We start from the raw sequence: 54014 nt of genomic DNA, 5'->3' as shown, positions 1-54014 counted from the left end.
TTCGCCCCGCAGGGCATCGGCGCCGACCTCATCGCCACCATCGAGGGCTTCTCCCGCACCGACGTGGACGCCTTCGCCGCCGAGTCCCAGGCCCGCGCCGCCAAGGCCCAGGCGGACGGCCTGTTCGACCGCTCGGTCGTCCCGGTGCGCGACCGCAACGGCCTGGTCGTGCTGGAGCGCGACGAGTTCATCCGCCCCGGCACCACCGTCGAGACCCTGGCAGGCCTCAAGCCCTCCTTCGCCGGCATCGGCGAGGCCGGCGGCTTCGACGCCGTCGCCCTCCAGAAGTACCACTGGGTCGAGGCCATCGACCACGTCCACCACGCGGGCAACTCCTCCGGCATCGTGGATGGCGCCGCGCTGGTGGCCATCGGCAACCGCGAGGTCGGCGAGCGGTACGGGCTGCGCCCGCGCGCCCGGATCGTCTCCGCCGCCGTCTCCGGCTCCGAGCCGACCATCATGCTCACCGGCCCCGCCCCGGCCACCCGCAAGGCGCTCGCCAAGGCCGGGCTCACCGCCGCCGACATCGACCTGGTCGAGATCAACGAGGCCTTCGCCGCGGTCGCCCTCCGCTTCATCCGCGAACTCGGCTTCCGCCACGACCAGGTGAACGTCAACGGCGGCGCGATCGCGCTCGGCCACCCGCTCGGCGCCACCGGCGCGATGCTGCTCGGCACCGTGGTCGACGAACTGGAGCGGCGCGACCTGCGGTACGGCCTGATCACCCTCTGCGTGGGCGGCGGCATGGGCATCGCCACCATCGTCGAGCGCATCTGAGCCCACGCGTCGCCCGCCGCCTCCCTTCGTGGGACGCGCCGCGCGTGGTACCTCCCTCTGCAGACCGGTAGACCTGGAGAACTTGATGAGCGACACCACCACCATCCGCTGGGAGCAGGACCAGGACGGCGTGGTCACCCTCGTCCTCGACGACCCCACCCAGTCCGTCAACACCATGAACGAGGCCTTCACCGCCGACTTCGAGACCGTCGTCGGGCGGCTCGCCGCCCTGGCCGCCGCGGACGCGCTGCGCGGCGTGGTGATCGCCTCCGGCAAGAAGACCTTCTTCGCCGGGGGAGACCTGCGGATGCTCTCCGCCGCCCGACCCGAGGACGCCGAGGCCGTCTTCGAGAAGTCGATGCGGATCAAGCGCGCGCTGCGCACCCTGGAGACCCTCGGCAAGCCGGTCGTCGCCGCCGTCAACGGCAGTGCGCTCGGCGGCGGCCTGGAGCTCGCCCTCGCCTGCCACCACCGGATCGCGCTCGACACCCCGGCCAGCCGGATCGGCCTGCCCGAGGTCACCCTCGGCCTGCTGCCGGGCGGCGGCGGAGTGGTCCGTACGGTCCGGCTGTTCGGCATCACCGACGCCCTGCTGAAGTTCCTCCTCCAGGGCCGCCAGTACCGCCCGGCGCAGGCGCTGGAGCACGGACTGGTGCACGAACTGGTCGACACCCCGGAGGAGTTGACCGCCCGCGCGAAGGCCTGGATCGAGGCCAACCCGACCGCCGTCCAGCCCTGGGACGTCAAGGGCTACAAGATCCCCGGCGGCACCCCGGCCACCCCGGCCTTCGCCGCCAACCTGCCCGCCTTCCCGGCCAACCTGCGCAAGCAGCTCAACGGCGCGCCCTACCCGGCCCCGCGCAACGTCCTGGCCGCCGCGGTGGAGAGCGCCCAGGTGGACGTCGACACCGCGATGACGATCGAGGCCCGCTACTTCACCGAGCTGGCCTGCGGGCAGACCAGCAAGAACATGATCCAGGCGCTCTTCTTCGACATGCAGGCGGTCAACTCCGGCGCCGGGCGCCCGAAGGGCGTCGAGAAGCGGCCGGTCCGCAAGGTCGCGGTGCTCGGCGCCGGGATGATGGGCGCGGGCATCGCCTACGCCTGCGCCAAGGCCGGCATCGAGGTCGTGCTCAAGGACGTCGGTATCGAGGCCGCCGAGCGCGGAAAGGCCTACTCCGAGGGGCTGTTGAACAAGGCCGTCGCGCGCGGGCGCTCCACCGAGGCCGACCGCGACGAGCTGCTGGCCCGGATCACCCCCACCGCCGAGGCCGCCGACCTGGCCGGCTGCGACGTGGTGATCGAGGCGGTCTTCGAGAACACCGAGCTCAAGCACAAGGTGTTCCAGGAGATCGAGGGCGTGGTCGGCCCCGACACGCTGCTCTGCTCCAACACGTCCACCCTGCCGATCGGCCTGCTCGCCGAAGGCGTCGAGCGCCAGGGCGACTTCATCGGGCTGCACTTCTTCTCGCCGGTCGACAAGATGCGCCTGGTCGAGATCATCCGCGGCCCGCGCACCGGCGACGAGGCGCTGGCCCGCGCCTTCGACCTGGTCCGGCAGATCGACCGCACCCCGATCGTGGTGAACGACTCCCGCGGCTTCTTCACCTCGCGGGTGATCGGCCAGTTCCTCAACGAGGGCGTCGCCATGGTCGGCGAGGGCATCCACCCGTCCAGCATCGAGCAGGCCGCCGCCCAGGCCGGCTACCCCGCCAAGGTGCTCTCCCTGATGGACGAGCTGACCCTCACCCTGCCGCGCAAGATCCGCGACGAGTACCGGCGCTCGGTGGAGGCCGTCGGCGGCAGCTGGACGCCGCACCCGGCCGACGCGGTGGTCGACCGGATGGTCGACGAGTTCGGCCGCCCGGGGCGCAGCGGCGGCGCGGGCTTCTACGAGTACGGCGAGGACGGCAGGCGCGGGCGGCTCTGGCCGGGGCTGCTGGAGCACTTCTCCGGTGCTCCGGCCGGTGCTCCGGGGGACGCCCCGGGGGACGTCCCGTTCGAGGACCTCAAGGAGCGGATGCTGTTCAGCGAGGCGCTCGACTCGGTGCGCTGCCTGGAGGAGGGCGTGCTGACCTCGGTCGCCGACGCCAACATCGGCTCGATCCTCGGCATCGGCTTCCCGGCCTGGACGGGCGGCGTGTTCCAGTACATCAACGGGTACGAGGGCGGCCCGGCCGGCTTCGCGGCCCGCGCCCGCGAACTCGCCGCCGCGTACGGCGAGCGGTTCGCGCCGCCGGCGCTGCTGGAGCGGGTCGCGGCCGAGGGGCGGACCTTCACGGACTGATCGGGCGGCCTACCAGCCTACCTATCTGCTGACCTGCTCGGACCTGGGTGAGGCTGTGGCCCGTACGGCCTCACCCGGGTTCCAGGCCCGACTCCAGGCCCGATTCCTGGTCCGACTCCCGGCTCAGCTCCTCGCCCAGTTCCTCCCGCAGCGAGCGCTGGAATGCCGTGACCAGCGCCTGCGCCACCATCGGCTGGATGTGGTCCGTCAGCGCCCGCATCCGGGCCAGCTCGGCGGGCGCGGGCTCGCTCTCCCGGTACGGCTTCCACACCGTCTCGCGGAACAGCCGCTGCAACTCCCGTGCCGTCGCCCGGCTGTGCTCCAGCACCACCGCCCGGGCGGCCAGCAGCGTCTCCAGCGGGATCGGCACGTCCAGGATCCGCACGCCCAGCGGCAGCAGCCCGGGATCCACCCGGAACACCTCCGGATCCCGCGTCCGCTCCAGCGCCCCCATCGCGGCGAGCCGCTCGACCTGCCCCTCCGTCAGACCCCGCCCGGCTCGCCGCTCCAGCTGCGCCCGGGTGACCTCCTCCGGGGTCTCCGGCGTCCACGACGCCACCAGCGCACGGTGGATCGCCAGGTCCAGCGGCGTACTGTCCTCCGGCAACCGCGCCAGGTACCGCTCGATCGCGGCCAGCGTCAGGCCCTGCCGCTGCAACTCCTCGATCAGCTCCAGCCGGTCCAGGTGCGCCGCCCCGTACAGACCCACCCGCCGCGGCCCCAGCTCCGGCGGCGGCAGCAGCCCCTTCGTCCCGTAGAACCGCACCGTCCGCACCGTCACCCCGGCCCGCGCCGCCAGCTCGTCCACCGTCAGCCGCACTCCGCCGCCCACCCCGCCGTGCTCCCCCATCCGCCGCCTCCCGCGCTGGCACACTTCTGCTGTGACAGCAGCAGTGTGACAGTGGTGGGCGGGCCGGTCCACCGATGCGGGCGGCGGGCGGCGGGCGGCAGGCGAGCGGCGGGGGTGTGCGGGAGTGCGGCCGCGTGCGGGCGCGTGCGGACGCGTGGGGGCGCTGACGCCGACGCCCCTGCCGTCCGCCGGGGGACCGGCTTCGGGCAGGGGCGTCGGGCAGGGGCGTCGGGGTTGCGGCGGTACCGGGGGTCAGGCGAGGGCGGCGTGGTGGCGGCGGGTGACCTCGGGGTGGGCCCTGGTGTAGCCCTTCCACTCGTTGAGGCCGAAGTCGGCGAAGAGCGGGTTGGCCGGGTCGGCGGTGGCGCCGGGGGCGTGGTGGGCGAGCGGGAAGTCCAGCGGCTCGATGTGGGCGTCGAGGCGGGGGTTGTAGAAGAACGGCACCGAGAAGCGCTCGCGGGCGCCGACCGGGCTCACCACGCGGTGGTTGGTGGCCTTGAGGTAACCGTCCGTGGCCACCTCCAGCAGCTCGCCGAGGTTGACGACGAAGGCGCCGTCGAGCGGCGGGACCTCGAGGAAGGTGCCGTCCGCGCGCTCGACCTGGAGGCCGCCGACGGTGTCCTGCAGCAGCAGGGTGATGAAGCCGTAGTCCTTGTGGGCGCCGACGCCCTGGCCGGCGCCGTCCGGGGCGGTGCCGGGGTAGCGGACCAGCTTGAGGCGCAGGTGGGGGTGGCCCGCGAAGGCCTCGTCGTAGAAGTCGGGGCGGGCGCCGATCGCGGCGAGGAGTTCGTGCAGCAGGCGGCGGGCGACCGCGCCGAGGTGGTCGATCCAGCCGAGCGCGGCGGTGCGCAGTTCGGGGAGGGCCTCGGGCCACTGGTTGGGCCCCTCCAGCCACCAGTACGGGGGCTCGCCGCTGCCGGGGACGTGCGGGGGCAGCTCGGCGCCGATGTCCAGCTGGTCGCGCCAGTCCTGGCTGCCGCCGGTGCGCTCGTCGCCGGTGCGGGTGTAGCCCCGGTAGTGGGGGGAGTTGAGGTTGCTCACGGCGAGCCGGTCGGCCTCGGGGAGCGCGAAGAAGGCGCGCATGGCCTGCGCGAGTGCGGCCGTCTCCTCCGGGGTGACGCCGTGGCCGACCAGCTGGAAGAACCCGACGCCGGTGGCCGCGGCGCGGAGCTCGTCGTGCAGGCGGCGGCGGTCGTCCGGGCTGCCGTCGGCGAGCGAGAGGTCGATCACCGGGAGGGCGTCCGCCGAGGGGGCTTCCGCCGAGGGGGAGCCGGTGCCGGTGCCGGTCTCGGATATGGGCGTGTACTGCTGCGTCATGTGTGACATCCGCTGGGTCTCGTCCCGGCTGGTCCCGGTGGTCGACCGGGGGCGGCCGGAGCTGTGCCTGGTGCGGCGGGTGCTCCGGGGCCGGGAGGTGGTGGCGGCCGGGCAGGGGTCGCCGTTGAGGGTGGGTGGCGCGAGGTTCAGCCGGAGCGTCGACAGGACATGGTCGTCACGCGGAGCAGGTCCACGTGGCGGCGGCGAACAAGGATGAGCACCCCACCAGCCTAATTGACCCGTTCTGCGGCAGGCGAGCCCCCTGCAGCGGAGGGCCACTCGCCATTTGTCGGTGATCTATCAAGTTGTGGGACGGTGGCGCCGGAGTGTGGGCGGTGGCGGCTCCTTTCGGGAGTCGTTCGGGAGTCGTTCAGGAGTTGTTGAGGTAGGCCAGGACGGCCAGGACCCGGCGGTTGTCGTCATCGGAGGGCTGGAGGTCGAGCCGGACGAAGATCGACGCGGTGTGCTTGGCGACGGCCCGCTCGGTGATCACCAGCTGCTGGGCGATCGCCGCATTGGACCGGCCCTCCGCCATCAGTCCGAGCACCTGCCGCTCGCGCGGGGAGAGCGTGGAGACCGGGCCGGCCGAGGAGTTGTGGGTGAGCAGCCGGGTGATCACCTCCGGATCCATCGCGGTGCCGCCCTGGGCGACCCGCCGTACGGCGTCGATGAACTGGGTGCCGTCCATCACCCGGTCCTTGAGCAGGTAGCCGATCCCGCCGGTGCTGCCGGCCAGCAGCTCGCGGGCGTACAGCTGCTCCACGAACTGCGACAGCACCAGGACGGGCAGGCCCGGGTGGGCCTGACGGGCCGCCAGCGCCGCCCGCAGCCCTTCGTCGGTGAAGCTCGGCGGCAGCCGGACGTCCACCACGGCGATGTCGGGCCGGTCCGCGGCCACCGCGGCGAGCAGCTGCTCGCCGTCCTCCACCGCCGCGGTGACCTTCATGCCGTTGGCCTCCAGCAGCCGGGTCAGTCCGTCCCGGAGGAGGAAGAGGTCTTCGGCGATGACAACGCGCACGGGATCTCCAGGTTCACGATGGTCGGCCCACCGGGCGGGCTGCTGATCGCGAGCACCCCGTCGAAGGCGGCCAGTCGGCGTTCGGTTCCGCTGAGGCCGGTCCCCCGGGACGGCTCGGCGCCGCCGCGCCCGTCGTCGGTGACCGATATCCGCAGCAGCCCGTCACTGTGCCCTATCTCGATCCACACCCGCGAGGCCCCGGCGTGCTTCACCACGTTGGCCAGCAGCTCCGTCACCGCGAAGTAGGCGGCCGACTCCACCGGGGCGGGCGCCCGGCCGGGCAGGCCGCCAGTGAAGCCGACCGGCAGCGGCAGGTCCAGTGCCGTCGCCCGCACCGCGTCGGCCAGGCCGCGGTCGGCGAGCACCGGGGGGTGGATCCCGCGGACCAGGTCCCGCAGCTCGCCCAGCGCCTTCACCGAGGACAGCCGGGCCTCGGCCAGCAGCGGCCCGAGGGCGTCCGGGTCGTCCTTCAGCTGCTCGGCCACGGTCAGCAGCATGCCCAGTGCGACCAGTCGGGCCTGCGCCCCGTCGTGCAGGTCCCGCTCGATCCGGCGCAGCTCGGCCGCGCCGGCGTCGATGGTGTCCGCCCTGGTCCGTGCGAGATGGCTGACCTGGCGGGCCAGCTCGGCTCGGCGGGAGGGCCCGAGCAGGGCCCGGGCGGCCTTCTCGTGGATCCGCAGGGCCGGCGGGGCGGCCCACAGGACGGCCAACGGGGCGATGGTCAGGCCCATCGAGTAGACGACGCCCAGGGCGAAGAACGGTCCGTTCCGGCCGAAGACCTCCAGGGCGACCGGGGTCAGCACGACGATCGCGGCGGTGAGCAGCACGGTGGCGCCGGTGAGCAGCGTCCAGGCGAAGTCCCGCCAGGTCGCCGGGTCGGTGAGCCAGCCGCCGGCCCGCAGCCGCGGCCAGGCCCCGGCGCGGACCGGCCGGCGGTACGGCACCGGTATCGGCCGCCCGCTCCACTTCCCGACGGTGCGCCTGCTCTCCGTCGCGATCCAGCGGGCGCCGAACAGCCCGAGCACCAGCAGTGCGGGCGCCAGCCAGACCGAACCGGACCGGCCGCCCGGCGCCGCACCGCCGTAGAGGTGGGCCGCCATCAGCGCTATCGTCCCCGGAGCGAACAGCGCGGCGCCGACCGCCCGGCCGCCGCCCCCGGTGGCCCAGCAGAGCGCCCACAGGGCGACCGGTGCCATCGGCACCGCCAGGATCAGCGGCCCGCCCGGGGTGAAGTCCCCGGGCTCGTCCGGACCGAACAGCGCGGTGGCCAGCAGGACCGGCCCCGCCAGCAGCGCGAGGAACCCCGTCACGGCCAGCGTCACCGCGTACCAGGCGCGCACCCCGTCCGCACACGCCCGGCCGACCCGCAGGGCCAGTCCGTTCAGCACTCCCGCGTCCATGACGCGCCCCCTCTCCCTTGCGCGGCCCCGCCCGGAGGCCGCGGCGCCGCGGCCCGAAGCCGCGGTTCCGAAGCTGTCGTTCCGGGGCCCCGCGGACCCCGGTTCCGATCTTTCGCTGGGTCAGTCTGCCCGGCCGGGGCCCCTGGTGCTCTAGGCCTGAACACCCAGTTCGGGGTGTATCTGGATACACCCCGCAGAGGCCGTCCAGACGGCTGTCGGCACCCCGCCGCCGATTCGTAGCGTGATGTTCCGTCAGCCGGCCCGGGCTTCCCGGGGCCGGACGCCGAACAGTGGAGGGCCCGTGAACGCGCCGATCATCCGGATCCGCGGCGTCAGCAAGACGTACGACCGATCCGACGCCGCCCGTCCCGCCCTGGCCGGGCTCGACCTGGAGGTCCGGGCCGGAGAGGCACTGGCCGTGCTCGGCCGTTCGGGCAGCGGCAAGTCCACCCTGCTGAACCTGATCGCCGGCCTCGACCGCCCGAGCGAGGGCGAGGTGGAGGTGGACGGCGTCGCCGTGCACCGGCTCGGCGAGGCCGCGCTGGCCGAGTACCGGCGGGCGCGGATCGGCATGGTGTTCCAGTTCTTCAACCTGCTGGACGACCTGACCGCGGAGGACAACGTGCTGCTCCCGGCCCAGCTGGCCGGGATGCGGCGGGAGCAGGCGCGGGCCCGGGCCGGGGAGCTGCTGGAGCGGCTGGGGGTGGCCCGGCACGCCAAGGCCTTCCCCGGCCGGCTCTCCGGCGGGGAGCGCCAGCGGGTCGCGGTCGCCCGGGCGCTGATGAACCGTCCGCCGCTGCTGCTGGCCGACGAGCCCACCGGGGCGCTGGACACCGCCTCCGCCGCCGACGTCCGCGACCTGCTGCGCGGGCTCAACGCGGAGGGCCAGACGATCCTGCTGGTCACCCATGACACCGCGCTCGCCGAGGCCTGCGCCGACCGGACGATCGAACTGCTCGACGGCCGGCTGGTCCGGGACACGGCGGCCGTGCCGGCACCGGGCGGTGGCCGATGAGCGCGCTCGGCAAGGTGGTACGCGCCGGGGTCGGCCGTCGGCGGGTGCAGACCCTGGTGATGGTGCTCACCACGATGGTGTCCGTGACGGCGTGCATCCTCGCGCTCGGGCTGCTGGTCGCCGCCCAGGGCCCGTACCAGCGCTCCTTCGCCGACCAGCGCGGCGCCCACCTCAACGTGCTGTACGACCGGGCCAGGGCGAGCCCCGCCCAGCTCGCCGCGACGGCCCACGCGCCCGGCGTGACGGCCTCGGCCGGCCCCTACCAGGCGGTCGCCGTCCAGCCGCGCTCCGGCCCCGATACCCGGATCCCGCCGGCCGGGAGCCCGCTGCCGCCGATGACGCTGGTCGGCCGCGCCCAGGACGGCCCGCTGGACGGCCTGCGGATCACCAAAGGCCGCTGGGTCGCCGGCCCCGGCGAGGTGGTGTTCCTGGACGGGCACTCGCCGCTGGCGGTCGGCGACAGCATGGAGTTCCCGGAGCTGCCGGGGCATCCGACGCTCAAGGTCGTCGGCCTGGCGGCCTCGGTCTCCTGGAGCGCGGACGGCTGGGTTGTCCCGGAGCAGGTGGCCGGGCTGACGGCGCCCGGAACGGAGCCCTCCGTCCAGTACCTCTACCGCTTCGCCCACGCCGGCGGCGACGCCGAGGTGGAGGCCGACCGCGCCGCACTGGCCGCCGCGGTCCCGGGCGGGGCGCTCGCCAGGGCCACCTCCTACCGGCCCGCCCAGGAGGAGGCGAACCGGACGGCCTCGACCTTCGTCCCGTTCGTCACGGCCTTCGGGGTGCTCGGCCTGGCCATGTCGGTGCTGATCATCGGAGTCGTGGTCAGCGGCGCCGTCAGCGCCGCCACCCGGCGGATCGGCATCCTCAAGTCCCTGGGCTTCACCCCGGCCCAGGTGGCGCGCGCCTACGTCGGCCAGGCGCTGATACCCGCCGGGGTCGGCACGGCGCTCGGTGTGCTCCTCGGCAACCTGCTGTCCGTACCGGTCCTCGGGCTGGCTCACAAGGCCCTGCGCGGCGGGCTGCTCGGCATCCCGGTCTGGGTGGACGTCGTGGTCGCGGTGGCGGCCCTGGGGGCGGTGGCGGGCACCGCGCTGGTGCCGGCGCTGCGGGCCGGGCGGCTGCGGACGGTGGAGGCGCTCGCGGTCGGCCGGACGGCGCCGGGCGCCAAGCGGGCAGCCGCCCGCGGCACGGTCGGTGGGGCGGGGGCGGTGGGCCCGGTGTCCCGGGCGCAGGAGCTGATCGGCCGGCTGCCGGTGCCACGGGCGCTCAGCCTCGGGCTGGCCTCCCCGCTCAACCGGCCGGGCCGCTCGGCGACCACCGGGGCCGCCGTGGTGCTCGGTACGGTCGGGGTCACCCTCTGCGTCGGCCTGACGCTCTCGCTGGGCTCGATCCAGGACGGTCTGGCGGCCGACCGCGCGGGCAAGGTGGTGGTCCAGACCCCGTTCGACGGCGCCGCGCCGTCCGCCGACCACGTGGACGAGGCGGCCGTGGCCAGGGCCGTCGACTCCCGCCCGGGCACCCGGGCCTGGTACAGCACCGTCCCGACCCCGGTCGCCCTGGCCGGCAGCACCGGGCGCTCCGAAGTGGTCGCGTTCAGCGGCGACACCTCCTGGAGCGGCTTCCAACTGGTCTCCGGCCGCTGGTTCCACGGCCCCGGCGAGGTCGTGGTGGCCGCCGCCACCCTGCGGGCCACCCAGGCGAAGGTCGGTGACACCGTCACCCTCACCGACCACGGACGCAGCACCCCGGCGAAGATCACCGGCGAGGTCCTGACCACCAACGACCTGGTGTTCACGGACCGGTCCACGCTGGCGCCGCTCGGCGGCGCGATCCACGCCGAGGCGCTCACCTTCCACATCGACCTCACCCCGGGCACCGATGCGCAGTCCTACGCCGACGGGCTGGACCAGGCCGTGAAGCCGCTGGGCCTGAGCGCCGACCCCGGAGAGGAGCACCTCAGCATCGTGGTGCTGGCGATGAACACCCTGGCGGGCACGCTCACGCTGCTGCTCTCCGTGGTGGCGGGACTCGGGGTGCTCAACACCGTGCTGCTGGACACCCGGGAGCGGGTGCACGACCTCGGGGTGCTCAAGGCGCTCGGGATGTCACCCCGGCAGACCGTCGGCATGGTGCTCACCTCGGTCTGCGGCAGCGGGCTGGCGGCCGGGGTGATCGGGGTCCCGATCGGCATCCTGGTGCACCACCGGGTGATGCCCGCGATGGCACGGGCCGCCGGAATCGGGGTGCCGGACGCCGACCTCGCCGTGTTCGCCCCGTCGGTGGTGGGGCCGCTGATACTCGGCGGCCTGGTGCTGGCCCTGCTCGGAGCCGCCCTCCCGGCCACCTGGGCGGCCCGCACCAGGACGGTCACGGCGCTGCGGACGGAGTGACGACGCGGGGGAGGGCCAGGAGAGGAAACAAAACCCGGTACCCGGCCCCGTCTGGGAACCCCCCGTAAGGCTCCCAGACAGGGCCGGGCCGGGCAGGGCCGACCCAGGCCGTCCGATCAGGCCCGGACCAGGCCCGGATCAGGACAGCCGTGCCGCCGCGTACGCCTCCATGGCAGCACGCTGGTAAGCGGCCAGGCCCGGGGCGATGGCCTCGTACGCGGCGCTCCACTGCTCGTTCTCGGTGCAGGAGCGGGCGATCGCCAGGTACTCCTCGGTCGAGACGGACCGGAAGTCGTGGAGCAGCCGGTACTCCTCCTCGACCGTGCTCTGCACGGCCTCGGCGTCGGCCGGGTGGCCGGCCGCCTTCAGCTCCGCCAGGCGGATCATGCGGGCGGTCCGCTCGCGCTGCCCGGCCTCGATCTCGGCCGGGGTCGTCGCGGCGGTCGCGCGCCGGGCCGCCTCGGCGTGCTCGGGGAAGTCGCGCAGGCTCGCGTCGACGTCGTCGGGCTGGATGCCCTCGAACAGGTTCTCGGGGCGGTTGATGGTCATGGGTGTGCCGTCCTTCTGGGAGCGTTCCAGGTCGGCGATCGTGCGGGAAACGGTGGCGGCCAGGGCGTCGAGCCGGTCGCGCTCGGCGACCAGCCGCCGGCGGTGGCCCCGCAAGGCCTCCAGCTCGTCCACCTGATCGCTCAGGATCCGGGCGATCTCGGTCAGCCCCACGCCCAGTGCCCGCAGTACCAGGATCTGTTGCAGCTGGAGCAGCTGCCGCTCCTCGTAGTAGCGGTGGCCGTTGGAGCCGATCCAGGCCGGGGGCAGCAGCCCGATCTCGTCGTAGTGCCGCAGGGTCCTGGCCGTCACACCGGACATCCGGGCCACCTCGGCGATGGGCCAGGCCATGGTTGCCTCCCTCGTTTCCACGTTCCACGTTCGCGTGGACCAGGGCCGGTTCTCCGGCCCTGGTCACGACGGTAGAAGCTGCCGCTGCGGCAGCTTCAAGCCCGGGACTTCCACGCTGCCCGCACGTTGTCGTACGGCCGCTCAGGCCTCGCCGAACCAGTCCAGGGACTGCCCGTGCGGTCCGGTGAAGGCCACCGGCCGCTCGTCCAGGGCCAGCGCGAACAGCCCGGCGACGGCCGCCGGGCGGGGGAGGCGTCGGGCGACGGCCGGCAGCACCGAGACCGCCTCGTTGGAGATCCAGTGCCCGGGCAGTTCACGCATCGTCGCCGCGAACTCCTCCCGCTCCTCCGGCGGCAGGTACGCGAGCACCGCGCTGTGGAACACCACCGGCGTCGCCCCCGCCGGGGCCCGCGCGACCAACTCCCGTACCGTCGCGTTGAGATCGCCGCGCACCAGCAGCGGCGGTTCGGCCCGGGCGACCCGGACGGCGCCGCGCAGCCGTTCCAGCCGGTGGGTCTGCTCGGGCCAGACCAGCGACTCCAGCCAGCGCATGTCCTCCTCGGCCCGCACGTCCAACGGATTGAGGTCGATCCCGGCCCGCCACACCACCTCGGGCAGCCGTTCCCGCAGGGAGTTTGGGAGCGGCACCGGCCCGCTCACCACGCAGTCCAGCGTCACCGGGCTCGCGGCGGCGCCGAACTCGGCGACCGGGGCACCGGCCCCACGCTCATGTCCGTCCCCGTCCCGCTGCCCGTCCCCGTCCTGGTCCCCGGCCAGGTACCGGTACCGATAGCGGTCCGGGTACAGGCAGAGCCCGGCCGAGGCGCCCACCTCGATCAGGGCGAGCGGCTGCGGCAGCGCGGCCAGCAGCGGCAGCAGGGTGGCGCAGCGGCCCGCCTCGTTGGTCTGCGTCCGCCGCTCCAGCATCGTCGCCGAGACCTCGGCCCACCGCTCCGCCGTCCAGTCACGGAAAGCCGGCCAGCCCTCCGTCACCGGCCCACCCAGGTGCCGGACCGCGCCGAACAGCAGGTTCGGCTGCCGCTTCGCGGCCGGAAGCCCGTCCAGCAGTGCGCGCAACTGCCCGTCCCCGGCGACGCCTTCGGCCAGTTCCTGGTAGATCGGCGAGTTCCCGCGCGCCTCCCGCTCCGCGAACGCCCGGTAGAGCTCCTCCGTGTCGCCGCGCATCCCCCACCGGTCCTTTCGACGCCTTCGCGAGTGATCGAATCGGCCCAGCCTACGCCCGGACCGACGTGCCACCCGCTGACCCCAAGCGCTCTCCCGGACGGTGAAGCAGGAGTGGCGCGGTCCGCCGTGACCGCCGGGTGGTGGGGCTCACGGCCTTGGGAGCGACTGGGTTCGGGGCGTACCGGCCCGGTGGATCGGCCACCGGGTGACCGGCAGGTGGCCCGTCGGGCGAGCATGAGTTCGGTGTTGGGCCTGCGGTGAACAGCATCACCGTCTCCGATGATCTCCTGGAACGCCACTTCGCCGCCTTCGAGGAACCCAACGGCGAGGGCGAGCGCGTCATCGTCCAGGAGCAGCTCCCCAGGCCGCTTCCCAGGGCTCGTCCGCGAGTTCGGCAGGCTCCAGCACGCGTCGGGCGCAAGGAGAAGGAGGGTGAACTACCGCTGCTGTCGGACGACTGCGGTGCCGGCGCCCAAGTCGACACCCAGGCGAGGCGGGGCGCCGGCGTGGTCGTCGTCCCGTAGGACCAGTTGAGTCCGCCGCTGCTCGATCTGCACGCGCTTGTTGGCATTGAAGAAGGCGTGCAACTCCTCGGTCGCGGTGGCGCCAAGGCCGAGCCCGCTCCTTCGCGTCCGGGTGGTCAGACGGCGGCACAACCATCGCGGGCTGCCCGATCGCACCACGAGATGCCGGATCGAGGCCAGTGTGAAGGGCACGATCACCAGTACTGCCATGAGGAGCAGACCCGCCATCATCACCATGTCGGTCCAACGCGTGGAGGTGACACATCCGTTCCTGGCCGTTGCCGCCGTCCACGGCGGCGGCTGACCGGGCTTGTCACCCACCGGCGGCAACGGCTCCTGGGCGTTCAGCCCAGCAGGCCGCCCATGTGGCCGTCCTCGGCGAGCAGCCGCCAGGAGCAGCCGGGCGAGGCGAACGCCTCCGGGTCGACGGCCTCCACCAGCCGGTCCACCACTGCGCTCAGCAGTGCCTGCGGATCGAACACCGACCACGTTTCCCGGGCCCGGCCGTAGTCCCAGCGATCCCATTCGGCGCGCAGCCGCTCGTACGTCCAGAGGGCGTAGAGCAGGGCGGACAGGTCGCGGTTGAGGTAGGCCTCGGGGTGGCCGTCGTCGTACCAGTCCGGCAGCTCCAGCCGGCCGGTGGCGCCGTCCAGGGCGATCGTGAGGTCGGTCGGCCAGTCCCCGAGGGCGAGGAAGTCCCGCTGGTACGGGCGTTCCTCCTCGCCGTCGAAGTACTCGGGGTAGGCCTCGCCCATGGTGACCAGCGGTTCCTCGCACACCCCGAACATCGCCCCGCCCAGCGGCAGGCCGACCTCGGTCAGCAGCCGCCGGGTCGGCTCGTGGACCAGGGCGGCGGGCAGCTCGGCGGGCCGGAAGCGGTGCACCCGTCCGGGGCCGCCGTCCTCGTCCGTCAGCGCGGCCAGCTCCGCCACCAGCTCCGGGGCTATCGCGTACGCGGGCCCGCCCGGACCGCCCGGCAGGGCGCCCCAGCCCAGCGCCCGCACCAGCAGCGCGGTGCCCCAGTGCGGGGGCGGTGCGGAGCCGTCGCCGAACAGGCCGGGATCGATCTCCCGCATCCGCCGTTCGGCTCCTGCCAGCACCTCGGCCAGGACGGCCGGCCCGCGCCGCCCGTCCAGCGCCTCAGGGCGCAGCGCCGCCTCGGCCACCGTGTCGACCTCGCGCACCAGGCCCGCCAGGGCGGTCAGGCCGGAGGCCAGCAGGTCGCGGCGCGGGCCGCCGTTGTCCAGGAACACCTCACCGGTCACCCCGTCCAGCAGCACCAGGCTGCCGCCGGCGGCGAACGGCGTGCAGTACTCCGTCTCCCCGAGGACGAACAGCCGCTCCGCCTCCGCCGGGAGCGCCGTCAGCTCCCCGCCCCGGAGCGCCTCGAAGTCCAGGAACGCCCCGGCCGCAGGCAGCCCCTCCCGCACCAGGAACTCCCGGCTCCCCGCGTGCACCACCCCACCCGGCAGCTCCGCCACCCGCTCACACCTCACGTGCCCCCACCCTTTCCCGGCCTGCCCCGTGACCCACAGACCCTAGCGGTCCGGCCTGACAGTGCTGAGGTGCGCTGTGGGTGGGGGCGGTGTGCGGTGGCCCGCCCGGGTCACGGCAGCGCGACCTCGTCGACGTTCCAGTGTTCGGGCAGGTCCGCGTCGCAGAAGGCGCAGAAGGCGCAGGCGTAGTGCTCCTTGCGGACGAGGTTGCAGTTGCCGCACCGCGGGCAGCGGCGGAAGACCGCGGCGTGGGTGAAGGCGCCGGGGTGCGGGAGTCCGACGAGGGTGAGGGCGGCGGCGACGGCGGGCCAGGAGGTGGTGTCGGGGCAGTAGCCGGTGGAGTGGTTGCCGACCGTCTCGACCTCCCAGCCGTCCCGCGAACGCCGGAACCCGATCTCCCCGGCGCTCAGCACCAACTCCCCACCCGCGCAGGCCATATGCTCGCTACGGCGCGGAGCGAGCCGCAGTGTGCCGCCGAGGCCGACCACGAAGGTGAACGGCTCCGCGAGCTCCGCCGCCGTCCGCTCCGCCACCCAGGCGGCGAACTCGCCTGCTGTCCGTACCGGTTGGCCGCGTCCGGTGCCCGTCCCGCCGTCGTCCCCCGGCCACAGTTCCGGCGGTCCCACGTACCGGTACGCCCGTCCGAAGCCGTCCGCCGTCTCGGCCGCGACTCCCCGTTCGGCCAGCCGCACCCGCCAGTACGCCATCTCGACGGTCGTCCCGCTCAGGTCGAAGTCCCGTAGCTCGTCGAGGAGTTCCCGGGTCTGCCGGAGCGGGAGCCCCGCGCGGCCTCCTGGCCCCAGTCGCAGCAGACGGCTACGCACTGGGGGCAGAACCGCTCGGCGTCCCACCGCAACTCCCGCCCGCGTAGCAGGAACTGGCCGACGCTGCGGACGGCGGTGCCCCCGCAGTCCGGGCACCGGACGGCCGTCCTCACACCCTGCCCCTCGTCCGTCACGCCGGATGCCCCCATGCCCCCATGCCCCCATGTGCCCTGCCCCTGCCCCCGATGCCCGACACCCTACGGCGCCCCGCACCCGCCACCCCGGCCCCGTAGAGTGCGGGGATGAAGCGCTATCTGCTGACCGGTACCCCGGGGGCCGGGAAGACGGCGGTCCTGCGGTGGTTGGAGTGCGCGGGCTACCCGGTGGTCGAGGAGGCCGCCACGGACGTCATCGCGCTGCGGCAGGCCCAGGGCGTGCCGGAGCCGTGGGCGGACCCGTCGTTCGTGGACGCGGTGGTCGCCCTGCAGAGGCAGCGGCAGGAGGGGGCCGTCGGCGGGCCGGGGGAGGTGCGGTTCTTCGACCGCTCGCCGGTGTGCACGTACGCCCTGGCGGTGTACCTCGGTCATCCCGTGACCCCTTTCCTCGCCCGGGAGTTGAAGCGCATCCGGGCGGAGGAGGTGTACGAACGCGAGGTGTTCTTCGTGGAGAGCCCGGGCTTCGTCACCCCGACCGAGGCGCGGCGCATCTCGTACGAGGAGTCGCTGCGGTTCGAGCGGATCCACCGGGAGGCCTATGCCGGGTTCGGGTACGTGTGCGTCCCGATCGCTCCGGGGCCGCTCGCCGACCGGGCGGCGGCCGTCGTGCGGCACGTCGGCGCGCCCGCCCGGCACGGAGGCTGAGATCCCCGGCCGCTCCTCCGCCCTCCCGGCGTTCTCCGGCTCAGGCGAGGCCGCCGGCCTCCCGGGCCGCCCGCTCCACGCGGTCGTGGTGGGCCCGCCACCAGTCGGTGTCGCCGGGGGCGGTGTTGGCGCCGTCGGAGCGCTGGCCGGTGGCGCCGTCGACGAGTTCGCGGACCAGGTCGGCGTGGCCGACGTGGCGGTGGGTCTCGGCGATCATGTGGACGAGTACCCGGTGCAGGGTCTGCTCGTGGCGGGCGCCGAACGGCACCTTGCCGACGGCGTCCAGCGGCAGGGCCTCGATGGTGGCGTCGGAGTGCGCCCAGACCCGCCGGTAGCGCCCGACGACCTCGTCGGTGCTCTCGTCCGCCCGCGCCCACAGGTCGCCGTTCGGCTCGGTCTGGCCGGTGATCCACACCGGGGCCGGCTCGGGGAAGGGGCGGCCGAAGGTGTCGCCGAAGTACAGCGCCTCGGCGCCGGTGACGTGCTTGACCAGGCCCAGCAGGTTGGTTCCGGTGGGGGTGAGCGGGCGGCGCAGGTCGTACTCGGAGAGGCCTTCGAGCTTCCAGAGCAGGGCGTCGCGGGCGTCCTGGATGTAGATCCGGAGGTCGTTCTTGTCATCTGCAGTGGTCATGGGATCAGTCTGTTGATCGCATGATGCCTGTCCATCGATTTCCGATCCCACCCGCCCCGACCAGGCGTCAACCTGTGCCACGATCAAGCCTGTTCACCCGAAACAGACCTGTGAGGAGCAGCCATGACCGGCGACGCCTGGTCCTGGGACGAGACGCTGTTCGCCGGAACGGCCGCCCACTACACCCGGGGCAGGCTCCCGTACGCCCCCGGACTGGCGGAGGCGCTGGCCGGGGCGCTGGGGCTCGACGGGCGGGGGCGGCTGCTCGACGTGGGGTGCGGGCCGGGCACGCTGGCGCTGGGGCTGGCCCACCTGTTCGACGAGGTCGTCGGGGTGGACCCGGACGCCGGGATGATCGCCGAGGCGCGCCGCGTGGGCGCCGAGGAGCCCAAGGCCACCTGGGTGCGGGCCAGGGCCGAGGAACTGCCGCCGGGCCTCGGCACCTTCACACTGGCGGTCTTCGGCCAGTCCTTCCACTGGATGGACCGCGACCTGGTGGCGGCGACCGTACGGCGCATGCTGCGGCCCGGCGGTGCCCTGGCGCACGTCTCGGACCTGAAGGGCGAACCGCGTCCCACCGAGGGGCTGCCGCACCCGCCGGTCCCGTACGCCGCGATCGACGGGCTGGTCCGGCGCTACCTCGGCCCGGTCCGCCGCGCCGGGCAGGGGCTGCTGCCGCACGGCACGCCGGGCGACGAGGCCGCCGTCCTCGCCCGGGCGGGCTTCGCCGGCCCGCAGCGGATCGTCGTCCCGGGCGGACGGCCGCTGGAGCGCACGGCCGACGACGCGGTCGCGGGCGTCTTCGCGCTCTCCTTCTCGGCCCCGCACCTCTTCGCCGAGCGCCGTCCGGCCTTCGAGGCGGACCTCCGCCGCCTCCTCGCCCGGACCTCGCCGTCGGGGCTCTTCTCGGAGCGGCAGCCGAGCAGTGAGGTGTTCATCTGGGGCACCACGGAAGAGCGTTGACGGTCCGGGGCCGTCAACGCTCCCACGGGGGAGGATGGAGAGGAGGAGTGGAGAGCGGTCAGCGGACCACGTCGAGGACCTGCTTCTGGATGCCGTTCCCGTAGGCCCCGTACTCGACCAGCTTCAGCTTCTGGGCGTCCTTGTCCGTCGTGCTGAACAGGCGCTTGCCGGCGCCGAGCAGCAGCGGGAAGACGAGCAGGTGGTAGCGGTCGATCAGGCCGGCGTCCGAGAGGGCGTGGTTCAGGGTGGCGCTGCCGTGGACGATGATCGGGCCGCCCTCGGTCTCCTTCAGTGCGGCGACCTCGTCGAGCGAGCGCAGGATGCTGGTCTCGCCCCAGTTCGACACCAGGTCGGCCTCGGCGAGGGTGGTGGAGACGACGTACTTCGGCAGCGTCTTGTAGTGGGCGAACTCCGCCATGTCCGGCCACACCGGGCTGAACGCCTGGTAGCTGGCCCGGCCGAGCAGCATCGCGGTGGCCTCCTCCTGCTCCCGCCCCTTGATCTCGAACGCCTCGGGGAGGAACTCGATGTCCTTGAAGGTCCAGCCGGAGTTGCGGTAGCCGGGTTCGCCGCCGGGGCCCTCGACGACGCCGTCGAGCGAGATGAAGGCGGTGCTGATCAGGGTGCGCATGGGTGGTACCTCGGTTCTCGTGCGGTTCTGCTTCTGTCGGGTCTGAAGGAGGTCTGAAGGAGATCTGAAGGTCTGAAGGTCCGATGGCCCGAAGGTCCGAAAGGTCAGGCGAGGGCTCCGGTCAGCCACCGCTGCCAGGCGGCCTCGGCCTCGGCCTCGCCCCCGGCCCCGGTCCCGGCTCCGCCCCCGGCCCCGCCCGGAGTCGGGCCGAAGAGGTGGTGGAACATCAGCACCAGGCCGGAGCCGTGGTGGAAGGTGTAGAGCCCGTCGGCGGTGCGGACCTCGAAGCGCTCGTCGTCCGCCCAGACCACCTCGCCGTCCAGCGGCGGCAGGCCCGCCGGTTCGCCGTGGACCCGGGTGCCCGCGGCGACCGGGAGCGGCAGCGACAGGGCGCGGGCGAGGAGGGCCCGGACCTCCGGTTCCGTCCGGCCGGCCGCCGGTGCGGCGGCGAAGACGGGGACGGCGGTGCGGCCGGGGAAGTGGGTGAGGTACTCGCGGAGCGTGTGGAGGTGGAAGGGCCAGCCGCGGCGCAGCGCGTCGTACTCGTCCTGCCAGTCGTCGCCGAGCAGGCCGCTGTGGACGACGCGGAGCACGGTGGCGCCGCCGTCCCGGCCCTCGATCAGGTACTCGAAGGCCATGAACCGGCCGTCCTCGCCGGTGGCCGTACGGGTGGCCAGGCGCTTGCCGGGCTCGTAGGCGGTGACGACCGCCTCCGCGCGGTGGCCCCCGGTCTCCATGACGGCGGTGCCGCCCTCGCGCGGGTCCAGCTCGTTGCGGCCCATGAACCAGGAGTCGATCCCCGGTCCGGTGGCGATCGCCTCCCAGACCTGTTCCGGGCTCGCCGGCAGGGAGGTCTCCAGCTCGATCTCGAACGGGTGGGTCATCGTGGGTCCTCCTGGTCCGCCCGGGTGACGGCCTGTTCCGTGCCGGGGCCGGCCTGTTCCGTGCCGGTCACGTCCTGCTCCGCCCTGGTCCCGTCCTGCTCCGCCCCGGGGCCGGGCTGGGCGGCGGGGATCTGGTGGAGTCCGACGATCACCCGGTGGCTGCGGCCCCCGGGGGCGGACTCGTCGTGGTAGCGGCTGACGAGGGTGGCCACGGACTGGGCCAGTTCCTCGGCGAAGGCGGCCCGGTCGGCGGCGGAGGCGAACCGCACCTGCGCGTCGATGCCGAAGCTGGCGACCCGCCGGCGGGCCCGGGAGGCGCCGGTCAGCAGGGCCCCGACCTCCTGCACCAGCCGGGAGCCGAGCGCCAGCAGCCAGCGGGCGGAGAGCTGGTCGGGGGAGCGGGCGGGGTCCGGGCTCACGGCGGCCAGGACGCTGGGGGAGATCACGTAGGAGGCCGCGGTGGCGCGGTACACCCGTTCGGTGACGTTGCCCTTGCGGCGTTCCTCGTCGAGTTCGACGAGGCCGTGCCGCTCCAGTTCCTTCAGGTGGTAGTTGACCTTCTGCCGGGGCAGGCCCAGCCGGGCGGCCAGCATGGCGGCCGAGGCGGGCTCGGTCAGGGCGGCGAGGAGGCGTGACCGCAGGGGGTCCAGCGAGGCCTCGGCCGCGGCGGGTTCTTCGATCACGGCGACTTCCAGCACCGTTCCAGCATCCATCCGACAAAAAAATTTGTCAAGGAAAAAAGGTTTGTCGGTAGTCCGGTCGGACGAACGGTGTCGCCCGTCCGGTGCCGGAGCCTCCGGCGGCCGCGCCGCGCCGCGCCGCGCCGCGATCCGCGCAGCCCCGCCGAGGCGGGACAGCGGAGAGTGACGGGTGGGGTGGACGGATCGGACTTGAATCTTTGCGAACGAATGTTCGATCCTGGGGGTGTGCCCGTTTTCGAACCTTTTTTCGAATCAACCGCCGAGCAGACCGCACGCCCCGTGCTCCGCCCGGTGGCGTCCCCGGCTGCCGTGCCGGGAAAACGGGGGCAGCAGGGGGAGGACGGGGAGCAGAGGGAGGGGCGGGGGCTGCTGCCGGTGCCGTCCGCGCTCCGGGAGGTGCTGCCCGAGGCCGGGCTGCGCCGGGGGACGGCGGTGTCGGTGGCGGGCGGGGACACCGGGCTGCTGCTGGCGCTCGCCGCCGGGGTGAAGGAGATCGGAGGCGGCTGGGCCGCGGCGGTCGGACTGCCGGACCTGGGACTGGCCGCCGCCGAGGGGTACGGGCTGGACCTGCGCCGGCTGCTGGTCGCGGACGACCCGGGGCCGCACTGGGCCGAGGTGGTCTCGGTGCTGGCCGGCGCGGTCGAGCTGATCATGCTGCGCCCGGACGGGCCGGTGCCGCCGAAGCTGGCCGCCCGGCTGGCGGCGGTGCTGCGGCGCAGCGGCTGCGTGCTGCTGGTCGCCGGACCGTGGCCGGGCGCGGCACTGCGGCTGGCGGTGCGTTCCGGGCGCTGGTTCGGACTGGGCGACGGCCACGGACAACTCGTCGGCCGACAGGTGGAGGTGGTGGCCGAGGGCCGCGGCTCGGCGGTGCGCGGCCGGACGGCCCGGCTCTGGCTGCCGGACGAGTACGGCGCGGTGCGTCCGCTCCAGGAGCAGCCGCAGCCGGTGGCGGAACCCACGGTGATACCGGCGGCGGAGCCGATGGCACCCCGCGTGGCGGCGGTGGTCTGAGGTGACGGCCGAGACAGCGATGGCATCCGGGACGGCGGACGACAGGACCCCCCGGGTGCTGGTGGTCTGGTGCCCGGACTGGCCGGTGGCAGCCGTCACCGGCGACGACCCGGTAGCGGTGACCGAGGGCGGGCGGATCCTCGCCTGCTCGGAGGGCGCCCGGGCGGCCGGGGTGCGGCAGGGGCAGCGGCTCAAGCTGGCCCAACGGCTCTGCCCGGAGCTGGAGTTGCGCGACCGCGACCCGGAGGCGGAGACCCGCCGCTTCGAGCCGGTGGTCGCGGCGGTGGAGGCGTTCACGCCCCGGGTGGAGGTGATCCGCCCGGGCCTGTGCGCGATCCCGGTGAAGGGCCCGGGCCGCTACTTCGGCGGCGAGGAGGCGCTGGCCGACAAGGTCGGCAGGGCGGTGGCGGACGCCCTCGGGCAGCCGCTCGTCCCGGACGCCGTTCCGGGCGCGCCGGCCGTCGAAGAGCGGCAGCCCACCGCCCCTCCACCGGCCACCACCGCCCCCCGGGCCCGGGTCGGCGTCGCCGACGGCCTGTTCGCCGCCGTGCTCGCCGCCCGGGCCGGGGTGCTGGTCCCGGCCGGACGGACGGCGGAGTTCCTCGCCCCGTACCCGGTGAGCGCGCTGGGCGACGAGGCGCTGGCCGAACTGCTCGGGCGGCTCGGCCTGCCCACCGTCGGGGCCTTCGCCGCGCTGCCGGCCGAGTCGGTCGCGGACCGCTTCGGCCCGTCCGGGACGGTCGCGCACCGGCTGGCCCGCGGCTTGCAGCCGCGTCCGCTGGTGCCCCGCGACGAGGAGCCGGACCTCGCCGTCGAGCAGCGCTTCGACCCGCCGGAGCCGTCGGCCGAACCGCTGGTGTTCGTCGCCCGCGCGCTGGCCGAGCAGCTGCACCAGCGGCTGGCCGGGGCCGGGCTGACCTGCCGCCGGGTGGCCGTCGAGGTGGCCTGCGCGGATGGCCGGACGGCCTCCCGGCTGTGGCGGCACGAGGGCCGGCTGTCCGCGACGGCGCTGGCCGAGCGGGTCCGCTGGCAGCTCCAGGCCTGGCAGGGCGCGGGCACCTTCACCGGCACAGGCGACGGCGACGGCGACGGTAACGGGGAGGGTAGGGAGGACACCGGCTTCACCCTGCTCCGGCTCGCCCCCGACGGCCTCTCCCCGGACCAGGGCCGCCAGCTCGCGCTGTGGGGCCAGGCCGTCGCGGACGACCGGGTGGAGCGGGCGGTCGCCCGGGTGCAGGCGGTGCTCGGCCACGCCGGGCTGCGCCGGATCGAGCCGGCCGGCGGGCGCGGCCCGGGCGAGCAGGCGGTGAAGGTGCCGTGGGGCGAGCCGTACGAGGCGGCGGTGCCGGTCGACGCGCCGTGGCCGGGGCGGCTGCCGGAGGTGTGGCCCGCCGTGGTGCTGCGGGAGCCGGCGCCGGTGCGGGTGCTGGACGGGGCCGGGCGGCCGGTCACGGTGGACGGCCGGGCGGGGGTGTCGGCCCGGCCGGCCCTGGTCGTGGTCCGGGGCCGGGAGGAGCGGGTGGACGGCTGGACCGGGCCCTGGCCGGCGGTCGAGTACTGGTGGGACCAGTCGCTGGCCCGGCGCCGGGCACGGTTCCAGGTCGTGGTGGACGGCGGCCGGGCGCTGCTGCTCACCGTGGAGGGGGGTGCCTGGTACCTGGAGGCCGGCTACGACTAGCGGCCCCGGCACCCGAACGGAGCAGGCCCGCAAGGGCAGGGCCGAAGGGAGCAGGCCGAGAAGGCCGAGTAGGCGAGCAGGGGGGAGCAGGACGAGCACGAGAACGACGAAGGCAACTCCCGATGGGCTTCACCAGCCACCCCACGCTCCCCTGGAGCGAGCTGCACCGCCGGCTGACCGGCGCGGCGCCGGACCGTACGGTCGTCCCGCTGCGCCGCCCCGCCCCGGCTCCCGAACGCGCCGCACCGGAGAAGCCCGCCGCACCGGAGCAGCCCGCCACCCCCTGGGCCGAACTGCACGTCCACTCCGCCTTCAGCTTCCTGGACGGCGCCAGCGACCCGGAGGACCTGGTCGCCGAGGCGGTCCGGCTCGGCGTGGAGACCCTCGCGATCACCGACCACGACGGCCTGTACGCCGCCGTCCGGCTCGCCGAGGCGGCCCGGGGCACGGGCCTGGGCACCGTGTTCGGCGCCGAGCTGACGATCCGCGACGGCGGGACGGGCCGCGACGGCGGGACGGAGGAGCACCTGCTGGTCCTCGCCCGCGACCCGGCCGGCTACCGGCGCCTCTCCGCCGCGATCGCCGCCGCCCAGCTGGCCGGTGGCGCCAAGGGCAACCCGGTGTACGACCTCGGGGCGCTCGCCGGGGCGCACGGCGGCCACTGGGCGGTGCTCACCGGCTGCCGCCTCGGCCGGGTCCCCGCCGCGCTCGCCGGGAGGCACGGCCCGGACCAGGGCGAGGCCGAGCGCCGGCTCCGCACCCTCGCCGAGGCGTTCGGCCCGGAGAACGTCCACGTCGAGCTGATCGACCAGTGGCTGCCCGGCGACGACCGGCGCAACGACGCCCTCGCCGCCCTCGCGGCGAAGGCGCGGCTCCCCGTCGTCGCCTCCACCAACGCCCACCACGCCGGCCCCGCCCAGGGCCGCCTCGCGCAGAGCCTCGCCGCCCTGCACGAGCGCCGCACCCTCCAGGACGCGGTCGGCTGGACCAGCGCGGCCGGCACCGCGCACCTGCGTTCGGGTCGCGAGATGGCCGGCCGGCTGGCCCGCTTCCCCGGGGTGCAGCGGGCCACCGTCGAACTCGGCCGGGCCTGCGCCTTCGACTTCGCCCGGCTGGACCCGGAGCTGCCAGGCTTCCCCGTCCCCGCGGGCGGGACCGAGATCGGCCACCTGCGCGCCCTGGTCGCGGCCGGCGGCCCGGCCCGCTTCGGCTCCGGCAACGCGGCCGCACGCCGTCAGCTCGCCAAGGAGCTGGACGTGATCGAGGACCTCGACCTGGCCGGCTACTTCCTGATCGTGCACGACATCGTGGACTTCTGCCGGAGCCGGGACATCTGGTGCCAGGGCCGCGGCTCGGCCGCCAACTCGGCGGTCTGCTACGCCCTCGGGATCACCGCCGTCGACCCGGTCCACTACAAGCTGCTGTTCGAACGCTTCCTCTCCACCGCCCGGGACGGGCCGCCCGACATCGACCTGGACATCGAGAACCGCCGCCGCGAGGAGGTCATCCAGTACGTCTACGGCCGCTACGGGCGCGAGCACGCCGCCCAGGTCGCCAACGTGATCACCTACCGGCCCCGGCTGGCGATCCGCGACGCCGCCCGGGTGCTCGGCTACCCGCAGGGGCAGGTGGACGCGTTCAGCCGGCAGACCGACTTCCGCTCCGCCCCCGGCGCGGACGCCGTCATCCCCGCCGACGTGCTCCGACTCGCCGCCCAGCTCCACGGTCTGCCCCGCCACCTGGGCATCCACTCGGGCGGCATGGTGCTCACCAAGGAGCCGATCGGCGAGATCTGCCCCACCGAGTGGGCCCGGATGCCCGGGCGCTCCGTGCTCCAGTGGGACAAGGAGTCCACCGCCGGCGCCGGGCTGGTGAAGATCGACCTGCTCGGCCTGGGCATGCTCGCCGCCCTGCACGACGCCTGCGACCTGGTCGCGGAGCACCACGGCCTGCGCTACGACCTGGCCACCATCCCGGACGACGACAAGGGCGTGTACGCGATGCTGCGCCGGGCGGACACCGTCGGGGTGTTCCAGGTCGAGTCCCGGGCCCAGATGGCGACCCTGCCCCGGCTCAAGCCGGACCACTTCTACGACCTGGTGGTCGAGGTGGCGCTGATCCGCCCCGGCCCGATCCAGGGCGGCTCCGTCCACCCGTACCTGCGCCGCCGGGCCGGGGCGGAACCGCCCGGCTGCCCGCACCCGCTGATGGAGAACGCCCTCGGCAAGACCCTCGGGGTGCCGCTGTTCCAGGAGCAGATGATGCAACTCGCCATCGACTGCGCCGGGTTCACCCCGGAGGAGGCCGACCGGCTGCGCCAGGCGATGGGCGCCAAGCGCTCGCACGAGCGGGTCGCCCGGCTGCGCGAGCGGCTGCTCACCGGGATGGCCGAGCGCGGCATCCCGGCCGAGGTGGCGGAGGACGTCTACGGCAAGATCGAGGCCTTCTCCAACTACGGCTTCCCGGAGAGCCACGCGATCAGCTTCGCCTACCTGGTGTACGCCAGCGCCTGGTTGAAGCACCACTTCCCGGCGGCCTTCACCTGCGCCCTGCTGGCCAACCAGCCGATGGGCTTCTACTCGCCGCTCAGCCTGGTCGCGGACGTCCGGCGGCACGGCGTGCGGGTGCGCGGGGTGGACGTCAACGCCAGTGGGGCGCGGCCCACCCTGGAGCCGTACCGGGGGCCGACCCCGAAACCGCCGCTGACCGCCGGGCGCCCGCAACCGGCGATCCGGCTCGGCCTGGAGACGGTGCGCGGCATCGGCACCCCGCAGGCCGAGGCGATCGTGGCCGGGCAGCCGTACGCCGACCTGGAGGACTTCGCCCGCCGCACCGGCCTGCCCGGTCCCGCCCTGGAGGCGCTGGCGACGGCGGGGGCCTTCGACTGCTTCGAACTGACGAGACGTCAGGCACTGTGGGCGGCAGGGGCGTTCGCCGGGATCTCGGACGGACTGATCCCCGGCACCACCCCCGGGACCGAGGCGCCGGAGCTGCCCGGCATGAGCCCGGTCGAGGAGACCATCGCCGACCTGTGGGCCACCGGCACCTCCGCCACCAGCCACCCGCTCCAGCACCTGCGCGCCCGGCTGGAGCACGGCGGCGCGCTCAGCGCCGCCCAACTCCCGGATGTGCCACCGGGAACGGAGGTGGTGGTCGGCGGCCTGGTCACCCACCGGCAGCGGCCGCCGACGGCCGGCGGGGTGCTCTTCCTCAGTCTGGAGGACGAGACCGGGCTGATCAACGTGATCTGCAACCGTCCGGTCTGGGAGTCCCAGCGCCGCACCGCCCTGGACCGGGCCGGGCTGCTGGTGCACGGCCGCGTCGAGCGCGACCGGGGTGCGACCAACCTGGTCGCCACCCGGCTCACCCCGCTCCGGATCGGCCTCTGAGCGGGGCGGGCCGGCGTGTGCCTGTGAAGCGGCGCGCGTCGACGCGTCGGGGTGCGGCTAGAAGGCGGGCTGGTCGCCGAGGTCGAAGATCCGCAGGTCGGTGAGGCGGACGGTGTACCAGACGTCCTGGCTGCCCCCGCCGCTCCAGAACTCGGTCAGCCGGACGGAGGCGTAGCCCTCCTCCTCCTTGACCTGCTGGGCCGACCAGCTCGCCGGGACGTTCTGCGCGCGGAACACCGGATCGGCGTCGTTCCGCATCGCCCACTGGTCCAGCCGGTAGTTCAGGTACGGGGAGAGGTACTGCTCGCGGACCTGCCGCGGGCTCTCGGTGCCGCCCCCGCCCTCCACGGCGTTGCGGTACGCCTCCAGGAAGGTGAGCACCTGCTGGGCGGCCGGGGTGGCCGCCCGGACCTGGGCCCCGGCGACCACGGGGGCGGGCGCCGCGACGGCGGCCTGGGCGGGGGTGGCGGCCAGGCCGCCGACGGCGAGCAGGGCGGCGGTGAAGGACAGTGCGGTGCGCATGGCACGTGTACGGATCATGCGGGCATTCCACCACCCCGGAAGGCTCCGGCCCATCGCCGGAAGGAGTGGTGTACCCGTACTGCCCAACAGATGTGACGATACGTCAGGCGGCGGGGTAGCCGATCTCCGCGAGGTCGACGGCGAGCTCCTCCTCGTCGATGTCCGGGTTGAGCGCGGCCAGCACGGCCGGGGTGAGCGGGCGCAGCGCCAGGACGTGCTCGATCGCGGCGAGGTCCAGCTCGTGCTCCGGCTCGAAGTACTCCGTGGCCCAGGCCCGGTACCCGGCGGCCGAGCCGTCCAGCAGCAGGTCGAAGAGGCCCTCCGCGCCCCGCTCGGCGGCCGCGCCCCGCCAGGCGCCGTCCTCGTGGGCGCGCCAGAAGCAGCGGGTGACCGTCGGCCCGTCCTCGTCCCCGAAGGCGGGCTCCTCGGCGAAGCGGCGGAACTCCTCGGGCACGGCCGCGAGCAGCTCCGGGGCGTTGGGTGCCTCGTGGTCGAAGCCGCGCCCGTAGGCGCCGACGGGGGAGAAGACCAGGCACCAGTCGTCGCCCTCGCCGTCGCGCATCGAGGCCAACTCCTCGCCCTCATCCCAGGAGGCGTCGAAGGAGTGGTACCGCGCCTCCCAGTCGTCGGGGCTGAGGATCGCGTCGAGCGTGGCGAGGGCGCGGCAGCGGTCGCGCAGGTCGGGGATGGCGGGCAGTCGGTTGAGCAGGTCGTCCATGGGCGCCATTCAACCAACCCCGGCGGTCCGCCCGCGCCCCGGGCCGCCGCGCCTTGCCTGGTGCGCCGCCCTACGCCCCGGGCTGCCGCCCCTTGCCCGGCGCCCCGGCGAAGACCTGGGCGATCGGGAGCCAGGCGGTGGCGACGGGCCCGGTGGCGGTGAGGGCGAGGTCGTCCCGGTGTCGGCGCTGGGTCACCAGCAGGCAGAAGTCCAGGGCGGGGCCGGCCACCACGTCCCGCGCCCCGGCCGGGCCGATGGGCCAGGACCCGCCGTCGGGCGCGGTCAGGTCGAGCCGGACCGGGCGCTCGGGCGCGGGCAGTCCGTGCAGGGTGAAGGCGAAGCCCAGGGTGCGCAGCCCCAGGTGGGCGATGTGCCGCAGCCGGTCGGTGGGCTCGCGGGTGGCGCCGAGCGCGTCCGCGACGTCCTGGCCGTGCGCCCAGGTCTCCATCAGCCGGGCGGTCGCCATCGAGGCGGGCTTCATCGGCGGGCCGAACCAGGGCAGCCGGACGTCGGCCGGGGCGGCGCCGAGCGCGGCCAGCACCTCCGCCCGCCCGGCCCGCCAGCGGGCGAGGAGCGCCGCGGGCCCGGCGGACAGTCCGGCGCGGGCGCCGTCCTCGACCGGGTCGGCGCCGGCCGCCAGCAGCTCGGTGAAGTGCCCGCCGAGCGACGCGCCGAAGCCCTCCGGGTCGCGCGCGGCCAGGGCCGTCCAGTCGTCGGTCCAGGCCAGGTGGGCGATCTGGTGCGCCACCGTCCAGCCCTCGGCGGGGGTCGGGCGGGCCCACTCCTCGGCCGGCAGCCCGGCGACCAGGTCGTCCAGCACCGCGCTCTCGGCCCGCAGGTCCGCCAGCAGGCCGCCCAGCACGTCGCCCGGCGCGTTCGGCTCGGTCATCGGCTCCCTTTCCGGTCACGGCAGTTGCTACCCGCCGGTAGCGTACGGCCGGACACTACTCCCGGCCCGGCGGCGGCGTCCGCCACTCCACGAAACACGCACGTCAGGACTCTCGCCACCGGCCGCACCGCGTGTGACAATTCCGCGATGACCAGGGCTGCGGACCCCCATCCTGCGCACCCCGTCGCCGACGCCGCGCGACCCGAGGACCCCGAACTCGCCGCGCGCGCCGCCGAGCTGGTGCGGGACGCCGTGCTCGGCGACCTCGCCCGCCGGGTGGTGGCCGAGTGCGGCGCCGACGTCGGCCTGGTCGGCGTGCCCGAGCCGCTGCCCGGCAGCCGTCCCGGCAGCGAGGGCATGGTGCTGCGGCACTGGGCCGGCACCCGGGCCGACCTGCTGCACGACGTGCCCGTCCCGGCCGGACTCGGCCTCGGCGGCCGGGCGCTCGCCGAACGCGCGCCCAGCTGGGTGCCCGACTACCGTGCGGCGACGACCATTTCGCACCACTACGACGCGGCCGTGGCCGCCGAGGACCTGTACGCGATGCTCACCGTCCCGCTGATGGACGGCGACACCGTGCACGGCGTGGTGTACGCCTCGCTGCGCGCCGTCGTCCCGTTCGGGGACGTGCGGATCTCCGCGGTCGGCACCCTGGCGAAGGCGGCGACCCGGGCACTGGCCGGGGCCGCCGCCTGGAGCCGCGAACGGCCCGACGGAAAGCCCTGCGAGCAGTCCTGCGGAAAGCCCTTCGCCAAGCCCTTCGACAAGCCCCGGACGGCCGCCCCCGTACCGCCGTTGACCCCGCGCGAGCACGAGGTGCTGCGCTGGGCGGCGACCGGCCGGACCAACCCGGAGATCGCCGCCCGACTGGGCCTGACCTGCAACACGGTGACGGGCTACCTCAAGTCCGCGATGCGCAAGCTCGGGGTCCGCAACCGGACCGAACTCGCCCTCGCGGCGCGGGAGTCGGGGCTCGTCGGTTGACGGGCCCCCGGCGCGGCCTCAGTTGACCCGGCGCTCCCGCCCGGTCCAGTACGGCTCGCGCAGCCGGAACTTCTGCAGCTTCCCGGTGGCGGTGCGCGGCAGGGCGTCCCGGAACTCCACCGTGGTGGGCGACTTGTAGCCGGCCAGCCGCTGCTTGCAGTGCGCGATCAACTCGGCCTCGGTGACGGCCTCGTGGCCCTCCCGGAGCACCACCAGCGCCTTCACCGTCTCGCCCCACTTCTCGTGCGGCACCCCGATCACCGCGGTCTCGGCGACCGCCGGGTGGTCGTACAGGCAGTCCTCCACCTCGATCGAGGAGACGTTCTCCCCGCCACTGATGATGACGTCCTTCTTGCGGTCGGAGATGGTCAGCAGGCCGTCCGTGAGGGTGCCGCCGTCGCCGGTGTGGAACCAGCCGTCCCGCAGTGCCTCGGCCGAGGCCTCCGGCTGCTGCCAGTAGCCGTCCAGCACGGTGTTGGAGCGCACCAGCACCTCGCCGGACGCGTCCACCCGCAGCCGGGTGCCGAGCGCGGGGGAGCCGGCCTGCACCAGCTTCTCGGCCCGCTCGGCGGCCGGCAGCGCGTCCCACTCGGCCCGCGAGCGGTTGACCGTGACCACCGGGGAGGTCTCGGTCAGACCGTAGAGCTGCATGAACTCCCAGCCCAGCTGCTCCTCGACCTGCTGGATCACCGAGGTCGGCGGCGGGGCGCCGGCCACCACCAGCCGCACCCGGTCCCGGCCGGGCACCGGGCCGTCCCAGTCGGCGGCCGCGTCCAGCACCATCTGGACCACGGCGGGCGCGCCGGACAGGAAGGTCACCCCGTGCCGCTCGACCCGGCGCAGGATCTCCGCGCCGTCCACCTTGCGCAGCACGATGTGCCGGGCGCCCAGGCCGGTGAGCGAGAACGGCAGGCCCCAGCCGTTGGCGTGGAACATCGGCAGGGTGTGCAGGTAGACGTCCCGGTCGCCGGCCCCGTAGTGCAGGGCCATCAGTGTCGCGTTCAGCCAGACGTTGCGGTGGGTGAGCTGAACGCCCTTGGGGCGGGCGGTGGTTCCGCTGGTGTAGTTGATGGTGGCGGTGTCGTTCTCGTCCACCGCGTACCGCCGCGGGGTGGCGTCGGTGTCGTACAGCACGGCGTCGCTGTCCGCGCCCAGCACGAACTTGTGCTTGGCCACCACCCCGTCCAGGGCGTCGGCGACCTCGGGGTCGACCAGCAGCACGGAGGCGCCGCTCTGCTCGACGATGTACGACACCTCCTCGGCCTTCAGCCGGAAGTTCACCGGCACCAGCACCCGGCCGTACCCGCTCACCCCGAAGAAGGAGGTCAGCAGCCGGGCCGAGTTGTGCGAGACGATCGCGACCCGCTCGCCCGGCCCGACACCGAGCCGGTCCAGCCCGGCGGCCTGGGCCCGGGCCAGTTCGGCGACCCGGCGGTAGCTCAGCTCGCCCCAGGACTCGGCCGGCTGCACGGGCTCGTCGACGATGCCGACCCGGTCGCCGTAGACCAGCTCGGCCCGGTCGAGGAAGTCCATCACGGAGAGTGGAATCTGCATGGGGCCACTGTCCTCCCCCACCCGCCCCCTGCACACCCCCGATCGGGGGTGTCACCCGTCCGCGCCCACCCCGTCCGTGCTCACCCCGCCCGCCACCGCCCCGTCCGTCTCGGCCCCGTCCGCGCTCACCCCGGCCGCCGCCAGCGCCGCCGCCAGCCGGTCCCGGGCCTCCGTCTGGGCGGCGATCCGGCGCTCCAGCACCGCCAGCCGCCGCCGGGCGATCCCCAGCACCTGCTCGGACGGCCGGACCGCCAGCACGTCCCCGTCCAGGCAGCCCAGCAGCGGGCGGACGTCCTCCAGGGTGAGCCCGGCGGCCACCAGCGCACGGATGTTGCGCACCCGGACGACCGCCGGCTCGCCGTACTCGCGGTAGCCGTTCGGCGCGCGCTCGGAGTCGATCAACCCGGCCTGCTCGTAGTGCCGCAGAGCGCGCGCGGTACTGCCGGTCCGGGCCGCCAGCTCGCCGATCCGCACCGCCACCCGTCCCCTCCCGGTCAGCCCACCAGCGCGCCGCCGTCCACCGGCAACACTACGCCGGTCACGAACGAGGCCTGCGGCGAGGCGAGTCGGGTGATCGCCCAGGCGACCTCCTCGGGGCGGCCGATCCGGCCCAGCGGGGTGTGCTCGATCTGCCACGTCCGGATCGCCGCCCGCTGCTCGGGGCCGTACCCGGAGTGGTCGCCGATCGGGGTGTCGATCGCCCCGGGCGCCACCGCCACCACCCGGATCCCGCGCGGCGCCAGCTCCACCGCCCAGCTGCGGGTGACCGTCTCCAGCGCCGCCTTGGTCGCCGCGTACACCGAGTTGCTCGGCCAGCCGCGCTGCCCGACGGCGGTGCTGACGTTGACCACCACGCCCCGGCTCCCGCTCAGCGCCGGCACCGCGGCCTGGCCGAGCAGCACCGGGGCGACCAGGTTGGTCGCCAGCAGCGCCTCGACGCCCGCCCGGTCGAAGCCGCCGATCCCCTGCCCGCTCCGCACGATCGCCGCGTTGTTGACCAGCACGTCCAGCCGTCCGAACCGCTCCAGTGCCGCCCGGACGATCTCCTCCGGCGCGCCCGGCCCGGTCACGTCCGCGGCCAGCGGCTCGATCAGCGCCGGGTACGCGGCGGCCGTCGCGGCCAGCGGCTCCGGCCGCCGCCCCACCGCCAGCACCCGCGCCCCCTCGGCGGCGAAGGCCAGCGCCGTCTCCCGCCCGATCCCCGTCCCGGCCCCCGTGACCACCACGACCCGGTTCCGCGTCCCGCTCTCGTCGTCCATGGGCCCACCCTCCGACCCTGCCGCCAGCGTCAGGGTCAAGCGGGAACGGCGGAGCCGTCGGGTCGGTCCGCCAGGACGCCGCGCACCCGGGCCCACCCCGCCCGCCACCCGGGCCCGGGCGGGGGAGCCCGGGCCTCCGCCCGCCGAGCCCGGCGCGAACAGCGGGCCCGGGGCCGCGCCGACCGGGCCCTCCGGCTGCTAGGAAGGTCGCAACATACGGTTCACCCACGGGGAGCACAGCCATGAACGACCAACGGCCCGGCACGCTCTACGAGGCCGTCGGCGGCATCGACGTCCTGCGCCGGCTCAGCCGGACCTTCTACCGGGGCGCCCTCGCCGACCCCCTGCTCGCGCCGGTCTTCGCCGACTTCACCCCCACCCACATCGAGCACGTCGCGGTCTGGCTGGCCGAAGTGTTCGGCGGCCCGACCGGCTACACCGACCGACTGGGCGGCCACCAGGCGCTGCTCCGCGCCCACCTGGGCCTGGCCGTCACCGAGGAGCAGCGGCTGCGCTGGATGGAGCTGATGGCCGAGGCCGTCCGCGCGGAGCTGCCCGGGGACGAACTGCTGCGCCGCCGGGTGCTGGAGTACTTCGACTGGGGCACCCGGATCGCCGAGGACGTCTCCGGCTCCCCGGCCGGCACCGACCTCGGCGATCCCGGCCCGACCCCGCGCTGGGGCTGGGAGGGCCTCAAGTGACCGCCGCCCTGACGGCCGACGGCCTGCTGCTGCGCCCCTTCGAGGACGCCGACGCGCCGGCCCTGATCGAGGCCTACCGGGACGCGACCCTGCGCCGCTTCACCCGGACCCCGGTCGGCGACGCCGAGGAGGCCGCGCACTGGCTGCGCCTCCAGGAGGAGGGCCGTGCGGCGGGCACCCGGTACAGCTTCGCCGTCCTGGACGGCGCCGAGCTCGTCGCCAACGTCGCTCTCAAGTACCCCGCCCCCGGCGGGGAGACGGCCGAGGTGGGGTACTGGACGGCGGCCCCGGCCCGCGGCCGGGGGGTGGCCCCGCGCGCGGTGGAGGCCCTCACCGCCTGGGCCTTCGCCACCTTCGCCGAGGGCGGCCTGCGCCGGATCGACCTGCTGCACCAGGTGGACAACCCCGCCTCCTGCCGGGTCGCGGAGAAGGCCGGCTACCCGTTCGTGGAACTGCTCCCGCCCTTCCCGCCCTTTCCGCTGGACGGCCACCGGCACTCCCGCAAATGGCTGGACGAACCCGAACCGCGCAGGTCAGAGTAGGCGGATGGCATCTCTGGTACGACATGTGACGATCGATTGCGGCGACGCGCACGCCCTGGCCTCCTTCTGGGCGCAGGCGCTGGACGGCACCCTGGGCGAGGACGACAACCCGTGCGACGAGGAGGCGGTGGTGAACTCCGCCGGCGCCTCGCTGCTCTTCATCCGGGTGCCCGAGGGCAAGGCGGCGAAGAACCGGGTCCACCTCGACCTCCAGCCGCAGGACCGCAGCCGGGACGAGGAGGTGGAGCGCCTGGTCGCCCTCGGGGCGACCGTGCTGGCGGACCACCGCCTCCCGGACGGCAAGGGCTGGGTCACCCTCGGGGACCCGGAGGGCAACGAGTTCTGCATCGAGCGCAGCCAGGCCGAGCGGATCGCCACCGGGAGCGCCTGACCGGTCGGATCAGTCCGGCCACTCGCCCATGGCCGCCCGCCAGGTCCACGAGGACTTGCGCGGGCGGCCGTTCAGTTCCCCGCGCCCGGTGCACCAGAGCAGGACCTCCGCCGGGTGGGCATCCGGCTCCCGCGGTGCGTGCGGGAAGAGCCGGTCGAGCGCGAAGCGGCACGGTTCGGCGGGCGGCTGCCAGGGCAGGCCGAGGCCGCGGGTGATGTCGTGGGTGTGCAGCAGGGTCTCGGCGACGCCCATCGCGGCGAAGCCGAGCGGTTCGCAGGGCCCGTGGTGGTAGGCGCGCAGCTCGGGCGGGGCGGCGTCCAGGGCGGTGGCGAGGAGGTGGCCGGCGGCGGCGACCACGGTGAGCACCTGGGCCGGGTCGGCCTCGGGCCGGACGGTGAGGTCCAGCGGCAGGTAGCGGTCGCGGGGGCGGGCGGCGAGCTGGCCGGCGTAGGCGAGCAGGTCGTGGGCGATGTGGGCGGCGGTGTCGCGGCAGCTCCACTCCAGGAGCCCGGCGGGGGCGCCCCAGTCGCGGTTCCCGGTGTGCGGGGCGAGGACGGCCAGGGCGGCGTCCAGGGCGGTTCGTACGGCGTCGCCGTTGGCGGTTGGTACGGCGTCGCCATTGCGCATGACCACTCCTTCGACGGGGCGTCCGGGGTGTCCGGGGCGTCACACGATAGGCCCAGTGCCTCGGCTCGCGCCGGGAGTTCATCCGATAATCGGTCCTGTCCGGCGCGTCCGGCGTCCGGCGTCCGGCGTCCGGCGCCCTGTGATCCAGCGTCCCGCGGTCCGACGCCGCCCCACCCGCGAGCACCCAGGCAGGTACCCATGGCCAGAATCGCCGTGATCGGCGCCGGCGGCACCATCGGCAGCGCGGTCGTCAGGGAGGCGGCGGCGCGCGGGCACGAGGTCACCGCGGTGGTCCGGGACCCGGACCGCTACCGGGGCGCGGCCGCCGCCGTGGAGCGCGCCGACGTGCTGGACCCGGCGGACGTGGCCCGGGTCGCGGCCGGCCGGGACGTCCTGGTGAGCGCCGTCGGCGGCGGCGACGGCCCGGGCCACCAGGCGCTGGTCGAGCCCGCCGCCCGCTCCCTGGTCGAAGGCCTGCGCACGCTGGGCGGCGCGGCCCCCAGGCTGATCGCGGTCGGCGGGGCCGGCAACCTGGAGACCGCGCCGGGCGTGCGGGTCTGGGACGCCCCGGGCCTGCCGGAGCCGCTCCTCCAGATCATGCACGCCCACGGCGCGGCGCTGGACTACTACCGGACGGTCTCCGACCTGCGCTGGACGGTGCTCAGCCCGGCCGCCGAGATCGGCCCGGGGGAGCGGACCGGCCGCTACCGCACCGGCCTGGACCAGCTGCTCACCGATGCCGAGGGGCGGAGCCGGATCTCGGTGGCGGACTACGCGGTCGCCCTGGTGGACGAGATCGAGCAGCCCGAGCACATCGGCGAGCGGTTCACCTGCCGCTCCCTGTGAGGGGCTGTGAGGCGTCCGGTGGGCGGGGCGTTCGAAGGGGAGGGGTTCACCCCAGCTGGATCGAGCGCTTGGCCAGGCCCATCCAGAACCCGTCGATGACGCTGCGCTGGCTGTCCAGGTCGGCCTCGCCGGCGCCGAGGGTGACGAACAGCGGGGCGAAGTGCTCGGTGCGCGGGTGGGCCAGGCGTCCGGCCGGGGCCTTGTGCTCGAAGTCGAGCAGCGCGTCGAGGTCGTGGGCCTCCAGGGCGCGCCGGCCCCAGTCGTCGAACTCGGCCATCACCGAGGTGATCCGGCCGTCGTTGCTGAGCGCCCGCAGGTTGTGGGTGAAGAAGCCGCTGCCGACGATCAGCACGCCCTCGTCGCGCAGCGGGGCGAGCTTGCGGCCGATCTCCATCAGCCGCTGCGGGTCGAGGGTGGGCAGCGAGACCTGGAGCACCGGGATGTCGGCGTCCGGGTACATCTCCACCAGCGGGACGTACGCGCCGTGGTCGAGCCCGCGGTCGGGGATGTCCTGGACGGGCGTGCCGGGGGCGCGCAGCAGCTTGCGCACGCGCTCGGCGAGGTCCGGCGCGCCGGGGGCGGCGTACCGGACCCGGTAGTAGTGCTCGGGGAAGCCCCAGAAGTCGTAGACCAGCGGGACGGTGGTGACGGCGCCGAGGGCGAGCGGGGCCTCCTCCCAGTGGGCGGAGACCATCAGGACGGCCTTGGGCCGGGGCAGGTCGGCGGACCAGGCGGCCAGCTCGCCCGGCCAGACCGGGTCGTCGGCCAGCGGCGGCGCGCCGTGCGACAGGTACAGGGCGGGCATGCGCTCAGGGGCCGCGGTGCTCATGGCGTCCTCCTCGGGGCCGTTCGACCGGCAGGTAGTCCGACAGGTAGTTCAAATTTGAACCTTTACGGAACCGACGGTACACCTTCGTTCGAATTTGAACAACAGGAGTAGGCTTCACCCCATGTCCACACTGAACGAACCCCGCTGGCTGGACCCGGACGAGGCGGCCGCCTGGCGGGGCTTCGTCGTCGCGAGCAACCTGCTGAACCGGCGGCTGGAACGCCAGCTCAAGGACGACTCCGGACTCTCCCACCAGCAGTACGAGATCCTGGTGCACCTGTCCGCCGCCCCCGGCGACTCGCTGCGGATGACCGAGCTCGCCGACAGGCTGGTCACCTCCAAGAGCGGCCTGACCTACCAGGTCACCCAGCTGGAGCGGGCCGGCCTGGTCGCCCGCCGCTCCTGCCCCAGCGACGTGCGCGGCGTCATCGCCGAACTCACCGACCAGGGCCGCGAGGCGCTGCGCCAGGCCGCGCCCGGGCACGTCGCCCTGGTGCGCGAACTGCTGATCGACGTGCTCAGCCGCGAGCAGCTCGCGGTGCTCGCCGAGGGGCTCGGCGCGGTCAGTGCCCGGCTGCGCCAGGACGAGACCCCGTAGGGCCGGCCCCGCCGACAGCCGCCACCCGGGCTCAGGGCCCGCACCTGCGAGTGGAAGTCCGCCCGATCCATCGCATCTGCGAATGCTCCGGCCACTGCTCGGGTACTCCTCCACCCGGGCCGCGGCGCCGTGGCCCGGGAGGAGGGAGCACCCATGACCCCGGCGAGACCCACCGTCCGACTGCACGGCCACCTCGACCGCCCCGCCGAGCTGACGGTGGCGCAGCTGCGTGCCCTCCCCGCCCGCCGGGTCGAGGTCAGCTTCGACTGCCGGACCGCGGGCGAGCAGCGCCACGGCTACGAGGGCCCGGCGCTGCTGGACGTGCTGCGCGCGGCCCGGCCCCGGATCGACTTCTCCGGCCGCAAGCAGCGGCTGCGCTTCCTGCTCTCGGTGGCCGGCGCCGACGGCCACCGGGCGGTGGTCTCCTGGGCCGAGATCGACCCGGACTTCGGTGGCCAGCAGATCCTGCTCGCCACCAGCATGGACGGCGCCCCGCTGGACGCCGCCGGTCCGCAGCTCGTCGTCCCCGGCGACCACTGCGGCGCCCGCTACGTCAGCGCCGTCACGGCCGTCTGGCTCGGCCCCCTCGGCGACCCGGCGCGCCCCACCGCCTGACGCCCGGGCGCCCGCCGCGCGCGCGTGCGGCCCCGGCCCCGAGGCCGCACGCCGGAAGGGGCCGGACGGCGGGTCGAAAACACTCGCCGGAGCCGGGTTTCCGTGCCAACATGCCCCATATGGGGACGATTCTGCACGGCACCTTGGTCACGCTCCGCCCGGCCACCGGCGACGACATCCCGGCGCTGGCGGCCATCCGCGGCACGCCCGAGGTGTTCGAACGCTGGCGTGGCGGTGACGACCTGGCCGACGAGGTCGCCAACGACCTGGAGTCGCCCGGCACCGAGACCTTCGCGATCGACCTCGGCGGCAAGGTGGTCGGCGCCATCCAGTGGTACGCCAACAACGACGACGAGTACCGGCACGCCGGGATGGACCTCTACCTCGACCCGACGGTGCACGGCCTGGGCCTGGGCACCGACGCCGTGCGCACGATGGCCCGGTACCTGGTGCACGACCACCACTACCACCGGCTGGTGATCGACCCGGCCGCGGACAACCTCGCCGCGATCCGCTGCTACACCAAGGTCGGCTTCCGCACCGTCGGCACCATGCGCCAGTACGAGCGCGGGCCGGACGGCACCTGGCACGACAACCTGCTGATGGACCTGCTCGCGGACGAACTGCTCGAAGGCTGAGGCGCCCGCGCCGTCCCCGACGCAAGCCCCGCGCCGCTGCCCGGCCGGTCCGGGGTCGCCCCCGACCTCAGCCCCGTGCCGTCCCCTACGGGCAGCCGCAGGAGCGCCGGACCACCAGCTGGGCCGGGAAGGTGCGGGCGCCCTGGGCGCGGCGCTCCGGCCCGCCGAGGACCAGTTCCACCGCCGCGCGGGCCATCTCGTCCTGCGCCGTGGTGACGGTGGTCAGCGCGGGTCCGGCGATCACCGCCTCGGCGATGTCGTCGAAGCCGGCCACCGCGAGGTCCTCCGGCACCCGGATGCCGAGGTCGTCGGCGGCCCGCAGCAGGCCGATCGCCTGGTCGTCCGTCGTGCAGAACACGGCGGACGGCCGGTCGGGACGGGCGAGCAGGGCGAGCGCCTCGGCGTGCGCCCGGACCCGGTCGAACGGCGCCGGGGTGAGCCGTCCCTCGGTGGGCAGCCCGGCCTCCTCCAGCGCGGCGAGCCAGCCGGCCGTCCGCCCGGTGACCGGGTCGTGCGGGCTGAGCGCGAGGGTGCCGCCGAAGCAGTGCACCTCGGCGTGCCCGTGCCCGAGCAGGTGGCGGACCACCTCGCGGGCGCCGCCCTGGTCGTCCGCGACCACGGCGACGCCGCCGGTGCTCTCCGCCCGGTGGTGCAGCAGCACCACCGGGGTGCCGTCGGCCACGTCGAAGCCGGTCAGCCCGGGGGTGGCCGGGTCCTGGGTGACCAGGACCAGACCGTCCACCTGCATCCCGAGGAAGGCGCGGATGTAGTGCGCCTCGCGCTCGTCGGCGTAGTCGGAGTTGCCGATCAGCAGCAGCCGGCCGTGCTCGGCGGCGGCCTGCTCGACGGCGTGCGCGAGCCCGGCGAAGAAGGGCTGGCGGGCGTCCGGGACGACCATCCCGAGCAGGTCGGTCCGCCGCCGGGCCATCGCCTGGGCGACCCGGTTCGGCCGGTAGCCGAGCTCCTCGACCGCCGCGAGCACCCGCGCCCGGGTCGCCGCCGCCACCGGCCGCGGCCCGTCGTTGATCACATAACTCACGACCGCCGTGGACGTCCCCGCCACCCGCGCCACATCGTCCCGTGTCACCCTCGCCATGACCGTTGAGCCTACACAGCCCCTCCGACCAGCGTCTTTGCCGAGTCTCGGGCCCGCCCGATCGGCCCTCTGCGGTTGCGCCGCGGCCGCGGCCGCCCGGAGGGTGGCGGGACAGGCGGCACCCGCAGCCGCCACCGCCGACCGTGGAGCAGGCCGATGAACAGGCCGATGGGCGCGCCGCCGCACCGGCGGGCCGTCCGGCGCACGCGCCCGGCGGCCCGGCCGCGGGTCCGCGTCCACGCCCGGGCGCGCGGCGCGGGCACCGCTCCCCGGCCGAAGGTCAGGCCCTGGCGCGCGTACGCCGTGGTGGCGGCGATCGTGCTGTCCGTCGTCGCCGGGCTGCTGCTCTACCTCGACGAACGCTCCAGCCGCGGCCGCGTCCAGGTGGTCGGGACGGTGCCCGGCCCGGACTTCCTGGAGGTCGACGTGACGCTCCAGCGGGTGGACGCGGCCGCGCAGACGCTCACCGCGAAGGTCCTGGTCCACCCGCACGGCGCCCTGGAGCAGCCGGACAGCCTGCTGGTCCCGGCCCGGGACGTGGTGCTGGAGACCACCTCGCTGGAGCAGACCGTGCTCAGGTACCCGGCCGGGCAGCAGGTCGCCTCCAACGCGGTGGCGTTCAGCCTCCTCGACGGCCGGGTCACCGACTACCCCTTCGACCACTACCACGCGCTGATCGGCTTCCAGGCCACCGCCGGCGGGCAGCCCGTCCCGGTGGTGATCGGCGTGGAGGAGGCCGACCCCTTCTTCGTCTTCAAGCAGGCCGAGCAGCAGAGCGAGGGCGGCGCCGTCGTGGTGACCGAGCGGATCAGCCGCTCGCGCAGCACCTTCATCCTGGCCTGGTTCATGATGGCCGCGATGTGGGCGCTGGCGCTGTCCGTGCTGGTGGCGGCCTGGCTGATCGTCCGCCAGCGGCGCGGCATCGTCTGGCCCGCCCTCGGCTGGATGGCGGCCACGCTGTTCGCCCTGGTCGGCATGCGCAACGCCGCGCCCGGCAGCCCGCCGATCGGTTCGCTGCTGGACTACGCGGCGTTCTTCTGGGCGGAGCTGCTGGTCGCGGTCGGCCTGACCATGGTCGTGGTGCGGGGCGCCCGGATCGAGGGCGGGCACAAGGAGTAGCCCGGGCGCACGTGTCCGGCGGCCCGGCCACCCGGCTCAGGGGTTCGGAGGCTCCGAGGCTCAGGGGTTCAGGCGTCGGGCACGACCACCGTCAGTGACGTCTCCTGGAGCTGGAAGCCCAGCGACTCGTAGACCCGGCGGGCCGGGTTGCCCTCGGACACCACCAGCGTCACGTCGGCGAGCCCGCGCTCGGCGGCGTCCCCGACGGCGCGGCGCAGCAGGTCGGCGCCGAGGCCGCGGTAGCCGCGCTCCGGGTGGCGGAAGACGTCGCCGATCCAGGGCAGGCCGTCGCGGTCGGTGAGGATCAGCCCGGCGACCACGCGGTCCTCGGCGTCCACGGCGAGCAGGCTGGACGGCAGCACCGGGCCGATGACCTCGCCCTCCAGCAGCGGGGTGATCCGCTCGGCCACCACCCGGGCGTCCTCACCCGGGTAGAAGTCGACGTGGTCGGGGGCGAAGGCGGCCCGCCAGGCCTCGTACAGCTCCTCGGGCGCGCGGTCGCAGGGCACCGCGCGCAGGCCCTCGCGCAGCGGCGTACCGGCCCAGTCGGCGGGCGGGGGGTCGGCGCGCAGGTCGCGGCGGAAGGTGTGGGCGTGCCGCAGCACCCGCGCGCCGTGCGCCACCAGCTCCTGCCCGAGCCCGGGCGGGCCGGAGACCACCCAGCCGGGCAGCTCGGCCCGGACGAACGCGGCGGCGTCCACCGACTCGTCCAGGACCTCCAGCAGGTCGGCCCAGGGCCGCCCCTCCCGCTCGTCCAGCAGGTAGCGCAGCACCGGCTCGCCGTCGGTACCCCGCCTGACCACCCAGTCCTCGGCCATGGCCCACCCCACAATCGCGTGATCGTTCGTCGGCGGCCATGTTCACCGAGGCCCCGCCGTCCGGCAACCGGTTATTTCCGGCCACCACCGCGTCGGGCCGGCACCGCATCAGGCAGCCACCGGGTCAGGCCACCACCGCGGCCCGGACGCAGAGCACGTCCGGCAGGTGGGAGACCAGCAGGGACCAGCTCTCGCCCTCGTCCCGGCTGCCGTACACGTCGCCGGTCCGGTTGCCGAAGTAGATCCCGGCCGGGTCGGCGTCGTCGGTGCGCAGGGCGTCGCGCAGCACGATGCCGTAGTGGTCCTCGCCGGGCAGGCCGTGGGCGAGCTGCTGCCAGCTGGTGCCGGCGTCGGTGGTGCGGAAGACCCGGCAGCGGCGGCCGGGCGGGATGCGGTCGTCCGAGCCGCCGAGCGGGAAGACGTAGGCGGTGTCGGCCCGGCGGGGGTGGGCGGCCACGGCGAAGCCGAACTCGGCAGGCAGGCCGTCCACGATCGAGCGCCAGCTCGCGCCCCAGTCGTCGCTGCGGTAGACGCCGCCGTGGTTCTGGAGGTAGAGCCGGTCCGGGTGGACCGGGTCCGGGGCGATCTTGTGCACGCACTGGCCGAACTCCGGGTACTGGCTCTCCTCCGGGAGGAACTCGGCGCGCAGGCCGGTGTTGGAGGGCTGCCAGCTGTCGCCGCCGTCCTTGCTGCGGTAGACGCCGCCGCTGGAGACGGCGACCAGCAGCCGCTGCGGGTCGCGCGGGTCGGTCAGGATCGTGTGCAGGCCCTGGCCGCCGTAGCCGGCGCCCCACTGCGGCCGCTGCGGGTGGTTCCAGAGCGCCTCGACCAGCGCGAAGGTCTCGCCGCCGTCGGTGGAGCGGAACAGCGCGGCGGGCTCGGTGCCCGCGTAGACGACGCCGGGGGCCTCCGCCCCGGCGGGCTGGAGCTGCCAGACCCGGGTGAGCGAGGCGCCGGTGGACTCCGGGAAGCGGATGGCCGGCCGCGGGGGCTCGTACCAGCTGGCGCCGAGGTCGTCGGAGCGCCAGATCGACGGCCCCCAGTGGCTGCTGTCGGCGCCGGCCAGCACTCTGGTCCGGCCGTCGCGGCGGTCGACGGAGACGGAGTAGATCGCGTTCATCGGGAAGTGCGGCCCGCTGAACTCCCACGTCAGCCGGTCGCGGCTGCGGCCGAGAAAGAGGCCCTTCTCGGTTCCGACGGCCAACAGCACCTCGGTCATGTCTCACACCACCTGGTCACGAGCAACGGCCCCCCGGGACGGCCCCCGAGTGCCAGTGTCCCGCCGTCCACCGGTGGTCACATCTCGCCGCGCCGACCGCCCGGGGGGCCGTCCGTGCCGGGGGTGCCGCTACCCCCGGCAGTCCTCCAGCAGCCGCAGCCAGACCTCGCTGATCGTCGGGTACGAGGGCACCGCGTGCCAGAGCCGGTCGATCGGCACCTCGCCGACCACCGCGACGGTCGCCGAGTGCAGCAGTTCGGCGACCCCGGGGCCGACCAGGCAGGCGCCGACGATCACCTGCCGGTCCAGGTCGAAGACCACCCGGGCCCGGCCGCGGTAGTCGTCGGCGTACAGCGAGGCCCCGGCGACGGAGCCGATCTCGTGGTCGACGGTCCGCACCCGCAGTCCGGCGGCCTCGGCGGCGGCCCGGGTCAGGCCGACGGCGGCGACCTCGGGCTGGGTGAACACCACCTGGGGCGCGCCCGCGAGGTCGGCGGACGCGGAGTGCGCGCCCCAGCGCGAGGTGTCCAGCGGGCGCCCCTCGGCGCGGGCGGCGATCGCCGCGCCGGTGATCCGGGCCTGGTACTTGCCCTGGTGGGTGAGCAGCGCCCGGTGGTTGACGTCCCCGACGGCGTAGAGCCACGCGCCGTCCACGCCCTCCGCGCCGTCCACGCCGAGCACCGTGCAGCTGTCGTCCACCTCCAGCCAGCCGCCCGGCTTCAGGCCGACCTGCTCCAGCCCGATGTCGGCGGTGCGCGGGGCCCGGCCGGTCGCGTACAGCACCTCGTCGACGGTCAGCGTCCCGGTCCCGCCCTGGCCGTCCCCGTGCTGGCCGTCCCCGCCCTTTCCGTCCCCGTTCCGGCCGTCCCGGGCGGCGAGGGTGAGGGTCACCGGCCCGGAGCCGTCCGCCCGCTCCAGCGCGGTGACCTCGGTGCCGAAGCGGAGGTCCACCCCGGCCGCCCGCAGGCCCTCCGCGACCAGCTCGCCCGCGAACGGCTCCATCCGCGGCAGCAGCCCGTCACCGCGGACCAGCAGCACCACCTCGGAGCCGAGCGCCCGCCAGGCGGCGGCCATCTCCACCCCGACCACCCCGCCGCCGACCACCGCCAGCCGCCCGGGGACGGTCTGCGACCCGGTCGCCTCCCGGTTGGTCCACGGGTGGGCCTCGGCGAGCCCCGGCACGTGCGCGGGCAGCACCGGGCGGCTGCCGGTGCACACCGCGACGGCGTGCCGGGCGGTGAGCACCCGCTCGCTGCCGTCCTCGGCCTCCACCGTCACCGTCCGCACCCCGGCCAGCCGGCCGTGGCCGCGCACCAGCTCGATGCCGGTGTCCCGCAGCCACTCCACCTGGCCGTCGTCCTTCCAGTCGGAGGTGAAGGAGTTCCGCCGGGCCAGCACCGCGGCCGGGTCCAGTCGCCGGTCGCCGACCGCCTCCCGGGAGCCGGCCACCGCGCGGGCGTCGGCCAGCGCGGCCACCGGCCGCAGCAGCGCCTTGCTCGGCATGCAGGCCCAGTACGAGCACTCGCCGCCGACCAGCTCGGCCTCCACGATCACGGTGCGCAGCCCGGCGGCGACCGTCCGGTCGGCCACGTTCTCGCCGGTCGGACCGGCCCCCAGGACGATGACGTCGTACTCCTCGGCGGTGCTGGTCATGCCCTGTCCTCCGTCGTCTCGATGGCCGCCCCGGCCCGCCGGGCGGGGGCGGCGGGCGTGCGCCCACGGGTGTCGAGCGGCCGGTCGCGCCCGACCCCGGGCCCGCCGCTGCCGCCTGCGGTTCCGTACCCGAGCGTGACCCGGACCGCCCTCCGCGGCCACTTCTCGCGCCGGTCGCGCGAGCGCGGGACGCGTGGGGCGAGAAGGGAGCGCAGGGTGAGCCGGGCGCGGGAGTCGAGCCGGGCACGCCGCGGGCCGGCCGGCCCCGGACCGCCGTCCGGCCGGAACTCCGGCACGGCGTCCGGCGGTTCGGTCCGGCTGGGCTGCTCGCGCACGGGTGCTCGCTCCTCGCTCGGGTACGGCGTGGGCCCCATCCTGCCGGTCCGGGCGCGGTTGCGCGACGGACGGACACGCCGAGGGCGCCGTGGGGCGCACCACCGGGCACGGACGGGACAGGGTGAGGAGACGGACCGGCGGGTTCAGAGCGCGGCGAGCTCCGCCAGCAACGCCGCCGTGTCGGCCGGGCGGGAGAACATCGGCCAGTGCCCGGTGGGCAGTTCGCGCAGCTCCCAGTTCGGACCGGACATCCCGGCGAAGTACGGGTGCCCGGCGGCGATCAGCTCGCGCACCTGGGAGAGCGGGAAGGAGCAGGAGACCAGCGCCTGCGGCAGTGCCGCCCCGGCGCCGGTCAGCCGCAGCCGGTCCCGGAACGCCCCGGCCGGGTGCGGGGTGGAGCGGGAGCGGATGGACGCGAGGGCGGCCTCGTCCAGCCCCGCCGTGCTCGTGCCCTGCTCGCCCAGGTACTCCCAGGACGGCAGCGGGAGGCGGCCGTCGACCACCGAGGCCTCGGCCGTCTTCTGGTAGTCGGGCTGCCAGAGGTCGTACACCGACGAGCCGTCGATCAGCGGGCCGCTGTCCAGGTAGACCACCCGGCGGATCCGCTCCGGCATCCGGTCCGCGAGCCCGCCCACCGGGGCACAGGCGCCGCTGTGGGCGACCACGACGACATCCGACAGGTCCTCCCGGACCAGTAGTCCGGCGAGGTCGGCGATGTGGTCCTCCAGGCCGAACTCGCCCTCCTCGCCCGCGCGTTCGCCCACTCCGGGCAGGCTGACGGCGTACACCCGGTGCCCGGCCGCGCGCAGCGGCGCGGCCACCTCGTCCCAGGCCCAGGCGCCGATCCAGAATCCGGGGACCAGTACGAACGTGCTCATGGCGGATCGCTCCTTCGTCGGTGGGAAGTCCGGGGAGGCCGCTACGAGCCGTGGACGTCTCGACGGGCGGCCCGCGAGGGGCTCCGTCGAGGCGGGGCCTCCTCCACCGCCGACTCTAGGATCGGATCCGGACAGAAGTCGCCCGGATTTCCGCCGAGGAAAGGAGTGCGCGCGATGGAACACCCGGTCAGCCGCGTCCTCGCCCTGCTGGAACTGCTCCAGGACCGCCCCGGCCTGACCGGCGCCGACCTGGCCGCCCGGCTCGACGTGGACGAGCGCACCGTCCGCCGCTACGTCGCCCGGCTGACCGAACTCGGCATCCCCGTCGAGGCCGACCGCGGCCGCTACGGGGGCTACCGCCTGCGGCCCGGCTACCGGCTGCCGCCGCTGATGCTCACCCCGGACGAGGCCGCCTCCGTCGTGCTCGGCCTGCTGGCCGGCCGCAGCTCCGGCCTGTCGGTGGGGGAGGAGGCCACCGGGACGGCCCTCGCCAAGATCCAGCGGGTGCTGCCGCAGCCGCTGCGCGAGCGCGTGGCGGCCGTCGAACAGACCCTCGGACTGACCGCCACACCCGCCACCGGCCCCGGCCCGGCCGCCGCCGCGCTGTTCACCCTGGCCGAGGCGGCCCGCCGCCGTCGCCGGGTGCGGCTCGCCTACCGGGACCGGGAGGACCGGCCCAGCGAACGCGACTTCGACCCGTACGGGCTGGTCTTCCACTCCGGGCGCTGGTACACCACCGGGCTCGACCACCGCAGCGGCGAGCCGCGCACCTTCCGGCTGGACCGGATCACCCGGGTCGAACAGGGCGAGGCCGGCTTCGAGCCGCCGGAGGACTACGACCCGGTCCAGCGGGTCGTGGAGTCGCTGGCCGGCGCGCCCTGGCGGCACCGGGTGGAGGTCGAGCTGCGGACCACCCTCGCCGAGGCCCGCCGCCGACTGCCGCCCGCCGTCGGCACGCTCACCGAACTCGCCGAGGGCCGGGTGCTGCTGCGGGCCCGGGCGCAGAACCTGGACGGCGTCGCGGTGCTGCTGGCCGGCCTCGGGTGGCCGTTCACCGTCCGGGAACCCGCCGCACTGCGCGCCGAGGTGCGGGCGCTCGCGGACCGGCTCGCCGCCTGGGGTGCCGAGCCGTCGTGACGGCGGGTGCGGCGGCGGACGGCTCTGGGGAGCGGGCATGCCGAGGGCCCGGGGAGCTTCAGCTCCCCGGGCCTTGGGGCCTGTCTTCGGACGTCCGGATCAGGCCTGGCCGCCGGCCGCCCGCTCCTCGGCGACCTTGCGCTTCACCTCGGTCATGTCCAGCTCGCGGGCCTGGCCGATCAGGTCCTCGAACACCGCCTCCGGCAGCGCACCGGGCTGCGAGAAGACCAGCACGCCCTCACGGATGATCGCCAGCGTCGGGATCGACTGGATGTCGAACGCGGCCGCCAGCTCCTGCTGCGCCTCGGTGTCCACCTTGGCGAAGACCAGGTCCGAGTGGCGCTCGGCGGCCTTCTCGTACACCGGGGCGAACTGGCGGCACGGCCCGCACCACCCGGCCCAGAAGTCGATGAAGACGAAGTCCTTGCCCTCCGGGCCCGGGACGATCTCGTCGAAGTTCTCCTTGGTCAGCTCGACCGTGTTGCTCATCTCGTGATTCCTTCCCTTCCGGACGTGGCGGTTCAGGCCATGTGCCCGCCACAACCGTCCCGGTCGGCGGGGTATTCCGGCCGCGTTCCGGCGGTTGCCGGAGCCAGGGAGTGAGCAGCCGGCGGCCGCCGCCCGTACGGAAGGGTGTCCGGTCCGTTCCGACCCCTTCCCCCCGAGGGAGGCACCCCATGCGCAGCACACTCCGCACCCGGCGGACGCTCGCGCTGACCGCGTCCGGCATCGCGGCGGCCGCCCTGATCGCCGGCTGCGGATCGTCCGGCGGCTCCTCCGGTCCGTCGAGCAGCCCGAGCAGTCCGGGCACCCCGGCGGCCGTCACCCTGCAGACCGCCCAGGACCCGAAGCTGGGCACGATCGTCACCGACAGTGCGGGCTTCACGCTCTACCGCTTCGACCAGGACCGGAACAGCCCACCGGAGTCCTACTGCAACGGCAGCTGCGCCGTCATCTGGCCGCCCGAGCACGCCGACGGCAACGGCAACGTCACGGTGAAGGGCATCGACAGCAAGCTGGTCGGCACCGTCACCCGCGACGACGGCACCAAGCAGGTCACCCTGAACGGCTGGCCGGCCTACCGCTACTCGCCGGACACCAAGCCCGGCGACACCAAGGGCCAGGGCGTGGCCGGCACCTGGTTCGCGCTGACCCCGACCGGCGGCAGGGCGGGCGCCGCGAACTCCGGCCCGATGAACCCGACGCCCGGCACCCCGGCACCCGGCAACCCGACGCCCAGCACCCCGGGCTACTGACCGGCTCCGATGACCGGTTCCGACCGCCCTCGCCCAGGAGGCCCGGGTGCGCAACGATGAAGTGGTGACCGAGGAGCACCCCGTCGGCCGCACCGGCGGCCACGACACGGGGGCGCCGGACGAGGACCTGATGCGCGCCCTGTACCGGGAGCATGCCGGTCCGCTGTTCGGGTTCGTGCTCCACCTGGTCGCCGGGGACCGGCAGCGGGCCGAGGACGTCGTGCAGGAGACCCTGCTCCGCGCCTGGCGCAACATCCACCGGCTCGACCCGGAGGCCGGCTCGCTGCGGCCCTGGCTGGTCACCGTCGCGCGGCGGATCGTGATCGACGGCCACCGCGGCGCCATGGCCCGGCCGCGCGAGGTGGACGCCTCGGCACTGGAGCAGCTGCCCGCCGAGGACGAGATCGACCGGGCGCTGCGGATGATGACCGTCGCGGACGCGCTCGGCGACCTCTCGCCCGTGCACCGGGAGATCATCGTCGAGACCTACCTGAAGGGCCGTACGGCCAACGAGGCGGCCGCCGAACTCGGCATCCCGGCCGGGACGGTGCGCTCGCGGGTGTTCTACGCGCTGCGCTCGCTCAGGCTCGCGCTGGAGGAACGGGGAGTGACATCGTGACCAGGCACCCCGACCGCGACCCCACCCCTGACCCCGACCGGGCGCCCGGCGGCCCGGTGCACGTCGACGCGGGCGCGTACGTCCTCGGCCTGCTGGAACCCGCCGAGCGCGCCGCCTTCGAGCAACACCTCGCCGACTGCCCGCAGTGCGCCGAGCAGGTGACCCAACTCGGCTCGGTGGAGCCGTTGTTGGCCGAGTACGCGGCCACCGCGCGGGCGGCCGGAACGGACCCGGCCGGTCCCGCCCCGCAGCCGGACCCCCGACTGCTGGACCGGCTGGTCGCCGAGGTCGGCGCCACCCGGCGGCGGGGCCGGGTGCGGCGGCTGGTGCTGGCCCTGGCCGCCACCGCGATGGTGGCGGCCGGCCCCGCCGTCACCGCCGCGGTGCTCACCGCCGACAACACCCCCGCCGTGGTCGCGGTGGCCGAGCAGTTCAGCGCCACCGACCCGGGCACCGGCGCGCACGCGACCGTCGGCCTGGACGGCACCACCTGGGGCACCCAGGTCAGCCTGCAACTCTCCGGCGTACAGGGCCCGTTGACCTGCCGACTGGTCGCCGTCTCGCACACCGGCGAGCAGCAGACGGTCACCACCTGGTCCGTCCCGGCCGGCGGTTACGGGAACGGCGGCGGGGGCGGCGACGGCACCGTGCGCACCACCGGCGGCGCGGCCTTCCGACTGGCGGACATCGACCACTTCGAGGTCCGCGTCCAGGACGGCGGCGCGCTACTGGTCGCGATCCCCGTACACCACCCCTGACCCCCAGTGGATCGTGTACGACTCCAACCGCTCCACCCGGGCCGCGCCCCGGACACCCGGCCAGTACGGGCTCGGCTTGTGCTCCCGACCCCGGATCCGGCTCCAGCCGGTCCGCAGCGCCGGCTCGAAGCTGTGCCACCGCCCGCAACCGCAGGGCGTCAGCACCCGCGCGCAGCAGCGGCACAGCTCGGCCCGGCCGTGGCCGTGACCGTCGCCGCGGTCGTCGCCGGGGCCGGTCGGGAGCGGCACCGGCGGGCCCTGCTCCCCGCAGGCCGGGCACCCGGGCAGCACGGCACCGTCCAGCAGCGCGTTCTGCCGCCGGACATAGTCGGGCAGCCGCAACGGCGGGAGCAGGAACGGGTCGTGCTCCCAGGCCGCGTTCGGCGACCCCCACCAGCGCACGTGCCACCAGGCCGTCTCCGGAGGCAGCCGCCGCCCGGCCCGCTTCTGCGCCCGGCGCCGCTCCGCGTACTCCTCGGCCCTGGCCCGCCACAGCTCGCGCGCCTCGTGCAACTCGTCCACCGCGCGGACCAGGGCGTCCGGGTCGGCCTCCAGGAAGCGCGGAATCCGGGCGCTGACGGTGAGGTGGTGGTACGTCGCCCGCAGGCCGTACGGGGCGAAGCGGGTCAGGCAGGTGCGCAGCGCGCTGTGCCGCCGGTACGGCGGGAGCGAGGCGTCGTGCACCCGGGCCCGGTGGGTGTGGAAGCTGGTCATGACGGCGGCTTCAGGTCCGGGTCCAGGTCCAGGTCCAGGTCCAGGGCTCGGGCGAGCGCGGCGGTGACGGCGGCGGCGTGCCCGGGCAGCTGCCGCTCGGCCCAGCCCGCCGCGAGCGCGAAGAAGTCGCGCAGGTCCCGCTCGGCTCCGGCGAGCAGCCGGCGCAGCTCGTCCACCGGCAACTCGACCACCGGGCCCTCGTCGCCCTCGGCGTCCTGGGTCAGCCGGACCACCCGGCCGACGCACTCGGCCCGGGCATCGGGGTCGTGGCCGAACCAGGCGGTGCCGGACCCGTCCGTGACGTCCAGCCACTCGCGCCAGTCCTCCAGCCCGTTGCAGCAGCCCGGCCTGAAGACGGCGCCGGTGGCGGAGTCGGCCACCACCAGCCCGCCGGGGGCGTACGGGTGCGGCTCGGTCGACAGCGCGTGCAGGAACGCGTCCAACGGGTCCGCCGGCCGGGGACCGCGCCCCTCGGCCTGCCCGGGGTCGGGCTCGACGTCGTTGCAGTCCGCCAGCCGCCACACCGCCGTGCCCACCTCGTCCGACGTCAACCGCCCGTCCAGCGCGAGATCCCCGTACGGCCCGAGCTCGGCCGTCGGCCAGAGCGTGAAGCCGTCGGAGGCGAAGATCTCCAGGACCGGCCGCATCGACATCATCCGCCGATCATCCCGAACACACCCCCGCCCCGACCAGCCGTTTTACGCCCCACCCCCGCCCTGGACCCAGCCGGCCTCCGCCACCACCTGCTCGGCCTCGGCCGCCCACCTCGCGGCTGCCGTCCAGCCGGCTCACCCTCCGACCGGCCTCCGCCATCGCCTGGGCGGTCTGCGCCGTGATGCGGGTGAGTGTGGGCTGGCTGTGTCGGGCGGAGCGCCGCCCTCAATCGACCTCCGCTGCCCGGCGGCCGTCGTCCAGTCGGCCTTCACCATGGCTCGGGTGGCCCTGCCATCCAGCCGATGCCCGCCGCCGTCGCTCGGCCGGCCTGTGCCGCGATGTGGGCCAGTGCGGGCCGGCTGTGTCAGGCAGAACTCCTCCCGACCGGTCTCCACCGCCCGACCAGTCCTTGGTGTTGGGCGGTTGTGCTCGACCGGCTCGCTATCCGACCGGCCCCCGCAAGGTACTTGAGTGGTCCTGCCGCCCAGCCGGAGCCCTCCGCCGTCGCCCCGGTGGTCGGTGCCGCGACGGGGACGAGTTCGGGCCGCAGCGGCGGGCGGCCATGGGTTGGTGAATGAGTGGGCCAGGTGGACTGGTTGGTTGATGGTGGTGGCGGTGAGGTGCCCCTCCAGGCGGTCTGCGCCGCGCTGCGGGCCAGTGAGGGCCTGCGGATTCGGGTAGAGCGCCATCCAACCAGCCTTTGCCGTCGGGTGGTTGTGTTCGACCTGATCGCCATCCGACCGGCGTCCGCGAGGCGCTCGGGTGGCCCTGCCATCCAGCCGATGCCCGCCTCCACCGCCCGACCAGCCTTTGCTGTTGGGCGGTTGTGCTCGAACGGCTCGCCATCCGACTGGCCTCCGGGAGGCGTTCGGGTGGCTCTGCTGCCCAGCCGGAGCCCTCCGCCGTCGCCCCGGTGGTCGGTGCCGCACTGCGGGCCGGTACGAGCCCACATCGTCGGGCGGAGTGCCGCTCAATCAGCACGCCACCTGATCGGCTTTTGCCATCCGACCGGCCATGGCCATGGCTCGGGGGCTCAACCAGCCAGCCAGCCCGCCGACGCCTCCCGCCGTCGTCCGGACGGCGTGTGTCGGGATGTGGGGCCAGTTGCGGGCCTTCGGTTTTGGGCAGAGCTTCTCCCGACTGGCCTCTGCCGTCGGGTGGTGGCCGCTGGACCGGGCCGCCGTCCGGCTGGCCTTCGCGAGGCGCTCGGGTGGCCACTCCGCCATCGCCTGGGCGGTCTGCGCCGCGATGTGGGTGAGTGTGGGCCCGAAGTGTCAGGCGGGCTGGTTGATGACGGTGGTGGCGAGCGGGGGTGTGCCGGGGGGATCGGGGGTTGATGACGGTGGGGCGCCGGTCAGGTGGCCTGGGTGGCGATGCGGGTGAGGACGCGTCCGCAGTGGTGGGCGAAGGCGCGTTGGGCGAGGGGGAGGAGTGGGCCGGCGAGGCGGGCGTACCAGGCGACGGGGCGGCTGAAGGCGGTGACGGAGAAGCGGACTTCGCCGTCGGGGGTGAGTTCGACCAGGAAGGTCTCCTCGCCTTGGGCCAGGTGGCCGGTCCTGGTGCCGTAGGTGAAGCCGTACCGGTCCGGGCCGTCGACCGTGGCCAGGACCCGGTTGGGGGCGCCGGCCCGCAGGGGGCCGAGGCCGATGGCGCAGTGCACGGCGACGCCGGGGGCGGCGCGGTCGGCCGTCGCGTCGATGCGGACGCCCGCGAGCCGGTGCATCCGCCAGTCGAGCAGGGCGGCGCCGGCGGCTTCCAGGGCGGGGCGGCCGTGGCCGATGAGGGCGCTGTGCCGCAGGTGGTTGTAGCCGGCGGGGAGGTGGCCGGTGCGGCTGGCGCCCTGCTCGGGGTAGCTGTAGTCGTTCATCGGGGGGTCTCCGTCGTGTCGGTCCGGGTGGCGTCGGTCCGGTCCGCGGTGATCCGGCGCCAGGCGAGCAGCGCGCAGAGGGCGAAGCCGAGCGCGTTGCCGACGCCGTGGGTGGCGGCCATCCAGGTCAGGGTGGGGTGGGGGAGTCCGGCGGCCCGGCCGAGTGCCCACCACAGGGCGAGCAGCATGGTGAGCGCGAGGACGGCCGAGGAGGCGGCGAGCAGCCGGGTGGTGGTCCGGTCGCCGGTGCGGGGGCGCAGGTCGCGCCAGGTGACCAGGCCGACCAGCCACATTCCGGTGGTCAGGACGGCGGCTCCGGCGAACTGCCACCAGTTGCCGAGGAAGTACCCGGCCAGTACCAGCAGGGTGCCCGCCGGGACGCTGAGGGCCGCGCTGCGGGCCGGGGCGGAGCCCGGGCGGGCGGCGCGGCAGACCAGTCCGGCGACCAGGGCGGCGGTGAACCCGGCGTAGTGGAAGTGCGGGACGGTGAGCGCCAGGATGTGCGGTTCGAAGCCGAACAGCGGGTAGCCGGAGCGTTCGGCGACCAGGGCGACCCCGGCGACCGAGGGTGCGGCGAGCGCGGTGAGTACCGCGACCTCGGCGGGTGCGAGCGAGCGGGTGCGGGCCAGCCGCAGGGGGGCGTGCAGGGCGACGGCCAGGGTGCCGAGCGCGTAGAGCAGGGCGCAGCCGGTGGCGAGGCCGCCGCCGCGGGGCAGCCAGAGCGAGAGCGCGCCGGGGACGGCGGCGAGCGGCCAGAGTCGGCGGACCAGGGCGAGGCCGGGCTCGTCGACCAGGGCGAGGCCGAGTGGGATGACGGCTCCCATGCCGAGCAGGACCAGCAGGTCGACCAGTTCCGTGGTGCCCGGGCCCATCGCGGACACAGCCGTCGTGAGCGAAGCCATCGTGGACACACCCCCTTGAACGCGTTCAAATAGCTTGCGCCGCCGACTCTACGCGGCTGAGTTGAACGTGTTCAACTCAGCGCCGATGTCGCCCCCGATGCCGCCCGGACCGGCTGGCCTGGTGTTCACGGTGGGTGCGGCGCACTCTGGAGGGGTAACCGATGGAGGTGATCCGCCATGCAGACTCTGGTCGGTTGGCACATCGAGATGGAGTTCCGCGAAGAGGGGGCACGGACCAGCGCCGCCGCACTGCTGCGGCTGCGCGACGGGAGCGAACTGCGCGCCCACGGCTACAGCAGCCGCCACCCCTCCGACCCGGAACAGCTGAGGGTCGGCGAGGAGATCGCGGGGGCCCGCGCGCTCAACGAGCTCGCCTCGCAGCTGCTCACCAAGGCCCATGCCGAGATCCAGGAGGTCAGTCCGGTCCCGACCCACCCGCTGTCGTGACCTCCCGCCCGCTCTCACCGGCTGCGTCGGGACGGCGCCGGAAAGCGTCGAGTGGCCGGGCCGACCATATCCAAGCCCCGGCCCTCCACCGAGGTGTACGTTAGGGCGCGACCTACCGCCGCGGCCGGCCCGGCCTGGAAGCCGTGGGTGGGACGCGGTG

The 54014-nt window shown here is 74.9% G+C and carries 55 protein-coding genes (1 of these 55 running past the window's edge); 23 read left to right on the top strand and 32 right to left on the bottom strand.

Translation table 11 applies throughout. The features are described from left to right. Both ACFRQN_RS05600 and ACFRQN_RS05595 read left to right on the top strand, forming a co-directional pair. On the top strand, positions 1–777 hold the 3' portion of the coding sequence (locus ACFRQN_RS05600; protein WP_074002249.1) for an acetyl-CoA C-acetyltransferase. Its footprint begins 438 nt before the window's first position; 777 of the gene's 1215 nt are visible here — the last part of the coding sequence; the start codon falls outside the window, past its left edge; the stop codon is at positions 775–777. Positions 778–862: 85 nt separating this feature from the next. Further along, positions 863–3064 carry a 3-hydroxyacyl-CoA dehydrogenase NAD-binding domain-containing protein gene (locus ACFRQN_RS05595; protein ID WP_380738477.1) on the top strand — a complete coding sequence of 734 codons (2202 nt, stop codon included), beginning with the start codon at positions 863–865 and terminating at the stop codon, positions 3062–3064. A gap of 70 nt (positions 3065–3134) precedes the next feature. Here ACFRQN_RS05595 and ACFRQN_RS05590 read toward each other — a convergent pair whose 3' ends face one another. The 4 genes from ACFRQN_RS05590 to ACFRQN_RS05575 all read right to left on the bottom strand — a co-directional run bounded on the left by ACFRQN_RS05590 (position 3135) and on the right by ACFRQN_RS05575 (position 7649). Continuing rightward, positions 3135–3914: a MerR family transcriptional regulator gene (locus tag ACFRQN_RS05590; protein WP_074002251.1), complete on the bottom strand. Its 780-nt coding sequence runs from the start codon at positions 3912–3914 to the stop codon at positions 3135–3137. A 252-nt stretch (positions 3915–4166) separates the two neighbouring features. Further along, the gene (locus tag ACFRQN_RS05585) at positions 4167–5231 is read right to left on the bottom strand and encodes an isopenicillin N synthase family dioxygenase (RefSeq protein WP_380738475.1); all 1065 of its coding nucleotides are present in this window, start codon (positions 5229–5231) and stop codon (positions 4167–4169) included. A gap of 370 nt (positions 5232–5601) precedes the next feature. Then, a complete protein-coding gene (locus ACFRQN_RS05580) occupies positions 5602–6249 on the bottom strand; it encodes a response regulator transcription factor (protein WP_049655241.1) in 648 nt (215 codons plus the stop codon). Continuing rightward, positions 6201–7649, bottom strand: coding sequence for a histidine kinase (locus ACFRQN_RS05575; RefSeq protein WP_380738473.1), 1449 nt, complete (start codon positions 7647–7649; stop codon positions 6201–6203). The genes ACFRQN_RS05580 and ACFRQN_RS05575 overlap by 49 nt, the downstream gene beginning before the upstream one ends. Positions 7650–7950: 301 nt before the next feature. Here ACFRQN_RS05575 and ACFRQN_RS05570 point away from each other — a divergent pair, with 301 nt between their 5' ends. Both ACFRQN_RS05570 and ACFRQN_RS05565 read left to right on the top strand, forming a co-directional pair. Then, positions 7951–8664 (top strand): ABC transporter ATP-binding protein, encoded by a 714-nt coding sequence (locus ACFRQN_RS05570; protein ID WP_234348522.1) that lies wholly within the window; start codon positions 7951–7953, stop codon positions 8662–8664. After that, complete coding sequence (locus ACFRQN_RS05565) at positions 8661–11054, top strand: FtsX-like permease family protein (RefSeq protein ID WP_380738471.1); 2394 nt, start codon at positions 8661–8663, stop codon at positions 11052–11054. The genes ACFRQN_RS05570 and ACFRQN_RS05565 overlap by 4 nt, the downstream gene beginning before the upstream one ends. Positions 11055–11192: 138 nt before the next feature. Here ACFRQN_RS05565 and ACFRQN_RS05560 read toward each other — a convergent pair whose 3' ends face one another. From ACFRQN_RS05560 to ACFRQN_RS05540, 5 genes are all read right to left on the bottom strand, one after another. Continuing rightward, positions 11193–11951, bottom strand: a complete 759-nt coding sequence (locus ACFRQN_RS05560) for a MerR family transcriptional regulator (RefSeq protein WP_380738469.1) — start codon at positions 11949–11951, stop codon at positions 11193–11195. Between the two features lie 141 nt (positions 11952–12092). Further along, positions 12093–13136: a DUF2332 domain-containing protein gene (locus ACFRQN_RS05555; RefSeq protein WP_380738467.1), complete on the bottom strand. Its 1044-nt coding sequence runs from the start codon at positions 13134–13136 to the stop codon at positions 12093–12095. A 437-nt stretch (positions 13137–13573) separates the two neighbouring features. Next, positions 13574–13981, bottom strand: coding sequence for a DUF6191 domain-containing protein (locus ACFRQN_RS05550; protein ID WP_380738465.1), 408 nt, complete (start codon positions 13979–13981; stop codon positions 13574–13576). A 23-nt stretch (positions 13982–14004) separates the two neighbouring features. Continuing rightward, the gene (locus ACFRQN_RS05545; RefSeq protein WP_380738463.1) at positions 14005–15141 is read right to left on the bottom strand and encodes an SUKH-4 family immunity protein; all 1137 of its coding nucleotides are present in this window, start codon (positions 15139–15141) and stop codon (positions 14005–14007) included. A gap of 125 nt (positions 15142–15266) precedes the next feature. Next, positions 15267–15980 carry a hypothetical protein gene (locus ACFRQN_RS05540; RefSeq protein ID WP_380738461.1) on the bottom strand — a complete coding sequence of 238 codons (714 nt, stop codon included), beginning with the start codon at positions 15978–15980 and terminating at the stop codon, positions 15267–15269. A 242-nt stretch (positions 15981–16222) separates the two neighbouring features. Here ACFRQN_RS05540 and ACFRQN_RS05535 point away from each other — a divergent pair, with 242 nt between their 5' ends. Next, positions 16223–16780 (top strand): ATP-binding protein, encoded by a 558-nt coding sequence (locus ACFRQN_RS05535; protein ID WP_380738459.1) that lies wholly within the window; start codon positions 16223–16225, stop codon positions 16778–16780. A 40-nt stretch (positions 16781–16820) separates the two neighbouring features. On the opposite strand, the gene ACFRQN_RS05530 is transcribed toward ACFRQN_RS05535, so the two are convergent. Beyond that, positions 16821–17411, bottom strand: coding sequence for a DinB family protein (locus ACFRQN_RS05530; RefSeq protein ID WP_380738457.1), 591 nt, complete (start codon positions 17409–17411; stop codon positions 16821–16823). A gap of 123 nt (positions 17412–17534) precedes the next feature. Between ACFRQN_RS05530 and ACFRQN_RS05525 the strand changes: the two genes are divergently transcribed. Next, positions 17535–18374 (top strand): class I SAM-dependent methyltransferase, encoded by an 840-nt coding sequence (locus ACFRQN_RS05525; RefSeq protein ID WP_380738455.1) that lies wholly within the window; start codon positions 17535–17537, stop codon positions 18372–18374. Between the two features lie 58 nt (positions 18375–18432). On the opposite strand, the gene ACFRQN_RS05520 is transcribed toward ACFRQN_RS05525, so the two are convergent. The 3 genes from ACFRQN_RS05520 to ACFRQN_RS05510 form a co-directional block, all read right to left on the bottom strand. Next, positions 18433–19005, bottom strand: a complete 573-nt coding sequence (locus ACFRQN_RS05520; protein ID WP_049653782.1) for a dihydrofolate reductase family protein — start codon at positions 19003–19005, stop codon at positions 18433–18435. Positions 19006–19109: 104 nt separating this feature from the next. Continuing rightward, positions 19110–19889: an SRPBCC domain-containing protein gene (locus ACFRQN_RS05515; protein WP_380738452.1), complete on the bottom strand. Its 780-nt coding sequence runs from the start codon at positions 19887–19889 to the stop codon at positions 19110–19112. Then, on the bottom strand, positions 19886–20587 hold the full coding sequence (locus tag ACFRQN_RS05510) for a helix-turn-helix domain-containing protein (protein ID WP_082345866.1): 702 nt from the start codon (positions 20585–20587) through the stop codon (positions 19886–19888). The genes ACFRQN_RS05515 and ACFRQN_RS05510 overlap by 4 nt, the downstream gene beginning before the upstream one ends. 378 nt (positions 20588–20965) lie before the next feature. On the opposite strand from ACFRQN_RS05510, the gene ACFRQN_RS05505 reads away from it, so the two are divergent. From ACFRQN_RS05505 to ACFRQN_RS05495, 3 genes are all read left to right on the top strand, one after another. Next, positions 20966–21601 carry a hypothetical protein gene (locus ACFRQN_RS05505; protein WP_380738450.1) on the top strand — a complete coding sequence of 212 codons (636 nt, stop codon included), beginning with the start codon at positions 20966–20968 and terminating at the stop codon, positions 21599–21601. A 1-nt stretch (position 21602) separates the two neighbouring features. Then, positions 21603–23279 (top strand): DNA polymerase Y family protein, encoded by a 1677-nt coding sequence (locus tag ACFRQN_RS05500; RefSeq protein WP_380738448.1) that lies wholly within the window; start codon positions 21603–21605, stop codon positions 23277–23279. Positions 23280–23401: 122 nt separating this feature from the next. Continuing rightward, on the top strand, positions 23402–26668 hold the full coding sequence (locus ACFRQN_RS05495) for an error-prone DNA polymerase (protein ID WP_380738446.1): 3267 nt from the start codon (positions 23402–23404) through the stop codon (positions 26666–26668). Between the two features lie 57 nt (positions 26669–26725). Here the strand turns inward: ACFRQN_RS05495 and ACFRQN_RS05490 are convergent, their stop codons facing one another. From ACFRQN_RS05490 to ACFRQN_RS05480, 3 genes are all read right to left on the bottom strand, one after another. Further along, positions 26726–27208, bottom strand: coding sequence for a hypothetical protein (locus ACFRQN_RS05490; protein ID WP_380738444.1), 483 nt, complete (start codon positions 27206–27208; stop codon positions 26726–26728). Between the two features lie 85 nt (positions 27209–27293). After that, positions 27294–27908, bottom strand: a complete 615-nt coding sequence (locus ACFRQN_RS05485; RefSeq protein WP_079272077.1) for a hypothetical protein — start codon at positions 27906–27908, stop codon at positions 27294–27296. 70 nt (positions 27909–27978) lie between these two features. Continuing rightward, a complete protein-coding gene (locus tag ACFRQN_RS05480) occupies positions 27979–28797 on the bottom strand; it encodes a TIGR03084 family metal-binding protein (RefSeq protein WP_380738442.1) in 819 nt (272 codons plus the stop codon). Between the two features lie 147 nt (positions 28798–28944). Here ACFRQN_RS05480 and ACFRQN_RS05475 point away from each other — a divergent pair, with 147 nt between their 5' ends. Beyond that, entirely contained in the window at positions 28945–29781 is an 837-nt protein-coding gene (locus ACFRQN_RS05475) for a LuxR C-terminal-related transcriptional regulator (RefSeq protein ID WP_380738440.1), read from the top strand. An 18-nt stretch (positions 29782–29799) separates the two neighbouring features. Here the strand turns inward: ACFRQN_RS05475 and ACFRQN_RS05470 are convergent, their stop codons facing one another. From ACFRQN_RS05470 to ACFRQN_RS05460, 3 genes are read right to left on the bottom strand one after another with little or no spacing between them, the layout of a single operon-like run. Continuing rightward, the gene (locus tag ACFRQN_RS05470; RefSeq protein WP_380738438.1) at positions 29800–31335 is read right to left on the bottom strand and encodes an AMP-binding protein; all 1536 of its coding nucleotides are present in this window, start codon (positions 31333–31335) and stop codon (positions 29800–29802) included. A 51-nt stretch (positions 31336–31386) separates the two neighbouring features. Next, entirely contained in the window at positions 31387–31809 is a 423-nt protein-coding gene (locus ACFRQN_RS05465) for a MerR family transcriptional regulator (RefSeq protein WP_380738497.1), read from the bottom strand. A gap of 20 nt (positions 31810–31829) precedes the next feature. Beyond that, positions 31830–32594 carry an SDR family NAD(P)-dependent oxidoreductase gene (locus ACFRQN_RS05460; protein WP_117487254.1) on the bottom strand — a complete coding sequence of 255 codons (765 nt, stop codon included), beginning with the start codon at positions 32592–32594 and terminating at the stop codon, positions 31830–31832. A 242-nt stretch (positions 32595–32836) separates the two neighbouring features. Here ACFRQN_RS05460 and ACFRQN_RS05455 point away from each other — a divergent pair, with 242 nt between their 5' ends. From ACFRQN_RS05455 to ACFRQN_RS05445, 3 genes are read left to right on the top strand one after another with little or no spacing between them, the layout of a single operon-like run. After that, positions 32837–33295, top strand: coding sequence for a group II truncated hemoglobin (locus tag ACFRQN_RS05455; RefSeq protein WP_049654748.1), 459 nt, complete (start codon positions 32837–32839; stop codon positions 33293–33295). Then, positions 33292–33837, top strand: a complete 546-nt coding sequence (locus ACFRQN_RS05450; protein ID WP_380738435.1) for a GNAT family N-acetyltransferase — start codon at positions 33292–33294, stop codon at positions 33835–33837. Before ACFRQN_RS05455 ends, ACFRQN_RS05450 begins: the two co-directional genes overlap by 4 nt. A 4-nt stretch (positions 33838–33841) precedes the next feature. Then, positions 33842–34228, top strand: coding sequence for a VOC family protein (locus ACFRQN_RS05445; protein ID WP_049654752.1), 387 nt, complete (start codon positions 33842–33844; stop codon positions 34226–34228). 9 nt (positions 34229–34237) lie between these two features. Here the strand turns inward: ACFRQN_RS05445 and ACFRQN_RS05440 are convergent, their stop codons facing one another. Beyond that, positions 34238–34855 (bottom strand): maleylpyruvate isomerase N-terminal domain-containing protein, encoded by a 618-nt coding sequence (locus ACFRQN_RS05440; RefSeq protein WP_380738433.1) that lies wholly within the window; start codon positions 34853–34855, stop codon positions 34238–34240. A 198-nt stretch (positions 34856–35053) separates the two neighbouring features. Here ACFRQN_RS05440 and ACFRQN_RS05435 point away from each other — a divergent pair, with 198 nt between their 5' ends. After that, positions 35054–35701, top strand: a complete 648-nt coding sequence (locus ACFRQN_RS05435; protein ID WP_074002273.1) for an NAD(P)-dependent oxidoreductase — start codon at positions 35054–35056, stop codon at positions 35699–35701. Positions 35702–35747: 46 nt separating this feature from the next. On the opposite strand, the gene ACFRQN_RS05430 is transcribed toward ACFRQN_RS05435, so the two are convergent. Beyond that, a complete protein-coding gene (locus ACFRQN_RS05430; protein WP_074002274.1) occupies positions 35748–36530 on the bottom strand; it encodes a dioxygenase in 783 nt (260 codons plus the stop codon). A gap of 130 nt (positions 36531–36660) precedes the next feature. Between ACFRQN_RS05430 and ACFRQN_RS05425 the strand changes: the two genes are divergently transcribed. The 3 genes from ACFRQN_RS05425 (at position 36661) to ACFRQN_RS05415 (ending at position 38381) form a co-directional block, all read left to right on the top strand. Beyond that, positions 36661–37128 carry a MarR family winged helix-turn-helix transcriptional regulator gene (locus ACFRQN_RS05425; protein ID WP_074002590.1) on the top strand — a complete coding sequence of 156 codons (468 nt, stop codon included), beginning with the start codon at positions 36661–36663 and terminating at the stop codon, positions 37126–37128. Positions 37129–37281: 153 nt separating this feature from the next. Beyond that, entirely contained in the window at positions 37282–37743 is a 462-nt protein-coding gene (locus ACFRQN_RS05420; RefSeq protein WP_074002275.1) for a molybdopterin-dependent oxidoreductase, read from the top strand. A gap of 119 nt (positions 37744–37862) precedes the next feature. Then, positions 37863–38381: a GNAT family N-acetyltransferase gene (locus tag ACFRQN_RS05415; protein WP_049654760.1), complete on the top strand. Its 519-nt coding sequence runs from the start codon at positions 37863–37865 to the stop codon at positions 38379–38381. A gap of 85 nt (positions 38382–38466) precedes the next feature. Here the strand turns inward: ACFRQN_RS05415 and ACFRQN_RS05410 are convergent, their stop codons facing one another. Further along, positions 38467–39477 carry a LacI family DNA-binding transcriptional regulator gene (locus ACFRQN_RS05410; protein WP_049654763.1) on the bottom strand — a complete coding sequence of 337 codons (1011 nt, stop codon included), beginning with the start codon at positions 39475–39477 and terminating at the stop codon, positions 38467–38469. Positions 39478–39633: 156 nt separating this feature from the next. Here ACFRQN_RS05410 and ACFRQN_RS05405 point away from each other — a divergent pair, with 156 nt between their 5' ends. Next, entirely contained in the window at positions 39634–40596 is a 963-nt protein-coding gene (locus ACFRQN_RS05405; protein WP_380738431.1) for a DUF4436 family protein, read from the top strand. Positions 40597–40664: 68 nt separating this feature from the next. On the opposite strand, the gene ACFRQN_RS05400 is transcribed toward ACFRQN_RS05405, so the two are convergent. The 5 genes from ACFRQN_RS05400 to ACFRQN_RS05380 form a co-directional block, all read right to left on the bottom strand. Then, positions 40665–41414 carry a GNAT family N-acetyltransferase gene (locus tag ACFRQN_RS05400; RefSeq protein ID WP_049659128.1) on the bottom strand — a complete coding sequence of 250 codons (750 nt, stop codon included), beginning with the start codon at positions 41412–41414 and terminating at the stop codon, positions 40665–40667. 124 nt (positions 41415–41538) lie between these two features. After that, the gene (locus ACFRQN_RS05395; RefSeq protein ID WP_074002277.1) at positions 41539–42633 is read right to left on the bottom strand and encodes a glycosyl hydrolase; all 1095 of its coding nucleotides are present in this window, start codon (positions 42631–42633) and stop codon (positions 41539–41541) included. A gap of 129 nt (positions 42634–42762) precedes the next feature. Next, positions 42763–44286, bottom strand: a complete 1524-nt coding sequence (locus ACFRQN_RS05390) for a dihydrolipoyl dehydrogenase family protein (protein WP_380738429.1) — start codon at positions 44284–44286, stop codon at positions 42763–42765. Further along, positions 44283–44621 carry a hypothetical protein gene (locus ACFRQN_RS05385; RefSeq protein ID WP_380738427.1) on the bottom strand — a complete coding sequence of 113 codons (339 nt, stop codon included), beginning with the start codon at positions 44619–44621 and terminating at the stop codon, positions 44283–44285. The genes ACFRQN_RS05390 and ACFRQN_RS05385 overlap by 4 nt, the downstream gene beginning before the upstream one ends. Positions 44622–44765: 144 nt before the next feature. After that, complete coding sequence (locus ACFRQN_RS05380; RefSeq protein WP_375875211.1) at positions 44766–45500, bottom strand: alpha/beta fold hydrolase; 735 nt, start codon at positions 45498–45500, stop codon at positions 44766–44768. A gap of 174 nt (positions 45501–45674) precedes the next feature. On the opposite strand from ACFRQN_RS05380, the gene ACFRQN_RS05375 reads away from it, so the two are divergent. Beyond that, the gene (locus ACFRQN_RS05375; protein WP_380738425.1) at positions 45675–46637 is read left to right on the top strand and encodes a helix-turn-helix transcriptional regulator; all 963 of its coding nucleotides are present in this window, start codon (positions 45675–45677) and stop codon (positions 46635–46637) included. Between the two features lie 99 nt (positions 46638–46736). On the opposite strand, the gene ACFRQN_RS05370 is transcribed toward ACFRQN_RS05375, so the two are convergent. Continuing rightward, positions 46737–47126 (bottom strand): co-chaperone YbbN, encoded by a 390-nt coding sequence (locus tag ACFRQN_RS05370; protein WP_049655132.1) that lies wholly within the window; start codon positions 47124–47126, stop codon positions 46737–46739. A gap of 188 nt (positions 47127–47314) precedes the next feature. Here ACFRQN_RS05370 and ACFRQN_RS05365 point away from each other — a divergent pair, with 188 nt between their 5' ends. The 3 genes from ACFRQN_RS05365 to ACFRQN_RS05355 are packed head-to-tail and all read left to right on the top strand — an operon-like array spanning position 47315 to position 49270. Beyond that, positions 47315–47893 carry a hypothetical protein gene (locus ACFRQN_RS05365; protein WP_053112229.1) on the top strand — a complete coding sequence of 193 codons (579 nt, stop codon included), beginning with the start codon at positions 47315–47317 and terminating at the stop codon, positions 47891–47893. Positions 47894–47939: 46 nt separating this feature from the next. Next, entirely contained in the window at positions 47940–48512 is a 573-nt protein-coding gene (locus ACFRQN_RS05360) for a sigma-70 family RNA polymerase sigma factor (protein ID WP_082345936.1), read from the top strand. Next, positions 48509–49270, top strand: a complete 762-nt coding sequence (locus tag ACFRQN_RS05355; RefSeq protein WP_380738422.1) for a zf-HC2 domain-containing protein — start codon at positions 48509–48511, stop codon at positions 49268–49270. Before ACFRQN_RS05360 ends, ACFRQN_RS05355 begins: the two co-directional genes overlap by 4 nt. On the opposite strand, the gene ACFRQN_RS05350 is transcribed toward ACFRQN_RS05355, so the two are convergent. From ACFRQN_RS05350 to ACFRQN_RS05335, 4 genes are all read right to left on the bottom strand, one after another. Beyond that, entirely contained in the window at positions 49238–49984 is a 747-nt protein-coding gene (locus tag ACFRQN_RS05350; protein WP_380738420.1) for a hypothetical protein, read from the bottom strand. The two genes, ACFRQN_RS05355 and ACFRQN_RS05350, sit on opposite strands and share 33 nt — an antisense overlap. Beyond that, positions 49981–50640, bottom strand: coding sequence for a hypothetical protein (locus tag ACFRQN_RS05345; protein WP_380738418.1), 660 nt, complete (start codon positions 50638–50640; stop codon positions 49981–49983). The genes ACFRQN_RS05350 and ACFRQN_RS05345 overlap by 4 nt, the downstream gene beginning before the upstream one ends. Positions 50641–51992: 1352 nt before the next feature. Next, positions 51993–52505: a DUF1990 family protein gene (locus tag ACFRQN_RS05340; RefSeq protein ID WP_380738416.1), complete on the bottom strand. Its 513-nt coding sequence runs from the start codon at positions 52503–52505 to the stop codon at positions 51993–51995. Continuing rightward, complete coding sequence (locus tag ACFRQN_RS05335; protein WP_380738414.1) at positions 52502–53407, bottom strand: YndJ family protein; 906 nt, start codon at positions 53405–53407, stop codon at positions 52502–52504. The genes ACFRQN_RS05340 and ACFRQN_RS05335 overlap by 4 nt, the downstream gene beginning before the upstream one ends. Positions 53408–53584: 177 nt before the next feature. On the opposite strand from ACFRQN_RS05335, the gene ACFRQN_RS05330 reads away from it, so the two are divergent. After that, on the top strand, positions 53585–53854 hold the full coding sequence (locus ACFRQN_RS05330) for a DUF1876 domain-containing protein (protein WP_049655118.1): 270 nt from the start codon (positions 53585–53587) through the stop codon (positions 53852–53854). Positions 53855–54014 lie beyond the last annotated feature (160 nt).

Source organism: Kitasatospora sp. NPDC056800, assembly GCF_042789775.1.
Taxonomy (GTDB): Bacteria; Actinomycetota; Actinomycetes; order Streptomycetales; family Streptomycetaceae; genus Kitasatospora.
This window is presented reverse-complemented; position numbering and strand designations above follow the sequence as displayed.

What these genes read in the sequence shown, in the direction of transcription:
- ACFRQN_RS05485 (WP_079272077.1), bottom strand. Translation starts at nt 27,908, where the DNA reads ATGGACGACCTGCTCAACCGACTGCCCGCCATCCCCGACCTGCGCGAC.
- ACFRQN_RS05445 (WP_049654752.1), top strand. Translation starts at nt 33,842, where the DNA reads ATGGCATCTCTGGTACGACATGTGACGATCGATTGCGGCGACGCGCAC.
- ACFRQN_RS05470 (WP_380738438.1), bottom strand. Translation starts at nt 31,335, where the DNA reads ATGCAGATTCCACTCTCCGTGATGGACTTCCTCGACCGGGCCGAGCTG.
- ACFRQN_RS05440 (WP_380738433.1), bottom strand. Translation starts at nt 34,855, where the DNA reads ATGCGCAATGGCGACGCCGTACCAACCGCCAACGGCGACGCCGTACGA.
- ACFRQN_RS05555 (WP_380738467.1), bottom strand. Translation starts at nt 13,136, where the DNA reads ATGCGCGGCGACACGGAGGAGCTCTACCGGGCGTTCGCGGAGCGGGAG.
- ACFRQN_RS05495 (WP_380738446.1), top strand. Translation starts at nt 23,402, where the DNA reads ATGGGCTTCACCAGCCACCCCACGCTCCCCTGGAGCGAGCTGCACCGC.
- ACFRQN_RS05525 (WP_380738455.1), top strand. Translation starts at nt 17,535, where the DNA reads ATGACCGGCGACGCCTGGTCCTGGGACGAGACGCTGTTCGCCGGAACG.
- ACFRQN_RS05490 (WP_380738444.1), bottom strand. Translation starts at nt 27,208, where the DNA reads ATGATCCGTACACGTGCCATGCGCACCGCACTGTCCTTCACCGCCGCC.
- ACFRQN_RS05400 (WP_049659128.1), bottom strand. Translation starts at nt 41,414, where the DNA reads ATGGCCGAGGACTGGGTGGTCAGGCGGGGTACCGACGGCGAGCCGGTG.
- ACFRQN_RS05340 (WP_380738416.1), bottom strand. Translation starts at nt 52,505, where the DNA reads ATGAACGACTACAGCTACCCCGAGCAGGGCGCCAGCCGCACCGGCCAC.
- ACFRQN_RS05415 (WP_049654760.1), top strand. Translation starts at nt 37,863, where the DNA reads ATGGGGACGATTCTGCACGGCACCTTGGTCACGCTCCGCCCGGCCACC.
- ACFRQN_RS05350 (WP_380738420.1), bottom strand. Translation starts at nt 49,984, where the DNA reads ATGACCAGCTTCCACACCCACCGGGCCCGGGTGCACGACGCCTCGCTC.
- ACFRQN_RS05475 (WP_380738440.1), top strand. Translation starts at nt 28,945, where the DNA reads ATGACCAGGGCTGCGGACCCCCATCCTGCGCACCCCGTCGCCGACGCC.
- ACFRQN_RS05455 (WP_049654748.1), top strand. Translation starts at nt 32,837, where the DNA reads ATGAACGACCAACGGCCCGGCACGCTCTACGAGGCCGTCGGCGGCATC.
- ACFRQN_RS05520 (WP_049653782.1), bottom strand. Translation starts at nt 19,005, where the DNA reads ATGCGCACCCTGATCAGCACCGCCTTCATCTCGCTCGACGGCGTCGTC.
- ACFRQN_RS05565 (WP_380738471.1), top strand. Translation starts at nt 8,661, where the DNA reads ATGAGCGCGCTCGGCAAGGTGGTACGCGCCGGGGTCGGCCGTCGGCGG.
- ACFRQN_RS05420 (WP_074002275.1), top strand. Translation starts at nt 37,282, where the DNA reads ATGACCCCGGCGAGACCCACCGTCCGACTGCACGGCCACCTCGACCGC.
- ACFRQN_RS05515 (WP_380738452.1), bottom strand. Translation starts at nt 19,889, where the DNA reads ATGACCCACCCGTTCGAGATCGAGCTGGAGACCTCCCTGCCGGCGAGC.
- ACFRQN_RS05395 (WP_074002277.1), bottom strand. Translation starts at nt 42,633, where the DNA reads ATGACCGAGGTGCTGTTGGCCGTCGGAACCGAGAAGGGCCTCTTTCTC.
- ACFRQN_RS05435 (WP_074002273.1), top strand. Translation starts at nt 35,054, where the DNA reads ATGGCCAGAATCGCCGTGATCGGCGCCGGCGGCACCATCGGCAGCGCG.
- ACFRQN_RS05365 (WP_053112229.1), top strand. Translation starts at nt 47,315, where the DNA reads ATGCGCAGCACACTCCGCACCCGGCGGACGCTCGCGCTGACCGCGTCC.
- ACFRQN_RS05430 (WP_074002274.1), bottom strand. Translation starts at nt 36,530, where the DNA reads ATGAGCACCGCGGCCCCTGAGCGCATGCCCGCCCTGTACCTGTCGCAC.
- ACFRQN_RS05480 (WP_380738442.1), bottom strand. Translation starts at nt 28,797, where the DNA reads ATGACCGAGCCGAACGCGCCGGGCGACGTGCTGGGCGGCCTGCTGGCG.
- ACFRQN_RS05330 (WP_049655118.1), top strand. Translation starts at nt 53,585, where the DNA reads ATGCAGACTCTGGTCGGTTGGCACATCGAGATGGAGTTCCGCGAAGAG.
- ACFRQN_RS05530 (WP_380738457.1), bottom strand. Translation starts at nt 17,411, where the DNA reads ATGACCACTGCAGATGACAAGAACGACCTCCGGATCTACATCCAGGAC.
- ACFRQN_RS05535 (WP_380738459.1), top strand. Translation starts at nt 16,223, where the DNA reads ATGAAGCGCTATCTGCTGACCGGTACCCCGGGGGCCGGGAAGACGGCG.
- ACFRQN_RS05460 (WP_117487254.1), bottom strand. Translation starts at nt 32,594, where the DNA reads ATGGACGACGAGAGCGGGACGCGGAACCGGGTCGTGGTGGTCACGGGG.
- ACFRQN_RS05345 (WP_380738418.1), bottom strand. Translation starts at nt 50,640, where the DNA reads ATGATGTCGATGCGGCCGGTCCTGGAGATCTTCGCCTCCGACGGCTTC.
- ACFRQN_RS05590 (WP_074002251.1), bottom strand. Translation starts at nt 3,914, where the DNA reads ATGGGGGAGCACGGCGGGGTGGGCGGCGGAGTGCGGCTGACGGTGGAC.
- ACFRQN_RS05370 (WP_049655132.1), bottom strand. Translation starts at nt 47,126, where the DNA reads ATGAGCAACACGGTCGAGCTGACCAAGGAGAACTTCGACGAGATCGTC.
- ACFRQN_RS05380 (WP_375875211.1), bottom strand. Translation starts at nt 45,500, where the DNA reads ATGAGCACGTTCGTACTGGTCCCCGGATTCTGGATCGGCGCCTGGGCC.
- ACFRQN_RS05595 (WP_380738477.1), top strand. Translation starts at nt 863, where the DNA reads ATGAGCGACACCACCACCATCCGCTGGGAGCAGGACCAGGACGGCGTG.
- ACFRQN_RS05585 (WP_380738475.1), bottom strand. Translation starts at nt 5,231, where the DNA reads ATGACGCAGCAGTACACGCCCATATCCGAGACCGGCACCGGCACCGGC.
- ACFRQN_RS05405 (WP_380738431.1), top strand. Translation starts at nt 39,634, where the DNA reads ATGAACAGGCCGATGGGCGCGCCGCCGCACCGGCGGGCCGTCCGGCGC.
- ACFRQN_RS05410 (WP_049654763.1), bottom strand. Translation starts at nt 39,477, where the DNA reads ATGGCGAGGGTGACACGGGACGATGTGGCGCGGGTGGCGGGGACGTCC.
- ACFRQN_RS05335 (WP_380738414.1), bottom strand. Translation starts at nt 53,407, where the DNA reads ATGGCTTCGCTCACGACGGCTGTGTCCGCGATGGGCCCGGGCACCACG.
- ACFRQN_RS05375 (WP_380738425.1), top strand. Translation starts at nt 45,675, where the DNA reads ATGGAACACCCGGTCAGCCGCGTCCTCGCCCTGCTGGAACTGCTCCAG.
- ACFRQN_RS05575 (WP_380738473.1), bottom strand. Translation starts at nt 7,649, where the DNA reads ATGGACGCGGGAGTGCTGAACGGACTGGCCCTGCGGGTCGGCCGGGCG.
- ACFRQN_RS05560 (WP_380738469.1), bottom strand. Translation starts at nt 11,951, where the DNA reads ATGGCCTGGCCCATCGCCGAGGTGGCCCGGATGTCCGGTGTGACGGCC.
- ACFRQN_RS05390 (WP_380738429.1), bottom strand. Translation starts at nt 44,286, where the DNA reads ATGACCAGCACCGCCGAGGAGTACGACGTCATCGTCCTGGGGGCCGGT.